The sequence below is a fragment of the Myroides sp. WP-1 genome, assembly GCF_014145635.1.
Taxonomy (GTDB): Bacteria; Bacteroidota; Bacteroidia; order Flavobacteriales; family Flavobacteriaceae; genus Flavobacterium.
In genome coordinates this window covers 1-57,671 of sequence record NZ_JACHTC010000010.1, presented here as the reverse complement: position 1 = coordinate 57,671, position 57,671 = coordinate 1, and the positions used below count along the sequence as shown (strand labels likewise).

Genomic DNA, 57,671 nt, shown 5'->3' with positions numbered 1-57,671 from the left:
TAATTTCCGCTTCTTTATCAGCATAAGTTCCACTTTCTGTTTCTACAATCGCTTCTGCGTTAAAATAATTGTACGCTACTTTAGTAAAATCATCGTCAAACATCCATACTACAGGATGAAATTCTACAAATACTAAACGACCAGTTGGTTTCAAAAAAGCCTTGATTACCTTAGCCCATTTATCCATATCGGGTAGCCATCCAATTACCCCGTAACTCGTATAGACAATATCAAATTTATCATCTAAATGATTAGGCAGATCATAGATATCACAACAAACAAATTGAGTCGTTGCCCCTGTTTGCTCCGCTAAAAGTCGTGCCTGTTTAATAGCTTCATCAGATAAATCTACTCCTGTTACCTCTGCTCCTAACCTGCTCAATGAGATGGTGTCTTGTCCGAAATGACATTGCAAATGCAGTATTTTTTTACCTTTGATATCACCTAACAAATGCAGTTCAATCTCATTTAAAGAGCTCTTTCCTTTTATAAATCCTTCTACATCGTAGAAGTCTGATTTCACATGGGTTTCTGTCCGATTATTCCACGAATTTCGGTTTATTTCGATATAATTTAATTCTTGTTTCATTTTTGTTTTTTGTAAAGTTATAAGGTGACCTTTGTGGTGACGTAAAATTATCACTAAAAACACTTTACACCAACCATTCTTCTATTTCTTGATTAATTCAATTGCCTTTTCCAACAATTCATCTCGTTGTTCACGTACTCCTTTTATTGTTCTTTTTACTTCAATATCCGGTATAATACCTATTCTTTGCGTTGGTTCACCATTGGGATAATACACACCTAACCCCGAAATAAAAGTTCCCAAACCTCCCGGTAAAACAACCTGAGAGACATTTCCATCCGCTCCAGCGGTTTGACTGCCAATCACCGTTACATTGCGCCCTGCACGAAAAGCCATAGCCGTATACTCCGCTGAACTTTGAGTACGTTCATCCACCAAAACCACTACTTTCCCTTGATAAGGCTTCCCATCGGGTTCAATAACAATCGGATCCATAAATAAAAATTCGCCAGGATTGTTGTAATTCACGGAGGTAAATTTTACGAAAGGAGTTGGTTGATCTACAAAATAACTTCCTAAAGCAAAAGGCATAAAGGCTGTAGGGTAATTGCGAATATCAATGACAATTCCCTTGGTATTGCGAAAGGTTTCTTTTATTTTTTGAGCATCACTATCTTGAATATTTCCTAAAGTTACATAGCCTATTTCCTCGTTTAAGAAACGATAACTCGGTTCTCCATCCAACGACTTAAACCATCCATATGATTTTAACTCACTCTTTGGGAACATTGGAATTACCGCCTTTTTCTCCTTGTTGTTTTTATCCAAATACACAAGTTGAACTTGATTTTCATTCGTTCTCAAAATATTAAACAAACTAATATCTCTCAATTGCGCACTGCGATTTGACGCAGGATGAAAAGGAGAAATACTATCTAAAATTTGGTTAATACTTCTCTGGTTAATATGCGTTACTCTATCCCCTCTTTCAATTTGAATATCCTTTAGTAGCTCTGGATTATAAATATCCGTTACAACCAATTGATTTTCTATAAATTCTACGCGAAAAGGCGCATAATGTTCTCCTCTATGTTGAGCTAAAGCATCCCCGCCTTGCCAAAGATCCGCGTGAGTATCATTGATGTCTGCAATAAGTTGTACCGTTGCTAATTCATAAGCCAAACGATCTTCTGCATTAATAAACGACTGAATATGGGCCGCTAATACCTCTTCCCAATTGCGATCTGTAATATCGCGATAAGGCATATAATACTGCATGATATTCCATAAGCGATACAAAGATACCAAACGAAAACCTGCGTCAGGAATTTCCATTTGTTCATAACTCAATTCATTGGCAAAAACAGCATATTGATAATGTCCACTCGAAACATAGTACTGTTCTCCTTGCACGCGATTGGCATAAATATAAGCGATCTTATGTTTTAATTCATCCGAAAGTTTATACGTATCCATCCAATTTAAATTTGGTTTTAATACTGCTTCTTTCGATGTTTCTGTGCAAGTATCACATAGTTTTACCATACCTAATTGCTCAATCCATTGCAACAATAAAGCATCGCGTTGTTTCGATGAAGTGACTTTAACATATTGAGGTAGGAAACGGAATAATTCATAATCCCAATTGTACTTGCCCTGTGCAATTGCAGGGTGATGGTACTTCAAAAAGCCCCATACTCGTCCTAGTAATGCTAAGTTGTCAATTTGAGTAGCATCCAACGAAGGAAAAACTACTTGAGATCCTTTGTCAAAAGCGTTATCTTCCGCTGCAGGAAATTTAAAAATTTCAGCAGTAGCAATGTCTTTTCCATCGATGGTTACCTTAAAATCATCTAGCCAAATGGTACCTTTCCCTAACATGTAAGTTCCTACAACAATTTGTTGCGTTTGTTCAGGTTTCAACTCTACCGTCAGTTCATATTTTTTCCAATCGGTTGTTCCTTTCACATTTTCGGGTAAACTGACAAAATCAATAGTGGGATCGACGCGAATAATAGGAGTCATTTGAAAATCATCTCCCTCTGTTTTGATATAGCCAGAAAGCACTAATTTTTTCCCTTTGTAAGCGGGTAATATTTTAGTTATGACAAACATGGGGTTAGCCTTGTCCGTTTCGGGCATTTCTAATCGAAACGCAGATTTTCCTTCTTTAAAATTTTCAAAATCTTGGAAGGGAATAAACACGCTTTCACCATCAACAGACCACCCTACCGGTTGACCTTCTTCAAATGTTTCAAAATTATAATTTGCAGATCCTTCTTGAGCTATACAGGTCCAAGATATCGCAGTGCACAAGAATGCAGTATGCAGTTTATTTTTTAGTGTAAACAAGTTTTATATGTTTTGATTGATATCCTAAACATACAAAATCCCTGTTAATTAAAAAGTTTTTTTTTAATTAACAGGGATTTTATGTACAGTTGATCATCAACAAATTAAATAAACCATCCTTTTCTTCCCTTGTACAAACGGAAAGAACCTGGTCCGATCATAGCAATTGCCAAAGCTCCTGCTAAATACAGCAAATTCAACTCCGCACCAAGCCCACCCGTTGTAGTGCTAAGAGCGAATGACCCGCCTCCTTTCACTAACACCATGGACATGACCATTGTAAAGGCAATAAGAACGCCAGATAGACGAGTAAAAGCCCCAACAATTAATAATATAGGTGCTATAATTTCTCCAACAGGAACACCCAACCACAACCAAGTAGGAAACCCCTTAGCTGCTAATTGATCAATAATCATATCGTGTCCGTGGATGATTTTATGAATTCCGTGAAAGATCATTAATCCGCCTACACCCAGGCGTAAAATAAATTTTCCTAAATCTTGCATATTTTTTTATTAAGGGTTAACTCGTTTTTAATGGCCTAATTTCAATTTTACTTGGTAATGCACGTGGATTCATGTTCAACAGATCCACTACCAATTCTCCAATATCTTCAGGTTGAATTTTCCAAGCATCTTGTGCATTTGGCACGTGATTATTAAAATGACTCGTCACAGAACCTGGTAAAATTGTAGTTACTTTTACATCATGTGCTCTTAAATCCAGCATAGCGGCTTGCGTAAACCCTACCACGCCAAACTTACTAGCATTATATCCACTTCCTGTAGCGAAAAAGTTAATACCCGCTAAACTCGCCACACTGATATAGTATCCTTTGTTTTGTTTTAGCTGAGCTACACTCGCCTTTAATGTATGAAAAACTCCCGTTAGGTTGGTGTCAATCATCATATTCCAATCTTCAATAGACAGCTCCTCAATAGAAGCAAAAATTCCTACTCCAGCATTAGCAATAACAACATCCAAGCGTCCAAACTTTTCGACAATCTTTGCTACCGCTTGTACCTCATCTTCATATACTGTCACATTAGAAGCCAATGCTAATACCTGATCATCAGACCCCAGGCTTCTGGCCACTTCCGTTACATCCTCTAAAGAACGTCCTGAAATCGCTACTCGATACCCTTCTGCAATTAACGCTGCTGCTATTCCTCTACCGATACCTTTAGTTCCCCCAGTAATGTAAACTACTTTTTCTTTTGTTATCATGGTCATACTAACTTTTAATTTTTACTAAATTAAAGAATAAAAAAAACTTTTCCTCCTATATTAAATCATCTATTCTAAGAAATTACACCTATTACTTTCATAAATCCAATATTATATAGAATATCTATCGAGACTTAACTAAATTTAAGCTACATTCAGCATAATTTCACTTTTATTTAAGTATACAAAACAAGGGGTTTATGTACCTTAGTAAATAGAAACTTTACAAATTAACTCATCTAAGATCAAAGTAATTACAATACAATTCTTAATTACTTAAAAAAAGTTAAATTATGGCTATTAAAATAAAGGGTTCAGGTAGTTATATCCCAACTGAAGTTATAACAAACAACGATTTTCATCAATTTGATTTTCGCGATGAAAATGGAGAATCATTAAAGGATTCTAACGAAAGGGTAGCAAAAAAACTCGAGCAAATTACGGGTATTCAAGAAAGACGTTATATTACTTCGGACCTAACAACCACTGATATCGGTACGATTGCTGCACAACGCGCCATTGACAACGCACAAATCGATATTGAAAAACTCGATTATATTATCTTTGCTCATAATTTTGGCGACATCAAATACGGTACCGACCAATCGGATATTGTTCCTAGTTTAGCCTCAAGGGTAAAGCATAACCTCAAAATAAAAAATCCAAATTGCGTTGCTTATGATGTTTTGTTTGGATGTCCGGGATGGTTACAAGGTGTCATTCAAGCCTATGCTTTTATGTCGTTGGGTATTGCTAAGTACTGCTTGGTTATTGGAGCAGAAACCTTATCTCGTGTAATTGACTTACACGATAGAGATTCGATGATTTACGCTGATGGTGCAGGTGCAACTATACTAGAGGTAACGGATGAACCAGGGGGAATTATTGCTACGAAAAGCTGTAGTTTTACAGCTGATGAAGCCTATTATATTCACTTTGGGGAATCGTATAAAAAGGAACCTCAACAAGATACGCGCTACATTAAGATGTTAGGTCGAAAAATATACGAATTCGCCTTAACGGAAGTACCACAAGCCATGAAAGCATGTTTAGATGAAAGTGGTATACAAATAGACCAAATCAAAAAAATCATCATTCATCAAGCCAACGAAAAAATGGATGAAGCTATTGTCAAACGCTTTTATGAACTCTATGAGCGTACAATGCCAGAACACATTATGCCGATGAACATACAAAAATTAGGAAATAGCAGCGTCGCAACTCTTCCAACTCTTTATGACATGATTGTCAGAAAGCAATTGGAAAACCACAGTTTCGAAAAAGGAGATTATTTACTTTTTGCTTCTGTCGGTGCGGGTATGAATATCAATGCATTTGTGTATCAAGTGTAAAAAATATATAATTCAAAAAGGGTGTTTCTATTGTAAACACCTTTTTTTATCCTTAACTCCGTATTTTATTCCCCTTTTACACTATAAAAGTGTCTCATTCAAAGCTAAAAACTTGTACTATTCACGCATTTTAAAAAAAACACATTCATTTCCAATAAAATAAGGAACGAATTGTTTTTAACTTTTTATAAAACAATCTCTTACAAAAAATAGATAATAGTTTTCATTTTACACCACATTCCACTTTAATATTACATTATTATCACTAAATACATACTTTAATAAAACTTACTATACTAAAAAGTAATAATTTATTTTATTTTATATATAAATTTCTATCTATGTTTGTCATGAAAAAGAAATAGAAAAAGAATACATATTTAATAACAATAAAAAGCTATGAAAAAGAAAGTTTTATTATTTGCCCTAGCTGGATTTTTTCTTCTAGGCTCTGTTTCATGTAGTAGTGATGACAGTGGCACAAGTGAACCAGAAAAAGTAGAAGTTCCCAATACACTTAAAGATGACTACTTTAGCATTGACGGAGCAACATTTAATGCAGGAAACATTCAAGGGGGAGAAAAAAATTCCATTGCAGAAATTAGTGTCAACAATTTTGTGATTAATGGTGGAAAAGCGATTATGACGCTAACTTGTACTGAAGAGTTAAAATCAGTTTTAATTGGCTTAAAAGGACATGATGGTTTTTACGAGCTACAAACAACAAATGAACTCCAAACAAGAGATAGATTATATCGCTATGAGGTTATTTTAGACTTATCTCAAAACTTAAATTTAGAAGTTTTTGGATTAGAAATTGTAGGATATATTACTGATGGTACTCGAACAGTAATCTACTATAGAGAATTTCAATTGATTCCTGCAGGAACAGGTGAATTGCAAATTTCACTTTCTTGGGATAAAGAAGACGACGTGGATTTACACCTTGTTAAACAAGACCAAGGGCGCATCTATTATGGAAGTAAAACCCTATTTGCTGAAAATAGCACCCTTATTGCTGAACTAGACATTGACTCCAATCCTGGTTGTAGCATTGATGGAATTAAAAATGAGAACATTTACTTCAACCACTTAGCGGATGGCGTTTATGCTATTTATGTTGACCTTTACAGCAAGTGTGAGGCAAGTGGTTCTACTGGTAGTAAATACATTGTCAATGTGACATACGGAGGAACAAGTATTCGCTTATCGGATCACATGATTGGTAAATTTAACGATGATGATTCTGGAAGTGGAAACACACTTAGTAGACATGTACATATCGGTTCATTCTCTATCGTTGATGGGCAGTTTTCTTCTATTGTAGAAACAGATTCTGCTACTTCTATCCAAGCTTTTAACTTGGAAGAAAAATTAGTTTACAAAAAATAATAGGTCTCTTTTCATCACACCCTGATGATCTCTTTTTAAAAGGGAGTATTATTAATTAAATTTAAAAATATTTGTCTTTAATTTTCAATGATTTACGTCAAACGTCAGTAAGAAAAACAAGCTTTCTTACTGGCGTTTTTTTTTCAATCTATTGTTGCGTTACTTGGAGTAAAATGAGACATAGAATTCCCTTTCTATCGCATTGAATCTAAACTATTTTTGAGTATTTTTGTATCAACCTAAAAGCAATTGACGTGGATTTTATTAAAATTACGGAACAACCTTCTGCTTACAATCACTTAGAAGATATGTCAGTGCACGAAGTATTGACTAATATCAACAAAGAAGATCAAAGTGTTCCGTTGGCTGTTGAAAAAGCAATTCCTCAAATTGAAGTTGCCGTTCAAGCTATTGTAACGCAACTTAAAAAAGGGGGGCGTTTGTTTTATATTGGCGCAGGCACTTCTGGTCGATTGGGTATTTTGGATGCTTCAGAATGTCCTCCTACTTATGGAGTTTCTCCTGATTTAGTTATCGGATTAATTGCAGGTGGAGACTATGCCATTCGCCATGCTGTTGAAAATGCAGAAGACAATGCAAATCAAGGCTGGTTAGATCTACAAGCTCATCAAATTAACGCTAACGATTTTGTTATTGGCATTGCTGCTTCAGGCACAACACCTTATGTTATTCACGCGTTAGAATCTTGTCAATCTCAACACATTCCAACCGCTTGCATTACATGCAATCCCAATAGTCCATTGCGTCAAGTTGCGCAATTTCCAATTGAAGTTGTTGTAGGTCCAGAATTTGTAACAGGTAGCTCTCGTATGAAAGCTGGTACGGCACAAAAACTAGTGCTTAACATGATCTCTACGACTACCATGATTCAATTGGGACGTGTCAAAGGCAATCGCATGGTAGATATGAAAATGACCAATGCAAAACTTGTTCAACGCGGTATTGCTATGTTACAACAAGAACTACAGATAAGTGAAGATGAAGCTACACAACTATTAAATCAATATAAAAGTGTCCGTTCGGCACTTGATCATGCTAAATTATAAACATTATGGAACCTCAAGGCACAAATCGAAGAGTATTACAAAAAGGAGTTAAATATCTTGCTATTACACTACCTTTATTGTTTCTTGGTCCAATTGTCATCCACAGCTCGTTAAAAAACCAAAGTAATCCGTTTTTTATTCCTGTCTTTGGATTGGGATGCATCATTTGTTTGTCATCCATGTTTTTACTCTACAAGGGTATTAATACAATTATGAAATCATTATTTGGGAAATAATCATTCTATGAAAACTAAACTATGCTATCTTTTGCCCTGCTTGGCTTTATTTGCCTCTTGTTATCAACAAGAACGCAATTGCGCTAACTTCCGCACAGGGAAATTTGAATTTGTCACTGAAATCGACGGTGTTGAAAAAAAATCTACATTTACCCGCACAGCCGAGTATGAAATAGAAGAATTTGAAGGCAAAATAGACACTTCAAGCATCCGATGGATCAACGATTGCGAATTTGTTTTGCAAAAAAAGCACCCAAAAAACATGGCGGAGAAAAAAGCAGTAGGTATTAAAATTATCACTACAGATGGTGATAGTTGCGTTTTTGAGTATGGATTAGTTGGTGATGCGCGAAAAGAACGCGGAAATCTCAAAAAAATTGGAGAACTATAATCCTATCTCTATATGGAAGTTTTTTTAACTGCTGACGCAATTGTTGCGTTTATTACCCTAACCTTCTTAGAAATTGTTTTGGGAATTGACAATGTCATTTTCATTTCAATCGTAACGGGCAAGCTCCCTGAAGAAAAAAGAAAAAAAGCCACTCGAATTGGTTTGTTTTTAGCCATGTTCATGCGAATAGGCTTACTATTTGCCATCACGTGGTTAATCAAAATGAAAGCCACTCTCTTTTCCGTAGATTGGGGATGGTTTAGTGCTAATTTTAATGGACAGGCACTAATTCTATTGGCAGGAGGGATCTTTTTGATCTACAAATCTACCAAAGAAATACATGAAAAAGTTGCTCATGTACAGGTTGCCGAAGATGTTAGTGCAACACCAAATGCCAAGCAAATTGCCACAAAATCTTTTGGAAATATCCTTGTTCAAATTCTGTTGATCGACTTAATTTTCTCTGTTGATAGTATTCTAACAGCGGTAGGTATGACCAATGGAATTGCAGGAGCCTTATATATCATGATTGCTGCAGTAATTGTTTCTGTTGCTGTCATGATGATTTTTGCTGTGCCTGTGGGAACTTTCGTTAACAACAATCCTTCTATTCAAATCTTGGCATTATCCTTCTTAATTCTTATCGGTTTTATGCTAACAACAGAAAGTATGCACTTATCTGACGCTAAATTAGCCGGACAAGATGTTGGTGCTGTACCTAAAGGCTATCTCTACTTTGCCATCGCTTTTTCACTAGTTGTTGAGTTTATCAATATGAGAATTCGAAAAAAATCGAAATAGTGAGGTGGTGAGATGATGAGTCGTTGAGATGGTGAGTCGTTGAGATGATGAGGTGGTGAGTTTTTGAGTCGTTGAGATGATGAGATGATGAGATGATGAGTCGTTGAGAAGAACTATATACAAAAAGGGTTCAGTTTTTTAAACTGAACCCTTTTTGTATATAGTTTTATACGTTTTTTCGACTCAAACTGTAAACTGTCAACCGTCAACTATAAATCATTACCCATTCAAAAATCGCTCGGTAACAAAATCAATATCTTTGATTGATTTTCTTGCCCAATCGATGCGTTTTGCCAACAATGCTGCTTCTGATAATTGCCATTGAACAGCCGATTCTCTTAATCGAGTTGTCAAACTTTGAATGATGATTGCTGCAGAAACTGAAATGTTCAAACTTTCTGTGAATCCAACCATTGGAATAGTGATAAAATCATCTGCTTGTTCAATAATTTCAGGTGATAACCCCGATTTCTCTGTACCGAAGAAAATAGCAACAGGTTCGGATAAATCAAATTTATCTAAACTCTGAGCTGTTCCGTGTGGGGTTGTTGCGACAATTTTATATCCTTTAGCTTTAATTGCATCGATACATCCTTGTACGGAATTATAACGGTGAATATCCACCCATTTTTCTGCTCCAAGGGCAATTTGCTTATCAATGCGCTTACCAAACTTTTGCTCAATTACATGTAACCCTTGTACACCAAATACTTCACAACTACGCATAACGGCACTTGTATTATGCAATTGATATACATCTTCTGCCACAACTGTAATGTGTTCTGTTCGGTTTGCTAAAACTTCTTTAAATCGCTCTACTCGATTCTCAGTTAAAAAAGTTTCTAAATAAGCTAAGTATTCTTTATCTTGAAATAGCTTGTTTGAAATATTCATTATATCTTTAGTTTTATTCAAAAATGCAAAGGTAACAATATTATGGAAAAACGTTTGGTTGTACTTTCAGGAGCGGGAATGAGTGCAGAGAGTGGTATAAAAACCTTTCGAGATGCTGATGGTCTATGGGAAGGACACGATATTATGGAAGTGGCTTCGCCCCTTGGTTGGGCCAAAAACAAACATGTAGTTTTAAAGTTTTACAACGATAGACGACGTCAATTGCTGACTTGTGAGCCCAATGCAGCACATTTTGCAATAGCGGATTTACAACAGCATTTTAAAACAACGGTCATCACACAAAATGTAGATGATTTACATGAACGCGCTGGAAGTAAAGATGTTCTTCACTTACACGGCGAGTTATTAAAAGTACGCAGTGAAGTAAATGAACAGCTAGTCTATCCATGGACAACAGATTTAACAGATTTAGATCGCAATGAGCACGGCCATAGTTTACGTCCTCACATTGTTTGGTTTGGCGAGATGGTACCCGAACTAGAACGCGCTATACCCTATGTAGAAGAAGCGGATATTGTGCTAATTATTGGCACATCCTTACAGGTATATCCCGCAGCATCTTTGTTAGATTTTGCAAAACCCGAAGCTTTGGTTTATTATATTGACCTTCATCCTGCTTCTACAAAACACTTTCACAGAAAAATAGAAGTCATTGCAGAAAAAGCCTCTGTAGGAATGGCACAAATCCAAGAAACACTAATCGAATTCAGTCAGATAATATAAAAAAAGCGGTGTAAAACCGCTTTTCTATTTTATTCTCGCTCTAATTCTGCTCAATGAAATCGGCGATATACCGATAAAAGAAGCAATTTGCTTCAATGGAACGCGTTGAAATAATGCTTTATCGTGTTCCATTAAATGCAGGTATCGATCTTCGGGTGTTAATACCAAAACATCAATGAGTTGTTTTTGTGTTTTGATAGCGTTAAGTTCTGTGATTTGCCTTGCCCAATTACATATCTCCAAAGATTCTTGAAAAAGTTTCTTCATCGCTTCTAAATCGATTTGATAAAGAATAGTATCTTCTAACAATTCAAAACGCTCATAACTGATCGATTGGTAAAAATAACCCAATGAAGCACTTAAAATATCTTTTTCACGCGCAAACTCAAAGGTAATTTCTTTGTCTTCTCTTGTAACAAAAACGCGAACAATTCCCTTTTTTATAAGATAGGCATACTTAATACCCGCTCTGTCTTCTAATAGCCGATGTCCTTTTGGCCATACAATCGGAGTAAGTGTTTGCTCAATTAATGCAACACTACTTTCGCTTAATACTTCCTCTAATGGTAAATCGGTTCTATTAAAAGTCAACATTCTATTTATATTCCATCACAACTTCTCGCTCCCCTGTTGGTTCATCTAACTTTTCTTCGACTACAACAAAACCTTGTTTCTTGTAAAAGGCAATCGAATTGGTGTTTTTTGCATAAACTCCCAATTCTAACGTTGATTTTTTTTGCTTGACAAACTGCATCAACTCTTTTCCGATTCCCTTTCCTTGTTGATTTGGGGCAACAAATATTGCTGCGATATAATTCCCTATCAAAGATACAAAACCCAGTATATGTTTTTCTTTTTCATACACATAAGTTTCACTATTAGGAATATAAATTTGCGCCATATCTTCCTTTTTTTCTTGCCAATACTCTGGTGCAATAAAATCATGTGCAAGAACAGAAGCTTCATACCAAAGCTCTACTACTTCTTTACTGTCTGTAGCTACAAATAATCGTATCATTTTTTCTTATTTTCTTAGCACAAAAGTAAAAAAGACTAACGAGCTAATACTTTACTTATGTTAAGAAGGGTTTTAACAGGGGGGGTATTGTTTGTGGTGAGGTGGTGAAATCGGAACGCAGTGAAAATCGAAACGTAGTGAAAATCGAAACGTAGTGAAAATCGAAACGTAGTGTAGATTCATCGAACACCAAAACAAATATAAAATAAGTGAGATATATTCATCGAACACCAAAACAAATATAAAATAAGTGAGATATATTCATCGAACACCAAAACAAATATAAACTCGGTGAGATAGATGGTGAAATCGGAACGCAGTGAAAATCGAAACGTAGTGTAGATTCATCGAACACCAAAACAAATATAAACTCGGTGAGATAGATGGTGAGGTGGTGAGATTCTAATAAAAAAAGGAAGCTATTCGCTTCCTTTTTTTATTAGTTCAAGACTTTTACGCCTTTTAGAAAAATCCATTTTACACAGATTTTATCTCCTTCATCTGTTTTAAAAACTTTAAATTGTGGAGCGAAAACTGTCGCAACAATAGCACTGACAAGAGGTAACCAGATGCCCGATAAATCGGTAAAATACATCAAACCTGTTCGCACTAAAAGAAACAATACAGCAAAGCTTACAAATTGAAACAGTAATGTTTTAGTTCCTGCACTCATAGTCTTTTAATTTTGATTCATATATTTTCCTTTTTTACTTCCTTCGTATAGCTCATATTTTGCTAAACGAGCCTCTAATTTACCATTAAAAAGTTTAATTTTTCTCGAAGGACGTAAACCTACGTATTTTAATGCATCAATATTTGCGGTAATAAACCAAGCATCTGTTCCTGGGTATCCTTGTTTTAAGGTATCTCCAATTTCGCGGTAGAAACGCTCTAAATCAATATCTAAACGCTCGCCATAGGGAGGGTTAAATACCATGTGTAAAGGACCCTCTACTTCTTTTGATGTATCAAAAAAATTGAGATTTTCTACTTTAATATATTCTTCTAAGTTCGCATTGCGCACGTTATCCTTCGCTTTCATCACAGCAGAAGGTGCTTTGTCATATCCTTGAATGGTGTAGTGAAATTCGCGAACGCGTTTTAATAATGAACCTTGAATCACTTCAAACAAATCTGCATCCCAATCATTCCAACGTTCAAAGGCAAACTCTTTTCTATTAATATTTGCAGGTATATTACAAGCAATCATTGCTGCTTCTATTAAAAGTGTACCTGATCCGCACATGGGATCCATAAAGTGACTTCTTCCGTCCCACCCTGATAATAATAGCATACCTGCGGCTAATACCTCGTTAATCGGGGCAATATTCGTTGCTGTTTTATATCCTCTTTGATGTAAAGAAGCTCCTGATGAATCTAATGAAACTGTACACATATCACGTTGAATATGAACGTTAATGCGTAAATCTGGAAAATCTTTATCAATATTTGGACGTTTGCCAAATTTATCTCTAAACTGATCGACAATAGCATCTTTCGCTTTTAAAGAGACAAATAAGCTGTTGTTAAACTGATCGGAAAACACAGTAGAATCAATCACAAAAGATTGATGTGCTCCTAAATATTTACTCCAATCAATACTTTGTATTCCCTTATACAGGTTGCTTTCGTTGTACACAGCAAATTGCTTAATTGGAACTAAGATTTTCAATGCAGTACGCAAAGCTAAATTCGCTTTATATAAAAAACCTTTATCACCTTCAAAACTCACCATACGAGTTCCTTCCTTCACTTTCGTTGCTCCTAAAAGCTGTAGTTCTTTTGCCAAAACCTCTTCCAAACCGAATAAAGTCTTAGCAACCATTTTAAAATTTTCCATTTTTTTATATTGCTATAAGGAATAATTGCATTCGTTATCCAAATGTGCAAAAATAAAGTAAATTTGCAAGCTAATAAAAGAATTAATTTAAAACTATGTCTGAACAGAAGAAAGCTTGGTACGCATCGTGGTTTGATACCCCTTACTATCACATTTTATATAAGGATAGAGATTATGATGAAGCACAACTTTTTATCGATAACCTTACACACTATTTAAATTTAGCAGAAGATTCTCAAGTGCTAGATTTAGCTTGTGGCAAAGGACGTCACGCCATTTACCTCAACAGCTTAGGCTATGATGTAGTGGGCGCAGACTTATCTGCAAATAGCATTGAAGCAGCTAAGGCTTTTGAAAATGAAAAACTGCACTTTGAGGTACACGATATGCGTGAACCTTTAGAAAAAAAATACGATGCGATCTTTAACTTATTCACGAGTTTTGGCTATTTTAGTCATCCAGAAGATAACATCAAAGCGCTAAAAGCCATGCACAATAGTTTATCTGACTATGGTCTTGCGGTGATTGACTTTATGAATGTAAATAAAGTAAGCGCTAATTTAGTAGAAACTGAAGTAAAAACAGTTGAAGGTGTTGAGTTTCATATCGAACGAAAAATAGAAAACGGTTATATCATTAAAGATATTCGTTTTCATGCTGATGGAGAAGATCACGCATATACAGAAAAAGTAAAAGCCTTTACTTTGGAAGATTTTGAAACGATGATGAATGAAAACGACATTTACTTACTTGATGTATTTGGCGATTACAAATTAAGAAAATTTTATCCGAACGAATCTGATCGATTAATCATGATCTTTAAATAAGCCGATGGCGTATATCGTACCTTTACTAGCCGTAATTATTGGATATTTAATTGCGCTACTTATTCAACCGAAAAACAAAAAACACCTCAAGCTTTTGATGGCGTTTAGTGGATCCTTTTTGCTCACTTTAACGGTAACGCACTTACTACCTGATGTGTATCAGGCTGCAGTTGGCGATCTTGTAACAGCTGGGGGAGAACATGTACACGACCATAATCACGATCACAGTGGTGCGGGACGAATAGGTTTTTTCATTATGGCTGGTATTGTATTTCAAATTATTTTAGAGTATTTCTCTAAAGGAGCTGAACATGGTCATGTACACAGTCATGAAAAACTAGATCGTATCCCTTGGTTGTTGTTTATCAGCTTGTGTATTCACGCCTTTTTTGAAGGAATGCCCATTAGTCAACACAGTGAACTAGCTCTAGGGATTGGCATCCACCATTTGCCTATTGCCATTATTCTGACGGCCTTCTTTATTAATGCCCAAATGAATAAGAAAATGGTATTCATTTTTATGATGCTTTTTTCTATCATGACTCCTTTAGGAACACTCGTATCAAGTAATATTCCTTTATTAAGTGCATATTATGCCGAAATATCAGCTGTAGTCGTGGGGATCTTGTTTCACATTTCCTCTACGATTATTTTTGAGAGTAATGAAGACCATAAATTTAACATCAATAAACTAATTGCAATATTACTTGGTGTAATTGCAGCATATTTCATCTAAAAGGTCAAAAGGTTTCTTTTTGACCTTTTAGATGAAATCTTTTTATTTTTACTTATTTGCAAAAGCATTCCTAAGAATATAAACCGTTTGGTTTGTTTTTAGTATTTTTGATGCTGTTACTATTAGTTAGACTTATTTCTATATGAAAAAAATAATGCTTATCACCTCTTTTTTAGCGCTGGCAACTCTAGCCTTTGTTGCTTGTGAAAAAGATGATATTTGCGGTAAAGATGAACCGACAACTCCCAACTATAAAATCCAATTCTTTAATTATGAGGATCAAGAAGTTCCTCAAAATGGGATGGTAGAAGCATATGCTGTAGGAATTCAAGACACCATTCGCAATTCAGGGAATACACTGTTACTTCCGCTTCGTTTGGATCAACAACAAACCGATTGGATCTTGCAGATTAAGGAGACCAAAGGCAAGGAAACTATTATTTTACGAGACACACTCACCTTAAAATATCGTGTGAACACACATTATTTAAACAAAGCATGTGGCTATGTTTCTACCTTTTCTCTTCTTCAGGATGGTAGTTCTCCTCTTTTAAATGGAAAAGCAAATACAACAAAAGGCAATTGGATTAAGCTTTATATAACGGAAACAAACGAGATAGATAACAATTTAGAAAACAAAGAAAATGAAAAGCAAGCTCATTTTAAAGTATTTTACTAGTGGTATAATTCTGTTGTTTTCTGTTGTTATTACTGCACAAGAAAAAAACAAAGAATTAGAAAAAAAAACAGAGAAGAACACTCATATGGCTGTTCAAGCTCCTCCTAAATACCCACAGCGATATGGCTTGCGTCTAGGTGCTGATTTGTTTCGAATTACGCGTTCTATGTACGATAAGACATACAATGGTTTTGAAGTTGTTGGCGATTATAGACTTAATAAAAAGATGTTTGCTGTTGCAGAATTAGGTCGAGATAAATTAAACAAAACAGAGAGTACATACGGATTTACCACAGATGGAACTTACCTTCGCATAGGGGTTGATTACAACCTACACGAAAACTGGTTGGATCGAGAAGATATGATTTATGTGGGAGGACGCTATGGCTTTTCATCCTTTTCTCAAACATTAGATTGGTACAAACCCTATAGCACTAATGGTTATTTTGACAATCCAGCCATTCCTGTAAACAAAAAATACAGCGGTTTATCAGCGCATTGGGTCGAATTTGTAGCTGGTATAAAAACTAGAGTATTCGATAATGTTTTTATGGGATTTAGTCTTCGATTGACAGGATTGATCTCGCAAAAGCAACCAGACGATTTTGAAAATCTGTATATTCCTGGATACAATCGAAAGTACAGTGGCGCAATCGGCGTTGGTTTTAATTATACCGTGAGCTACTTTATTCCTCTATACAAATCGAATAAAAAAGCTTTTACTATTCCTGAAAATGACGTAAAATACGACTTAGAAGGAAATAAAATTGAGTCAGAAGAACTCAAAATGATTCAAGAGAACAAACAAAAAGCAATAGAAAACTAAAAAAAAAGCCTTGTAAATACAAGGCTTTTTTTATATCTATATTGGGTTTTAATCCGGTGTAAATTGCCACCTATAAACCAATAACACTTTACTTATGATCCTTTGCTATTATAACTCTTAACCAATTGCTTTAAAAAAGCCCATTGCTTCAACGTTGTTTTAGCTTCTAATGCAGGATAACCTAATACCGTTTTCCCTGCTTCTACATCTCCTGTTACACCAGACCCCGCTCCTACTACTACACCATCTCCTAAAGTAACGTGATCTTTAATCGAAGCACTACCACCAATAACAACAAAGTTTCCTAAGGTTACAGATCCTGCTAAACCACTATTTCCAGCCATAATACAACACTTCCCTAAAACCGAATTATGTCCTATTTGAACTAGATTATCTATTTTACAACCATCACCAATAATAGTAGCACTAAATTTCCCGCGATCAACACATGAATTCGCTCCTATTTCAACGTGATTTCCAATGATAACATGACCGATTTGTGGAATTTTCACTAATCCTTTTTCTGATGGACAGAAACCAAATCCATCTGCACCAAGTACAGCATTAGGATGAATAATACAGTGATTTCCGATTTGAGTACGTTCGCGAACGACAGCTCCAGACCAAATAATTGTATTATCGCCAATCACACTGTGATCCATAACTGTTACATTGGGATATAAAACAACATTCTTTCCAATAACAACGTGTTCTCCTATGTAGCATCCAGCACCAATTTGCGTTCCTTCCCCTACTTGAGCCGTTTCTTCAATACAAGCTTTAGCGTGAATTCCCTCTTTGACTACAGGTAGTTTAGGTGCAAAAAAAGCAAGCAATTGAGACATTGCAATATCTACATTGTCTACTTTAATAAACGCTCGATCGTCACCAGGTACAATTGAAATATCGCGGTTAACAATTGCAATGCTAGCTTTAGAATTAGCCCACATACGCTCATATTTTTTATTTCCAATAAAAGATATTTGCCCATCTTGTGCTTTTTCTAACTGCTCTGCCGCATGAATCTTCTTTACCGTTGTGCCTATAACTACACCGTTCAGGACTTCATTAATTTCATTTAAGGAGTATGTTTTCATTTTAGAAATTGGGTTTCTTGGTTTATACCAAAGAAAACGAATAAAAACTGATTATATTACAACAATATCTTTTTTTATTTCAAAAAAATAAAGAATAACAATTAATTAACCTACAATTCATCAAAAACACCAAAAGAAATTTCATACTAAACCTGTCATTTGGTCAAAAAACATATTAATTATATTTATTTTTAACCAATAATAACAATTTATTGCCTGATTTATTATTAAAATACAAAAAGCAAAAATTAGCAATAAAAAAAGGCATTTTGTGTTTCTTTCTTGTAAAACACACACTTTTTAATTGAAAAATAAGGACAAACAAGGTTAAAATAAGCTTTATTCTTTTTAAAAACAGCGTATAAAACGACATAATCGTTAGTACAACACCTCAGATCTGTCTTTTTTATTGTGTACTCTAAAAGCTTTTGTTTATCTTATACTACCACAAAAAATAATAAATTACATGAAAACTCTATTTAAAACTATTGGACGCTTAATTGCTGAAGAAAATTTTAGTGCTTTAGGCGAATTAAAAGTAGAAAAGCCCACGCACTTTAATTGGGTAACGGAAATATTTGAAGACATACACGTCAAAGAAACACCAGACAAAACAGCTTTGCTTTGGACTGATGGTGAAAAAACAGAACACTATACGTTCAAAACTTTATATAATCGCTACAATCAACTTTTAAATTTTTTACGCAAAAAAGGAATACAGCAACAAGATGTCATTTTAACCCAAATGATGCTACAGCGCATCAACTGGGTGACGCATTTGGCAACAATTAAAGGGGGATATCGTTTATCTCCTGCAGCGAGTATTTTAGGGGTTAATGACTTGAAGTACCGCTTCGAAAAAATTGGACCAAAAGTAATTCTTGCTGATGCAGACAACGTCGAAAAAATTGATGCAGCAGAAAAAGCGGCAAACCTGACCATTCCCATCAAAATTATCATTGATGGTGAGCGCGAAGGGTGGTATCCTTTAACTGTTTTAGATGAACAACCTACAGAAGCAGAAGCTGCTGATACCAAACCCGATGACAATCTCTTCCTATTCTTTACCTCTGGTACTACAGGAATGCCTAAAATCGTTTGCCACACTCAATTAAGCTACCCTATTGGCAACTTAACAACTGCAGCGTGGATTGGATTAAAAAAAGACGATATTCATTACAATATCTCTCAACCGGGATGGGCTAAGTTTGCTTGGAGCAGTTTATTTGCTCCTTGGAGCGTAGGAGCTACTATTTTTGCTTATCACACCAAGGCGCGTTTCCAAGCAAAAACTACACTAACTTTAATGGAGAAACACAAAGTCACAACCCTCTGTGCTCCTCCTACTGTTTTGCGCTTTTTTATTCAAGAAGATCTAGCTTCTTATCGCTTTAGTTTGAGACAATGTGTAGCAGCAGGCGAACCGCTCAACCCAGAAATTATTGAGGAATGGTATGAAGCTACGGGTTTATATATTCGAGACGGTTTCGGTCAAACAGAAAGCACCTGTATGGTGGCAAATTATCCCAATGCAAAATTAAAATATGGTTCTATGGGAAAACCAACCTTTCTCTACGATATTGTGATTGCCGATGAAGAAGGACGTGAATTACCCAACAATGAAGAAGGGAATATCTGTGTCAAAACTGATACTGGCAAAATCAATGGTATATTTAAAGAGTATATGTTTGACAAAGAACGTCAACAACAGGTATTTAAAAATGGAGTTTATTTTACAGGAGATAAAGCTTACAAAGATGAAGAAGGTTACATCTGGTTCATTGGTCGCGATGACGATGTAATTAAAGCATCTGATTACCGCATTGGTCCTTTTGAAGTGGAAAGCGTATTACTAGAGCACCCAATGGTGATTGAATCTGCTGTGGTAGCTAGCCCACATGATATCAAAGGGTTTGAGGTTAAGGCATTCATCATCCTCAAAGATATCCAACAAGGAAATGAAGCACTTGCAAATGAATTGTTTCAGTTCTCCCGTGAACACCTCGCCCCTTACAAAATGCCCCGTAAAATTGAATTTGTAACTGAACTTCCCAAAACAATAAGTGGCAAAATAAAACGCGTAGAACTTCGCGCTCTACAAGCGGAACGCATAGCAAAAAAAATGGAAGTACACATGGAATTTATTTATAAATAGAGAGAAGAAAGAAGAAAGGAGAAAGGAGAGAAGGGTAGATTTTTGCTGTAAAAAGATATTTTTCATTAATGCGTTTTTGCGTTTTTGTAAACTTTCGTTCTTGAAAAAAGTCAACCATATTTAGGGATGTTCAGACGTTCACCTCTCTCTTCTTTCCTCTCTCTTCTTTCCTCTCTCTTCTTTCCTCTCTCTTCTTTATCTCACCGAGTTTATATTTGTTTTGGTGTTCAATGAATCTACACTGCGTTTCGATTTTCACTACGTTTCGATTTTCACTACGTTTCGATTTTCACTGCGTTTCGATTTCCTCTTTCCTCTTTATCTCATTAGGTTTATATTTTATTTTGGTATTCGATGAATATATCTCACCGAGTTTATATTTGTTTTGGTGTTCGATGAATCTACACTGCGTTTCGATTTTCACTACGTTTCGATTTTCACTGCGTTTCGATTTCCTCTTTCCTCTTTCCTCTTTCCTCTTTCCTCTTTCCTCTTTCCTCTTTCCTCTTTATCTCATTAGGTTTATATTTTATTTTGGTATTCGATGAATATATCTCACCGAGTTTATATTTGTTTTGGTGTTCGATGAATCTACACTACGTTTCGATTTTCACTGCGTTTCGATTTCCTCTTTCCATTATTTATCGTAACTTTCTGCTATAAAACAAAAAATGCTGTTATGCTAGTAGATCGTTATGCTTCTTTTGTTCATGAATTAGGTCAATTCCTTCCTGATCAACAAATTATCACCAATCCTATTCAAACAATTGCCTACGGAACAGATGCGAGTTTTTACCGTTTAAATCCTCAAGTAGTTGTAGAAGTACACAATGAAGAAGAAGCAATTCACACGATTAGGCTAGCACATCAGAACAAACTTCCAATTACTTATCGCGCTGCGGGAACGAGTTTATCGGGACAAGCTATTACGGATTCAATTCTACTGGTTGCGACACATCATTGGAAGAATTACACTATTGTAAACAACGGATTACAAGCCACATTTCAGCCGGGAATAATTGGTGGACGTGCAAACATTCTCCTAGCTCCATATGGACGTAAAATCGGTCCGGATCCCGGATCAATTAACGCGGCTATGATCGGCGGAATTGCAGCTAACAACGCTAGTGGAATGTGTTGTGGTACAGCACAGAACTCATACAACACGTTGGCGGATATTCGCCTTGTTTTTTATGACGGAACGGTACTAGATACTGCAGATGCCATAAGTCGACAACAGTTTGCAATCAAACACCCTGAAATCATCGATGAAATACAGGCAATTCACGATGAAATACAAAGTGATTCAACACTATACGAGCGAATTAAACGCAAATACAAGATTAAAAACACCACAGGATATAGCTTAAATGCTTTTATAGATTTTCATGAGCCTTTTGACATCCTCAAACACTTGATGATAGGTTCTGAAGGGACATTGGCCTTTATTTCGACGATCACGTACAACACCGTTGTTAATCACAAAAAAAAGGCGTGTACTTTGATGGCTTTTGAATCTATTTCTACAGCTTGTCAAGCAGTGCCTTATTTAAAAAACAGTCCTGTTTCGGCTGTTGAATTGTTGGATCGAAATAGCATACGCTCGATCGAAAATGAGCCGCAAGCTCCTTCTTATTTTAAAACACTTCCTGCATCCGCTTGTTTGTTGCTTGTAGAAGTACAAGCCAGTACACAAGAAGAACTGGAATCCAAACAGCTCGATGTACAACAAGCTGTTAGTCCCATTCCTACACTTGGTACTTTTGTCTTTACCTCTGATCCGAAAGAATATGCCTTCAATTGGAAAGCGCGTAATGGCTTATTACCGACAACTGGAGCTTTGAGAGAAACAGGAACGACGTGTATTATTGAAGATGTTGCCTTTCCTCTAGACAAATTAGCAGAAGCTAGTTTGGCGCTACAACAACTATTTGCCAAATACCACTACGATGATGCCGTGTTGTTTGGACATGCTTTAGAAGGAAATTTACACCTTGTCTTTTCGCAAGACTTTAGTACAACAACGTCCATTCAACGTTATGCAGACCTGATGGATGAGCTAGTCAACTTAGTTGTTTATCAATTTGATGGATCTCTAAAAGCAGAACACGGAACAGGTAGAAACATGGCTCCATTTGTTGAAAAAGAATGGGGAGAACAAGCTTATGCACTTATGTTGCGTATCAAGCAAATTTTCGATCCTAATGAAGTCATCAACCCTGGAGTGATGATCAATACAAATCCACGTATTCACTTAGAAAATCTAAAGGCCACACCTGCAACTCATCCTGTTGTAGATAAGTGCATTGAATGTGGTTTTTGCGAATCACACTGCGTATCAGAAGGATTGACCTTATCTCCACGTCAGCGTATTGTTATTGGTCGCGAGATCGCTCGCTTGGAACAAACCAACGACAACCCTGTTCTTTTAGCTCAGCTAAAAAAAGAAGCACAATATTTTGTAGATGATACTTGTGCTACAGATGGTTTATGTGCACTTGCTTGTCCTGTCAAAATAGACACTGGTATTTATGTAAAAGCAGTAAGGAGTAATCAATTAACTGCTAAAAACCACCAAGATGCTCTCTATTTTGTTGAACATTTAGATCGTCTAACACACATTGGTCGTTACAGCCTCAAATTTGTGCGTTTATTTCAAAATGTACTCGGTGATCGCACGATGTTGCGCTTGTCTACTAAAATGCGAAAAATAAGTAACAATCGCCTTCCTCAATGGAATATAGCAATGCCTACGGGAACGAAAAAGAATATTACCCCTACTGCTTCTCCCTCAACAGCGAAGCAAAAAGTGGTCTATTTTCCTTCTTGTATTAATAGAACTATGGGAAAATCGAAAGATTATGACAAAAGTGAACTAGATTTAAAGGATTTAATTGTTTTGCTACTTGAACGCGCAGGTTATGAAGTAATCTATCCCTCAGGTGTTGACAATTTATGTTGTGGCATGCCCTTCAGCAGTAAGGGCTTTGAGGAAGAAGGAACGCAAAAATCTACAGCACTTGAAACCGCATTGTTAACTGCTTCGGATCAGGGTAAATACCCCGTTTTATTCGATATGAGTCCTTGTTTCTATACCTTTAACAAGCACCATGATCACCGTGCTTTTACATGTTATGATCCTATTGATTTCATACTAGATGTAGCTCTGCCACAATTAACAGTAACGCGTCCTCGAGAAGAAGTAACAATTTTCCCTGTTTGTTCGGTAAAGAAATTAGGTTTAGAAGAAAAGTTGCTGCAAGTTGCAAACCGTTGTGCAAAGCAAGTCAATATCTTAGATAGCAATTGCTGTGGATTTGCAGGAGATCGCGGTTTTACGTTTCCTGAACTCAATCAACATGGAACGCAAAACCTCAAACAACAGATACCTCCTTCGTGTACGGAGGGATTCTCTACAAGTCGAACCTGCGAAATTGGACTAACAGCACATAGTGAACACCCCTTTAAATCTATTTTCTATCTGATTGAAGAAGTAACAAGGTAAAATAGTTAGTAGTGTTTGTTGAGGTGGTGAGTTGGTGAGGCGATGAGTTGGTGAGGCGATGAGTTGGTGAGGCGATGAGTTGGTGAGGCGATGAGTTGGTGAGGCGATGAGTTGGTGAGGCGATGAGTTGGTGAAACGATGAGTTAGTGAAACGATGAGAGCAAAAAAAAAACCAATCTACAAAAGATTAGTTTTTCTTGTATCTGAGTATTTTTCTGTTAACTGTTCACCAATTACAAATCGATACTATATAATTTCATTTTATTATAAAGTGTCTTTCTATCAATTCCCAACAATTGTGCGGCTTTTGTTTTATTAAATTTCACTTTTTCCAAGGCTGTTCGGATGGCTTGCTCTTCATTTTTAGAAGAAAATAATTTCAGGTCTCTTTCTTCTTCATTAGGACCATCAACAGAGACAGATTTTGGGGCAAATATTTCATCTGGCAACACTTCTTTTTCAATGAAGTCTCCTTTTGTTAGGAGTACAGAGCGCTTGATAATATTCTTCATTTCACGTAAATTCCCAGGCCAATCATAGGTTAAGAAAATGCGTTCAACCTCACTAGAAAATCCTCTTACATTTTTCTCTAATTCTTGATTGGAATGTTTTAAAAAGTGTTTGGCAAAAGATAGCACATCACTTCCTCTATCAGTTAAACGAGGAGCGACAATACCAAATTCGTTCAATCTATGGTATAAATCTTCTCTAAATTCACCTTCTCTTACCGCTTTAGGGAGATCTTCATTTGTTGCAGCAATAACACGGATATCAACGTCTATTTCATTGCTACTACCTACAGGTTTTACTTTTCTTTCTTGTAGTGCGCGTAACAGTTGTATTTGTACTTCGTAGGATAAGTTTCCAACCTCATCTAAAAAGATTGTACCGCCATTCGCTGCTTCAAAATGTCCTATTTTATCTGTAACTGCACCTGTAAAAGAGCCTTTAATATGCCCAAAAAACTCACTAGAAGCCAAATCTTTAGGGATTGCACCACAATCTACCGCGATATAAGGCTTCTTACTTCGCTTACTCAATAAATGTATAGAATGGGCTATATTTTCTTTTCCTGTACCACTATCTCCGATAATTAATACTGACATATTGGTTGGCGCAACTAATTCAATATACTCTTGAAGTTGTAGTGAAACTTTACTTTCTCCTTTTACGTATTCTTCAATTTCTCCTTCGGTAGCTGTTGCAGTTGTAGTAGAAGAATCAAACTCAGTTCTGGCTTTATCTTCTGTTTTATTTTTTTTATCCAATGCTTGTTTAATCGTTAAAACAATTTCATCTGGATTGATAGGTTTAGCCACATAATCAAAAGCACCTAATTTCATTGCATTAACTGCTGTTTTGATTTCGGTATATCCAGTCATTAGGATGACTTGAGAGGAGATGCATCTCGCCTTGATGTATTTTAACAATTCTATTCCATCACTATCAGGAAGTCTGACATCTGTTAATACAATATCATAACACGTATCGTCGATTGCTTTTTTAGCATCTTGAGAATTAAAAGCATTCATAACAACAAAACCTTTTTTGGTTAAAAAGGCTTTCAACATTTCGCAAAATGGTACATCATCGTCTATAACAAGAACTTTATGACTCATATTCTATCCGTCTATTATTTTTGGGCTAAAGACAAATTTAATATAATTATTTTTGAGAAACTAGCAAGTCACAAAACTTTAACCTCCTATAACAGTAAAAGGGAGCCTAAGCTCCCTGTTTACCTGAAGATTTCTCTTCTTCACCTTACTAACGATCTAACCTATTACCTCGTTTGGTAATAAAATTTTTTAAAACAAACACTTAATTTTCTTTTTCTAGCAATTAAAGTTGACTGCTCAACTTATTTGTTTTTTTGTATAACACCTTACGCTATAGTATATAGAAAAAAGCATGCCAAAAAAACATTTCTCCGTAAAAAAGAATTAATACACTATTTGTCAATCAATTAGAATTAAGATCGTTTTATATTTTACTTGAAACCACAGCACAAACCACAACACAAAGTGGGTAGATATTCCCCAAATATTAGAATGGATACCCAATTGCCAAATTAAACATCAGGTTATCTTTTCTCCATTTTCCACTTCCAAAGTTAATATCCTTAACTACCCAACGTTCTCCTGGCTCATTATAAGGCACACGTAACGGAAAGGCAAAATCAAAACGCACCACTAAGAAAGTCACATCAAATCGAAGCCCTGCTCCTGCCCCAAGAGCAATTTCCTTATAAAAGTCGCTTGATATTTTACCTCCTGGCCTGTCGGACACTTCATTTAAATTCCAGATATTTCCACCATCAATAAACAGAGCTCCATGAATGATACTCACCAACTTCTTGCGGTACTCAAAATTAAATTCAAACAATAAATCTCCAGATTGATCAGGAATAAACTTTGCGTCAAATGTGTTGGGATTAAAACTACCTGGTCCTAATGTTCTCGCTCTAAATGCGCGTATACTGTTTGATCCTCCTACATAAAACTGTTTCGTATAAGGAAGGTTTTTTGAATTGCCATAGGCATATCCAATACCCGCGTGAATACGACTGACAAACTGAGCTGTTTTACTCAACTTTAAATAATGTCTAAAATCGTGTTCTGTTTTGAAATACTGACTAAAAGGAACTCCTAAAATTGTTTTTTCTTTGTCGTCATCCACTTTAGCTCCCATAAGTAGTCCTGTGATATTTCCCGAAAAATCTAAACCGCCTCGATAGTAGAATGTATTTCTTCTAAATTGATTCATCGTATTGGTATACGTGTAAGTATAGGTAGGACCAAAAATCAATTGCTTTTCAATTACACGTTCCATTGAAGGGTTACCAGCTGCTGTTTCTTTATAGAGATCTGTGACATTTTGAGGCGACACATAATTCACTTCTAATGCGTTAAATTGATGTTCTTTTCTGGCATTTTCCTTCCATAAATAACCCCATGATCCCTTAACAGATATCAAGGAATACAATTGACTTCTCTCTAAATATTCTCCTCCTAAAGTTGCTCTAGTACGGGGAATATAGCCACTAGAGGAATGAAAATTACCTGGAGCAATCAAACGCGGCCATGTCAAACTTGCTTCTAATCCCGCTTTATAAACATTGTATCCCTTGTTTTTAGAAGACATTTGAAAGTCTGCTCCTCCATAAGCTGATACAGAAAATAATTCGGCCCCTTTGAAAATATTTTTATGACTCCAATTGACATTTAACTCTGCTCCATTATAGCTCGCTGAATTCGTTTTACCCAACAGCTCTACGCGTATCGATTTGGGATCATCTGGCGTTAAAAAATAATACACATCCAATTTGTTATTCACCGAATCGACCAATTCAAATTGGTTTTTTACGTATTTAAAAACACCTAAATTCACCAAGCGATTCAACGAGAGATTGTGGTCATTTCTGTTGTAAATTTCTCCTTCTTCTAAATAAATAGTACGGTCGTAAATACTCGGTTTAAACTTCTTTTTCGGATCAATGACTTCAATTCCCTTATGTGGTTGAGCTGTTTCTATATCGCGTTTGATATTCGTTTCAGCAAGTGAATAGTCAGAGAAAACATACACCTTGTTAATTGTATAGGCTTTCGTTGCCAACACAGGGGTATCGTCTTTTACTTTGACAAACAGATTCACTTGGTGATTTCCTACTGTACTATCTACTTGAACTAATAAGTTATCAGGACTAAAATAGAAATACCCTTTATTCTTCACATAATTATCAAAGCGAACGCGTTCTTCTTTAATTTGTTCAAGATTATAAGGTTTATCTTTTTTGAGGCGTGTCCAACGTTTACCCGCTTCGTATATTTCTTGTTGCAAAGGAGTAGAATCATTCAAGAACGTCACTTGATTAATTGTAAACTGTGAACCTGGTCGAATTGAATACAAAGCTCCTTTTTTCTTGTCACTTATTTTTAGGGTATCATAGGCAACCTGAACATTAAAATATCCTTCATTCTCCATGCGATTAACCAAAATGGCTTGGTTGTGTTCCATATCCACTTGATTAAACAGCACAGGAGGTTCACCGAGTGAGTTGCGAAACCATCGTCTTACTTTATTCGTTTTAGAAGGATCTCCTCCTAAATTATAAAAAAACAACTTTGGTCGAAACCCAGCAAAAGAAGCATTCGGTTCAGGACGCAAAAGAGTGGTAAGTGATTCTTCAAGCTGTTTTTTCTGTGCTTTACTCACTTCATTTCCTTCAATGTCAACCACTCCTTTCGTGTAAAGAGCTTCTCCATCTTCTATGTACTTAGTGGAACTACATGAGCCTACAAAGAATCCTGCAATTCCAGTTAAAGTAAATAATAGAACGTTATTCTTCCTTTTTAGCCTCATCTCTTATTTGTTTTTTCAATTGTCTTTTATCTTTTGAACGCTCAAATAGCTCTTTAAAATGCTCATAACTCATCGTAATAATAAAACCTACTCCTGTTTCAACTACTTGTCCTTGTAGGGCTACTTCATACTGATTTTTTCGATAGACACGCAATAGATAACGACCGTCTTTTGACAGGGCATATTCTAATTCTATATCTCCTGCGATATTAGTTGCTTGTTCGTTTTGTCTTTGATTTCCTTCGACCTCAAAACTACTTCCAACTGTTACTTTCAAACGATCTGAAAACAAGCGTTTTGAAACTGCAATGTTCAAATCTGTTCTATTTTCTCTCGATCCTGAAGAAAAATCTTCTGTTGATTCTAAGTTAAAATTCAACTCTACTCCTTGAATTAAGTTACTAGCTAGATTATTCAATTGATCTGACAATAATCGGTTCACACTTTGACGTGCCATAGTACCTGCACTTAACCCTCCCATACTACTTTCAAATGGATTATCTCCGATAAAGTGATTTAATAAGAGAAGTGCAAATACTTGCTTATTCAATTCCGATTCATTGGCTCGGATTTGTTCTAATCGCGATTTTGTATTAGAAATCACATCACCAGAGGCACTAGTTACTCCGTCTTTTAAGCGAATGTCAAATGAAATTTCAGGCTTAAGCAATTCGCCTTTCATCTTTAACAAAGCTTGAAAAGGCAATTGCTGTTTGTACATATTTTGCTGCGTTGGCGACAAAGCAGCTAGTTGATTCTGCAACAAGTCAATAGGTGCTGTTTTTGTCTCAAAAATAGCCGTTAAATTGAGAATTGCATCTGTAGGATCTCCCGCAAAGGTGATTGAACTTCCCTTTTCTACTAGAAATTTTCGCTTGATAAAATTAAAGGATAAATCATAAGATCCTTCTGAAAACTCATAGCGTCCAGTTAAGGAAACTTTTCCAGATGGATCAATTCCACCAACGATATCTCCCTCACCTTTAAGCGTAATTTTATCTCCACTGCTCTTATCCATGATCATGGTAAATGCAGCTTCTTTGTCTACGATAATAGACACTGAAACATCCATTCCTTTCAGTTTAGACTGATTAAAATCGCTTTGATATTTTAACAGTTCGGCTTGTCGCAAACTTTCTTCATCAATAAATTCAACGATTCCTTCTCGATCAGCAATCGAAGGGTCTTCTTGTGGCATGACCATAGTGAAATCCGTTTTCTTTCCAATACTCAATTGCCCTGTTACTTTCGGTGTGTTTAAGTCCCCTCTTATTTTAATATTGGAATCAAAAATCAAGGTCCCGTAATACATATCATTATCCTTCACAGTAGAGCTGATGGCTTTAAAGTCAACAGCTTTAATATCTAGATTGAATTTAAAATCGGTGTAGGTTTGCGTTAAGATTTGTCCGTCGATAACCAATAAGTTTCCTTCAGAATCCGTCACACTAAATGCGTCTAACTCAATTCCTTTAGTAGTAAAGGAGATTTTCTCATTAATATCTTTAAAATCAGCATTAATCGGATTCACATGAAAACCAATGTTATTAAAATCCAACGCCCCTAGAATGGTTGGTTTGTCATAGTTGCCTCCGATATTTAATTGTCCAGAAAGATATCCTTGAGCCTCACTTAGATTCCCCATACTGAAATATTCTAGGGCCTCTAATTGAAACTTATCTAAGGCTAGTTTGAGGTCTAAACTCTGCTGATCGACATCTGTGGTTCCAAACAATCGAATCTTATTTTCTTTCCCTTCTAAGACAATATTAGCTGCATACTTACTAAGTGACTGATTTGCTACCCCAATATGCAGATTACCCAATCCTATTTCATAAACTGCAAGATTACTAATATCGATATCCGAGATGAACCTAAAATCAGAAGACAAATCTTTCAGTCGAATTTCGCCATTAATTGTACCTGCTGCTAGCAGTTTATCTTTTTGAATCATTTTAGTAATGGTTTCAATACTAAAATTCTCAAAATTCACGGTCAATGGGCTGTCCATTTTCTCTTCATCAGAAGCTAACCGAATTAGATTCTGTTGATACTTTAGTTCAAAGTCTTTGGCAAAAATTCCCTTTTCACCCAGCACAATTCTATTTTCAGGATGAATCGTCCAAGGAATATAATCTAATACAAATCCGTTTTCTTTGATATGAACTTGTTGTTGTTTAGAATCAGCGAGAATCTCAGCTCCGATCAAATAGCAGATTTTATCTTGCTTATCCAATAATTTAAAATTGACATCCACGGTATTATTCTTCGCATAACCATCTAGAACCATATTTCTAAGTCTAAAAGATGCATTTGAAATACTCTGGATGGCTAATTTATAGTCTAATGCTTCTCCTTTAGGTTTTACATCTACTGTAATTGCATCAACAGTAATATCACCATACACTAAAGCGGGTATTTCTCCTTGTAGAGTAAGATAGTTATCCTTTTGTCGATAAGTTCCTCCGAAAACAATAGGTTGAATTTCCTTGAGATCGGGTGCTATTTTTTGAAAGATCGGATCATTTTTTATACGCAATTGATACGTAAAATACTGTTGTTTTACAGGTTTATCTTCCTCTTTCTTCTTTTGGTCAAGGCTTGAGGTTTCCGGTTCTGTTTGTGCATGGTAATATGTCTGAATCGTTTGTGTTAAGGCATCGCTTAATTGCGTTAACAGATAATCACCTTCCATGTCAAAATCAACCACTTGAGAAGTCAAACTCATCTTGCGGTACGCTTCTTTTGCTTGAGCGACGAATTGAATGGGTTGTAACTTAAACGAACGACTAGCTGCGGTAAAGTTTAAATCCTGAATTGTTGCTGTTCCGACCAAACTATCCGGCAAAATATTAGCCATTGCTACCTCAATTCGACCTTTCACGGTTGAAGGTTCTGGATTTAAACGCAGCTGATGAAGGTCAATCTGTTTTAAATCAGCAAGTAACTGAAGACTCAACGCTTGATCCGTCCAAGTACCCGAAGCGGTCAAGTCAAAATCTAAATTGGGATCTGTATTTTGAGTTTCTACGGCATATTTTCCGTTGGCCAGATGTCCATCGAGTTGAATATCCTTATATGTATAACCATTATATTCTGCTTTTGCCAATTTGATCCAAGCATTGGCTTGTGCTTTTGTTGGTTCAAAACTCAAACCGTCAATCTTAGCCTGTAAACTAATGCTTCCTATTGAATCATTTTTAATTAATCGACCTACATTTAATTGATCAACTGTAAGATTAGCCCAATACTTTTCTTTGTTTTTAACGCGTTGGTTGAACGCCCCATCAAAATCAATAGTACCTAAACTTGTTTTTAAGCTAAAAGTACTGGCAATGTCTTGTTGTGTTCCTTTTGCCTTTCCATTAAAGCGAATTAAAGCGGGAATTTCGATATTTTGAGGCAATACAGAAGCAGGAGCTAAAATTCGAATATCTTTTGCTGTAGTTTGAAAATCTTTAATAGCGATATCAACATAGGCTTTTTCTACTTCCGGTAAATTTCTAATCTTACCTTCTGCATTTAAAAAAGTAGACCCTAACATATTGACATAGACTTTTTCAATGTTTAAATCACTAACCAAACCTTTAGCAACGAGTTCAACGTCTATTTTCTGTTGACTGATAGAGGTTAATCCATTGGCTTTAAAAACATCAGGTAGTAAGAGATAAGCATCTTTTAATCCCAAATGAGAATTCGAAATTACTACATCTGTTGAAAGCTGTCCGAGTTCATCCGTCAATTTAGCTAAACTATTATAGTTAAAAACAGCAGTTGTATTAAATTGCGTATTGGGTGTTTCAATACTTAAATTTTTTACAAAAGAAGCTTGTTGACCATATTGAAAATAGGCTTTTACATTAGTAAGAGCAAAGCCACTTTGCTCTTTGAATGAGAAATGCTTTAAATTTCCATTCAAGCCAGCATCAGTATATTGAAAATCTTTTAAACTAAAATTGAGTTCATCAATTGCTATGTGATTAACATCCAATCCTTCCGGTAGCTTCTTTTGATTATCATCATCATACTTCACATTCAAATCGTTGATATCAAAATTGCGCACGGCTAAATTCCACCCTAAAGTTGTTTGCTCTGCTACAGGGACAGAATCTGGTTGACCTAAAGCGGGTTTACTCGCGTTAACCGCAATTTGAGGCCTTGGTAAAAAGCGAACTTCTGCCTTCGTTTTGTTTAGTAAGATTTCTTCAACATCTAGTTGTTGTTTTTCCAGATTGAGTTTGTTTAGCGTTACGCTAAATTTGTCCAATGACAAAAGCGCTTGGATATAGTCTTCTTCGCTTTGATAATTGATATTGGCTTGTGTTAGTTCTACTACCCCTATCGTTAAATCTATTGGTTTCACGGGTTCATCGGAAGGTTCCAACACTTCTTCTACAGGAGCAAGATGTTCACCTTGCGGTTTTTCTTTGTGATAGGTTAAATTAATTCCATCAGTCGCTATCATAGGTAAAGCGAATCGCATTTGTTCGAGATCAAAATCTCTAAAACGCGTAAGGAATTGATTTAATTTAAAATCAACATGATGGCCGTCATAAGCATCGTCAAATTTTAAGGCAACAGTACTTAAGTTAAGTTGCCCTACAGAGATAACTATTGAAGAAGGAGTATCTTCTTTTTCTTCTTCCGTAGCAAATGCTTCAATAATATAATCAAAATTAAAGCGCTGTAACGTATCTCTTTTAACATGAGCTGTTAGCCCATCTAAATCAACTGAATTGACACTGAGTTTATTATTTAATAAGCCAAAAAGTCCAATATCTACTCCTAAATGTTTAACATAAACTAGTGTATCTTTTTCTTGAGATTCGAGATAAAGACCTTTAACGACAATTTCTTTTGGAAAGGAAATGGCAATTTTATCTAGTTTAACAGGAGTTCCTATCTTTCCTTCAACAAAAGATATAGCCTTGTCTTTTAAGGCATTTTGAATAGCAGGTATTTGCACTAATACTATTAAAAGTATCAGTAAAACAAGGATTGAAAACACAATCCAACCCACTATTTTACCTATTTTAACAAGTAGTTTCTTCAATGTCTTTTAGTTTTATTCAAAAATAGCAAAAACCTCTCGTATTTAGGGGGCAAATAACTAATTTTTCACAAATATTCTTATTTTGAGCTCTTATCATAAAGAAAAAAACAAAAAATTTAAATCTGTAAAATTCCATTTTTTTTAAAATTTAAACCCCTTGTTTTTCACCTAAAAATTCAATTCATTTTAAAAAAAAGAGTAGCTGTTTAGCTGTTGCTCGCCTTTACTGATCATTTATTTTGTTAATTTAAAGCCACTTATTTCTTTCTAGCGGTAAAAAAAGAAGGTTTTCCCGATCAAAAAACAGCTTTATTTTTTATTTTTAAATAGAAGTAAAACTTCTAATTAGTCTAGTAACCATCAAGGATTAAAACATCTTTTTAATTAAAAAATTACATTCAATTTCAAATAAAATAAAACAAACAATATATTTTAACTATTTTAAGTTAAAAATAAAAATATTTTTAGTAATTTTACACTAACAAAACAACACTTAATTATTTAATTCTATCAAAGCCCCTTACAAAATTGATTGTCGTTCTTAAAAAGTAGCCGAAATGAAAAAATTATTTTTCAATCAACAAGGAATTGAGCAAAAACAACAAAGTATGGCTCAGCTTCCCACTCAACAATTGCAAGAGGAGCTTTTAATTATGCTATATGATACAAAAAATTGGGTTATTAGTAACTTCGTATTATCTAAGCATCAATTAGAAAAATTAGAAGATGCCCCAGAGGCATTTTTGAGAAATTTTAGACTTACATCGATGAATATCACGTGTAATTAGGCTTACTGCAATTTATCAATTGATACAAAAAACAAAAAAACCAGCTGATGTCAGCTGGTTTTTCTATTATTACATGTGATTTTTTGCTATATAAGTTCTGAAATAACCACATTCGTTAATCACTTCTTGATAGTATTTCGTATCACTGTATTGGGTTGCTAATTCTTGGAATCCCTTCCATTTTTTAAACATCGGATCATCCCATCCTGCACCCCAATAGTACTCTTTGTTTTGATACTGATTAGCGTAAAACTCATTTCGCTCTGTCTTAGCTTCCATATACGCCATTTTCGCTTTTTGTTCTTTCGTTGTTGCCGCTTTTTTAGCGATGGCATAATACTTTTTAGCCATACTCATGTTTAGCAAGTACTTTCTTTCAGCAGGTGAAATGAAATTTCCATACTCATTAACCAACGCATTGTAGTAAAACACACGTGCATTTCCGTAATAGGTTGCATTGTAAAAAGCATTCCCGACAAGTAACGCATTGTTATACACATCTTCTCCTTTATTTATCTTGTCTTGCATTTCTTTTACTTTCTCTAAAAAGCTAAGTTTAGTATATTTTACAGCTTGTTTAGCGACGTGATCACAATCATTACAATCTTGAATTTTTCCGTTAAAAGGATTGCCTAACAAAATTGTATTTTGATACGTTTTTACATAAGGTTCATCGTTATAAGCATATGATGTCGTTACAGGTTCTGCTTTTTTCATTTCTACAATAGCTTGATCTACTTTATCTTGATAGAACAAATTAATCGCTCTTCTTTCATAGATATCACTCAAATTGTATTCATACTTATCAACCATCAACTGCTCAAAGGTTGTTTTCTTTTGCGTCAACAAGAATTTCTCCATCTTAACTGTGTTGTCTACTTTGCCATAAAAGTCCAAATTAGAAAACATAATTTCACTCATCACACTATTTCCTTGTTCTTTGTAAACTGCAGCCAAATATTGACGAATCCAGTGTACAGCATACTCATATCGAAACGGATCTTCATAGTTGCTATGCGGTATGATCTCTGTATAGATCCATTGCATATCGTTCAAAATCACTTGTTCTGCTTTCGCATCCATTTTACTTATTTGAGATACTTGGTTAATCAGTCCGAATAATCGAATTTGATTATGAATCAACACATTGCCTTTTGCTTCTTTTTGAGCTTTGGCAAATGCTGCTTCTGCTGCTTTGTAATCACCTTGAAAAATAGAGAGATAACCGCTAGCCAATAACCACAACGAAGGATTGTCTACTTTCTGTGGTTGAGCTGCCATTTGATTCACCCAATCCAATCCCGATTGATCAATCGCTTTCTTTAAACTAGAAAAATATTCTTTACTACTCTTAAATGATTCTTCTCTATATTTCAAAACAGACGACTCTTGCTCGTTTACCCAACGTGTTAGTAGATAATTAGCATGTGGACTCTTACTATCTATAGCAACTACTTCTTTAAGTGCGTCCATAGAATTGGTATAATATCCTTGCATAGCCCAAACAGCGGCTTGCACTTCAGTAGAAGAAATAGAAGAAACCAATTGTTTTACACGTTCTGTTTCTCTTGGCTTGTAGTTGTAAAGCGCTACTTGACGCAAGGTTGCATTTGCGTTAAAAACCTCAGCATATAATGCATTGGATTTATCATAATCTCCCGCTTGATAATAGGCTCCAGCGACATAACTCAATCCTCTATAGTACAAATTGTTTTTAGGTTGTTTTGCTGCTGTTTGTTCAAAAAAAGCGATCACACTCGCTCGATTAGTAGAATAGAATTTTGCTTTTAGTACTTGAAACCACATTCTATTGGTAAAGAACAGATCTTTACTCTTTAGGTTTTTGTATATTTTTTCTACTTTATCCGCTTGGTTCTCTTCCATTAAATTAGCTACATAAGACTCATAATCCCAATAACTATAACTGTCGTTGGAATAGCTTTCAATTTCTTTGGCTTGGTACAAGAACGTAACGAAATTGCGAATGCGCTCGTCTTTTAAATTCCAAGATGTTGTCTTTTTGCCTTTTAGATTAGCGTAAAGTTGATCAATTTCTCCAGCATATTCTTGACTAGACAAAAGGTATTTTTTAATTTCTTCGCGATCTAGTTTTCCTTGAAGATAGGTCGTCCATTCTTCAACGATATCATCATTAAACATAGAGGCATTATCCATATATCCTCCATTGTAAAAACGATCATATGGGGCAAAAAATAGAGGTTCATAAGACGCATCAGCAAAAGCCTCAGGCGTAAAATTAGAAATGCTAGAATAGCTCCACCATCCATCTGCACAACCATAAGTATATATACCTGAACTTAAAAGAACAGATAAACTACCTACAACGTACCATTTCTTTAAAGACTTCTTGATCATAGTAATTGATATTTTTTGAATTTAAATCGTATAAAATTATTTCATTGGGACATTTCCCACTGGCTCGAAACAGATCTGTTGTCATTTCTTTCAATTGATCAGCCTTGATACTTTCTACTTTTAGTACATCTCCTTTTTGGAAAACAAACCCAAAGCGCGTTATTTCTTGCTGAACGACAAATTGATTAGGGGTAATTTGTTTTAGATCTTGTTGTTGTTTTAGATCTTCTACACGCAAACGACTTATTAACCGCACTACTTGATCATTTCTACTGTGCACAACCCAAGCGTAAATAGGCAAGGCATAGTCCAAATGAAGGGGATACTCTTTTAGTCCACCCATATACTTTTGTGCTATTTGTCGATCATATATAGAATTCAAAGAATCTGAAGCAATTCGTCCCATATTATAATACATTAATACGCCACGATCGACTTGGGGTATTCCTGTTTTTGAAGCGAATTTCACCTGATGCAAGCGAATCGTTGCTGATATTTTCATTTCCGTTTCTTTTCGCAATTGATCAATTAATGCAAAAAAACGATCCTTACTATCGAGGGTCCAGTCACAATCTAGTTGAATTTCCTGACTGTCAATATTGTTTCGTTCGTTTATTTGCAATACAAAATCAACTAGTTGATTGGCTAATATTTTCACATCGAGTTTCTCGTTGCGCACCACTTCATTTTTGATATAAATAACAGGAACAACTTCAAGTAGAGGCACTGCATCTTTAAAGACAATGGGAGTGATAGGAACAGCCATACCATTTTTTAAACCAATGTCAAAATATCGCACATAAAGCTTACTAACCTCTAAGTTTTTTAGGGTTTCCCTTTCAACATCATCTAAAGTAAATGTGGTCTTCCAATAATAAAAAGAGAGCTTAGGATTTTGGTTAGATGAAGTATCTCCACAAGATATGCATAGCATAATCAGTAGGAATAAAATATTTTTTTTCATTGCATTTTTAAATCGTACCACCTCATCAATCAGGTTGTATTTTCACCTCAAAAGTACAGCTAAGAATAGATATACAATCATCTTTTCTATACTAATTTTATCTTTTCAAAAGATTTAATAAAGAAAAAAGCCTAGAGGATTTTATATCTCTAGGCCTTTATTTGATTTACTTTCTTAATTTACTGTTTCATTTGTCAATTCAAATCCCCAGTTTTTTCCTTTTAAAACGGCGGGAACTCCCTTAACCATCCACACAGGTGCTTGCGCATCTTTAAGGTAATAATCAAAAAACTGTTGTTGACGTATTTGAATATCTTTTCTATTTTGACGTTTCATCAAATTGTGTTCATCACCGTTATAGTTAAGCATCCAAACAGGTTTATCCAATCTGCGCATGGCCATAAACATTTCAATTCCTTGATACCATGGCACAGCGCCGTCGTTGTCGTTATGCATAATTACCAAAGGAGTTGTTATCGCTGGCACTTTAAACAAGGGTGAATTTTCGATATACAATTCATATCCTTCCCAAAGTGTTTTACCTATTCTACTTTGTGTTTTTTCATATTGAAATTGACGACTCATTCCTGTTCCCCAGCGAATTCCTCCATAAGCAGACGTCATATTGGCAACAGGAGCACCTGCCCAAGCTGCGGCATATCGATCTGTAACCGTAACTAAGTACGTTACTTGATATCCTCCCCAACTTTGTCCTTGAATTCCAATTTTGTTTCCATCTACCCAATCATTTTGCTTTAAGAAGTCGACACCTGAGTTGATATACTCTTCTGCTGCTTTACCTGGAAAACCATCCGTATAACTAATATCGGGAGTAAATACCAAATAACCGTTGCTTACAAAATAGGGAATATTTAAACGAGAAGGCGTTGGTGCGGGTGCTTCATAACGGTTTAAATTGTCCGATAGCTTTTCATAAAAATACACGAGCATAGGATATTTTTTAGTTGCATCAAAATCTTCTGGTTTAAACAAAACACCTGTTGCTTCATATCCGTTTGGCGTTGTCCAATGTACTAATTCATTGGTTCCCCAATTGTATTCTTCTTGTTGTGGATTTAATTGTGTCAGACGCTTCGTTTGATCTAAGGTTTCTCCCACATATAAATCATTTGATTGCGTAAAATTACCTTTAGTAAATGCATATACAGCCGCATCTTTCGCTTTACTCAAAGACGGATATCCGCTGTAATTATCTAGTAAAATTTTTGTAGGATCTGTTGCATTTTTGATACTTACATAGAAATATCCAGCTTCTTTAGTTTTGGTATCAAATACAGTAGCTATGATGGTTTCATTTCTATTGAATGACTTTTTTTCGTCATCTAATTGAACTAAATCAAAAGCAAGATTATTTTTGCGTCCATATCCATTGGTGATCATACGAGGTGCTTTATTTCCTTTTAAATAAAACTCCCAGATATCATAGCGATCTCCAATAAGAACCGATTCATCATTATCTGTCCAACCTTTAATTCCGTAAGAAGATGGAAAATCAGGCATATCAAATTCTTCCTCTGCAAAAGAAACAGCTATTCCTTTGTTTAGTTGTTTCACTGTTGCAGTTTTAATGTCATATACATACCAGTTTTCTTCCTCGCTATTGTAATAAACAACAGCTGTTCCCTTTGGTGCAATAGCCGCTCTTCCTGGAAGATCTTTGATAATTTCTTTGCGTTTTCCCGTACGTACATCCACAACATAATAAGAACTCACACCCGAAATATCCCATTGTTTTTCTACGCGTCTTCCATAATCTGACATTTGAAATACGAGAAAAGCATTTCCTTCATCAACTAAGGTTGTATAATTGGTTGTTTCGTCCGCTAATGCAATCATTTGATTGGTTTTTGCCAAATCAATGGTTGCTAGATACGATTTTTTCAATTCTTTTTCTAAGTTCACCAATTGTTGAGGCTGTAAATAATCTTCTTTATAATGCCAGATATCAACAATGGCATGATCATCTGCAAGTAAGGTGGTATCCTTAGGTATAGGTTTTGGCGCGACTCCAAAGTACAAACGCTTGCCATTTTTACTAAACTGAGGTGTATAATTTTCAGAAACCACCCAATCAATAGGCATACCTTTTTTTGTATTTTCAATTAGAGCTGTGGCTGCATTTGGTAAAACAGCATGGTAAAGCGTATAATTTTTAACCAACGCTTTTTCTTCATCTCCAGAATAAATGAATGTAACTTGTTTTCCTTCCTTATCAAAACTAAATTGAGAAAAGCTTCCTTCTCCTATAAACAACGGTGTTGTTTTGCGTGTTTTTAGCTGCAAAGCAAATACGCCATACGTTGTGTCAACCGTTTTAGCCGTATTCTCTTGTTGTACCTCTTCTTCTTTGTTTTCTTCTTTGTTTTCTTCTTTACTTGCCTCTTTATCAGTTTCCTTTTTCTTTGGATTCGGATTTTCTGTTACATAAACAAGGTAATTTCCTTTTTCATCCATAAAGTAGGATGTTACGTTTTCGATGCGCTCTTCAGAAGCTGTTTCTAAGTTGCGAACTACAAGCGTTAAAGGTTCACTTTTAGTACTTTTTTTAGGCGTTTTTGCTTTTTTTGTTTGAGTAGTATCTTTTTCCTTCTCCAGCAAGTATGCAAGGGTATTTCCTCCTTTTTCAGCCAATTTAAAAGATTTTACTTGAGGTATCTTTACATTTGTTTGAGTGAGTAAATTAAAAATCCCCAACGAATCTTTTGCCAATTCATCCTCTTTCTTCTTTTTGTTTTTTACCGCTTTTATGTCAGTATAAAAAGGTTTAATGGTATACACCAAATAGTTAGAATCAGCTGTAAGGATTGGATTTTCTCCTCGGGAAAAAGTTTGTTTTACATCCTTTTTCAACAAATCAACTACAAGTTGTTTATCTCCTTCTTGTTGTACAATCTGATAGACGATTGCTTTACCATCATTGGAAAACTTCTTTTGTCCAATACTCTCCCATCGATCATAAACACTGTGATCAAGGGGTTTCTTTTGTCCGTACCCCAACGTTGATGCTAACAAGAAAAGACCTAAACTAAGGGGATATAATCTATTCATATGAATCATTATACAAGTATAAAATATTAGTATTATGTGTGTGTTTTGGAAAGGTACAAGATATTTCTTTACAGAGGATATAGCAAATCTATTAACAGCACAAGGTCTATTAATTCAAGTTGCTTTGCTTGTATGTTGTTAATTTAACTTTTTTTGCTGTAATACTGCTATCTCTCCAAACTTGATGCGAAAAAAAAAGGACAACAGTCATCCTGTTATCCTTTATACTATGTTTCGTTTTTTACATTTACGACTGTAATTCTTGAATAAAAACCTCTACATCTGCGTCAAAAGTTGGCTCTTGCATTAATTCTAATGCCAAGGTTGTCATTTTTTTAAAGTGCACCTTTGTATAACTACGTCCAAAACTCAACTTACAGAAATCGCCAATAATGCCAAAAACACCGTTAATTTCCTCTGTTGTGACTTCTTTTTTATCGGCATAGCGTCCTCTGAGTACAGCTGCGCCAACAAATGCACCTGTTTTCACGACTAAATCTGTATTTAAGATTCCCTTCTTATCTGCTAAATACAATAATTCATCGAGGTTGTGATGAACCAATGTCTTTATATCCATAATCTTCTCTCTAAGTTAAAACACAAAGTTATAAAACAATTGACGAAATTCCTTGGAATAAAAAAAGCTTCTATTAAAAAATAGAAGCTTGTCTTTATAAGGTATCAAAAATTACATTTTTTTGAAGTATAAATAAACTTTTTCGTTTTTCAATCTGCTGTAATCCGATAAGTAATCTTCTACACGCAAATATCCCGCTTGGAAACCAATTTCTAAATTCCCATCATGATGAGCAGGAGATTTTCTTTTTCTTACGAAAATTGGTTTCATAATTGGTTTTCCATCTTTATCTACTTTATCCCCATCCGGAACTAATACAGGTTCCATCACGTCGTCTGTAATCAATGCATATAAGTTACCTGAAGAAGTTAATTTCAAGTTTCTAGAAATTCTAGGAAATTCGAAAACACTTGTACATACTCTTTCATTGTTATTAACTCTCATCCCGTAGTTGTTATAAGATAAAGAATCGATAGCCATAGAGGTACCTGTACGGTGTACCACTAAATAATCTTTTTTCTTACATTCATTCGTTTCCTCAACCAAACCAACTTTTCTATCGCCTATTTTATTTCCTACATAGGCCCATTTTCCAGAAACTAACTCATCTAGATTGGCTAGTTCTGTATAAGGTTGAGAAAAAATAGGATCAACAGAAGAGGAGTTATCATCACTACTAGAACATGCAGCTATTGCAATAGCGCCGAATAACACAGCTAATATTTTTTTCATTTCGCTTTTGGTTTTAAGTATTTAAGAAACAAATATATTGTTTTTTGTTTCACAATAAATAAAAAAGAGCCTAAATAGACATTTAGGCTCTTTTTTTAACATATATATTTCTTAAAATATTATACGTGTAATGCGCGATTATCAGTTGCAGCTAAAGCAGCTTCTTTGATTGCTTCTGCAAACGTCGGGTGAGCATGAGACATTCTAGAGATATCTTCAGCAGATGCTCTAAACTCCATAGCTGTTACCGCTTCAGCGATTAAATCTGCCGCACGAGCACCAACCATATGGATACCTAAAACCTCATCTGTATTTTGGTCAGCGATAATTTTCACTAATCCATCTAAGTCACCACTTGCACGAGAACGTCCTAAAGCTCTGAATGGGAAGCTACCTACTTTGTAAGCTACACCTTCTGCTTTTAATTGCTCTTCAGTTTTACCAACAGCAGCTACTTCTGGCCAAGTATAAACAACACCTGGAATTAAGTTGTAGTTGATGTGTGGTCTTTGACCTGCTAAGTATTCAGCTACCATCACTCCTTCTTCTTCTGCTTTATGTGCTAACATAGCTCCGCGAACTACGTCCCCGATAGCGTAAATATTAGCAGCAGTTGTTTGTAGGTGATCGTTTACTTCGATTTGTCCTCTTTCTGTTACTTTTACTCCAGCTTTTTCTGCATTTAATCCGTCTGTATAAGGACGACGACCCACTGCTACTAAAGTATAGTCTCCTTCTAAAGTAATGATTTCTCCTTTTTTATCTTCAGCAGAAACTTTTACTACATCACCTTCACGTACAACACCTTGTACTTTGTGTGAAGTATAGAATTTCATTCCTTGTTTCTTTAAAACTTTCGTCAATTCTTTAGAAACAGCTCCGTCCATTGTAGGAAGAATACGATCAGCAAATTCTACAACAGAAACTTGCGCTCCTAATCTCATGTAAACCTGACCTAATTCCAATCCAATTACTCCCCCACCAATGATAATTAAGTGTTTTGGTACTTCTGGAAGTTTTAACGCCTCTGTTGATGTAATGATACGCTCTTTATCCAATTGAATGAAAGGCAATGTAGACGGTTTAGAACCTGTAGCAATAATCGTGTGTTTTGCTTCAAATTGTTCTACTGAACCATCATTTTTTGTAACATTAATTGTAGTTGCATTTTCAAATGATCCCACTCCTTCAAAAACAGTAATTTTATTCTTATCCATTAAGAATTTCACTCCTGAACATGTTTGGTCAACCACTGCTTGTTTGCGTTCGATCATTTTAGCTAAATCCACTTTTACGTCTCCAGCTACTTCAATACCATGCTCTGCAAAGTGTTTCATTTCTTCCACTAAGTGAGAAGAAGCTAATAATGCTTTTGAAGGAATACAACCTACGTTTAAGCAAGTTCCTCCTAATGTAGCATATTTCTCTACAATTGCAGTTTTAAAACCTAATTGGGCGCAACGGATTGCAGCTACATATCCACCAGGCCCTGAACCAATTACAACTACGTCAAATGAATTCATATTATTTTTAACTTTTTTGATGTTTATATATGATGTACAAATGTACGCTTTTCTAAAATAACTCTTTACACGATTTTGTGTTGTTTTTATTACAAAAAAACGATTTTATACTAACAAATTACTTTTAAACTCTTTGGTGCGACTTCAATAACAAAGTGATTGGTATCAAATTCACAATACTCTCCGTCAATTTGAACTCCATTTTTGGGGCTATTACTAATCTCAACTTCAATTTTAGAAGTTTGTATGTAATCCGTTCGTCTAAATTTTTCTGTTTTTTTCAGAACAACATACAGCCCAAAGGTTAATTGTTTTAAGATTCCAATCTTTGGCACCATCAAATAATCCAACAATCCATCAGTTAAACTTGCTTTAGGTGTCAAACTCATATTGTACCCCATTTCGTTGGAGTTTGAAATAAACAACAACAACGGATTTACTACTTTAGTTTGTCCATTATAAGTGACGCGCATTTGTTTGGCTTTATACTGTTGAGCCGAATTCAATGCTGCGCGAATGTAAGCACCTAATTTTCGTTTTCCTGATTTTTCGTACTGTTCAATAATTGTCGCATCAATACCGAACCCCATATTACTAAAGAAATACGATCCGTTTAGCATACCAACATCCATAGCCATGATATTTTGCTTGCGTATTAACTGAAGGGCTTTGTCAATGTCTTTTGGAATTGCCAAATTAGAAGCTAAGCCGTTACCTGATCCTACAGGAACGACGCCAAAAATTACTTCTTTCCCTACTAATTCAGTTGCAACTTCGTGAATTGTACCATCTCCGCCACAAGCCACAATAATAGTTGCTCCTTGTGCTAAAGCCTGTTGTGTCAATTCAATTGCGTGCTTTTTTCGCTGTGTTAAATGAACAAAAACTTCATATTCTTCACTGGGGAAAAAAGTTTTGATATGCGTTTCGGTAATATTGTGTTTTCCTTTACCTGAAATAGGATTTACGATAAAATGAATACGAGTCATAAAGCGACAATAAGGGATTTAAAGAATCTACAATGGTGTGAGTAGGATAATAAAAAAGTCAACATGTGTTGACTTTTTATACCGTTGGTCCTTCCCAAGTAGTAATTCCTCCTACTAAATTAAACGTATTTTCGAAACCTAGCTGATTCATTAATAAACAAGCTTGGTTACTTCTACCTCCTGCTTTGCAGTAAACGTAATAGTTTTTTGTTTTATCCAATTGCTCCACAGCATCTAAAAAACCTTGTCCTAAATAGATATCGATGTTAATTGCATTAGGGATAGCTCGTTCTTCCACTTCTTCATCGGTGCGAACATCTAAGATAACGGCATTGTCATCTTGTTGATATTGCTCCCACCACAGTTCTTGTGTTAAATCCATTTTTTTACTTCTTAGAATAGCTTCAAAGATAGCGCTATTTTGTGTTTTATCTATTTTTTCACTCTAAAAAAAGACTTTTAGTAGGATTTATTGTTTTACTTTGTTCTAACAAACGCAAGAACTAATTTATGTCATCACATCACATCGTTCGAGATGATCAAGAACCCGCTTTAATTATTGCCAATGGCGCGGCATGTAGTCAAGATTTACTAGATCAATTATTAGAATGGTCACCCTTTATTGTTGTCTTAGATGAGGCTATTGAACGAGTTATCGCATTAAATATAAAGGTTGATGTACTGATTGGAGACTTTGACCGAAATTTTGATCCTACCCCCTATTTAGAGCAACAATATCCTTTGGAAATCGTACATAGTACGGATCAAGAAACGACAGACTTAGAAAAAGCGCTTAATTTTTTACTTGAAAAAGGAATCAAAGCAGCTAATGTTCTTTGGGCAACGGGTAAAAGAGCGGATCATACTTTTACGAATATCACTACGTTAATTAAATATAGGGATACGATGAAAATTGTTATCCTCGACGATTATTCTAAAATATTTAGATTGCCATCAACTTATAAGAAATGGTATACCAAAGACACCATTTTATCGTTAATTCCCGTTGGTCAGGCGAATGGTATCACCACAACAAACTTAAAGTATCCTTTAAATCAGGAAGATTTAATACTTGGAATTCGAACCGGATCGAGCAATAGTGTTGTTGAAGATGGGATTGTGAGTATCACGTATGAAAGTGGTGACTTGTTGTTAATGGAATGTACGGATTAGTGGATGTGATTTGTTCGTTGTTGGTTGTTGGTTGTTGGTCGTTGGTTGTTGGTTGTTGGTTGATTTTCGTTTAAAGAAAAGTTTATCTCTTTTAGCAAAATCTAAACTGTTAACTGTTAGCTGTAAACAAATAAAGGTATCCCATTGCTGAGATACCCTTTTTATTTTTAAACAAAAAATCTTACTAGACTATTTTCCTAAGAAAATTTGGAAACCAAATGCGATACCTAATCCATTTTGAGCAGTAGCATTAGCTTGGTTAGATTTACTGTAGTTGTATCCTACAATAGCCTCTAAAGCAACGTTACGGCTTACGAAGTGAGAGTACCCTGCATTGATTGCAAAAGCAAAAGAAGTTTCACTTGAAGATCCGTCAGTTCCAGAAATACCTGCACCACCTTGTCCGAAGAAACGTCCTGTTTCACTAGCTCCTTCTGGGAAGTAATAGCGAACAAAAGGCATTACTTTATAGTTCCACTCGTTCTTCAATGGTTTTTTATGCGTAGTAAATCCTGTACCTAACTCAAGTCCAACCGCAATACCATCAGAAATGAAATATCCGGCTCTTGGAGAGATATTGATATTGAAGCTTTCGTCTTCAAAACTATACCCCGTAGATCCTAAAGCTCCTCCAACAATCCAGTTTCCTTTTTTGATCGGCGTAGCTCCTACCTTTTCAGATAATTTTGGAACTTCTACTAATTTACCTTTTTCTTGTGCTTGTGCTACTGTCATACCAGCTAACAATAACGCTGTAATCATGGTGATCTTTTTCATTGTTTTTGCTTTTTAATTATACATATTCTCATTATAGGCCCATGTTGTTAACTTGACAAAAAGCTTCGTTTCAATTCGATTAAGCTTTTATTGGTGTTAACAAGACCCGTAATTAAATATTTTCTAACTTCTTCTTGCTCAGGATGATTCATGTATTTAAACCATTCATCCGAAAGAAGAATTTTTTTAATTTCGACAATGCGTTTGGCCGTATCATTTGCGTTTCTACGGAACGCCTTGCTTTCACTAAGACAGGCATAATGCGTAAAGGTCACTTCTTTTTGTAAAAAATTAACACTTATAACATAGTTTTTTTCTCTTTCATCATTGGGATAAAAGCTTGACCAATCGGCATATCCGAGGAAATACCCTTGACTGGTCTTTTTATCAGAGATCAATTTCCATCGACAATTTGCAACTCTTCCCCAATGATTAGCATATCTAAAAATACCATCTGCTGTAAAAAAATAACTACTGCCTTTTTCACTTTTAAAATGAGGTGAAAGATTCGCTATATTATCTAACGGCACTTCTGTCCACTCACAGTATGTATGTTTAAAAAAATTCGTTGCGTTGTATTTTCTCATTTACTTAATTAATTCTTCACTTTTAGCAACAATCACAATACCGTGTTCTATCATTTTTTCTTTTGCTTTTTCAATTCCCTCTATAGCTATGGGTTTAGTTGCAAAATCTAAAAAATAGGTTTTAAACCCTGCTTTTTTTGCGTCCATTGCGGTATAAAACACACAAAATTCGGCTGCTAATCCACAGATGTAAACTTCGGTTACTTTTTTATCATTGAGGTAACCTAAAAGTCCTGTTGAATTGATTTTATTGTTATCGTAAAAACCGCTATAAGAATCGATTTGTTTATTCATTCCCTTTCTAAAGATGGCTGCAACTTTAGTGCTGTTCCATGCTTTGCTAAATTCAGCACCTGGAGTTCCTTGCACACAATGGTTTGGCCATAGTATTTGTGGTTGTCCTTGCAGATCAACAACATCATACACGTGTTGATCAGGGTGTTGAGAAGCAAAACTTTGGTGATCCAAAGGATGCCAATCTTGCGTTGCTACAATGAGATCAAACTGATCTTGTATAGCGTTAATACGAGGAATAATTAAATCTCCATCTTGAACGGCTAAGGCTCCATTAGGTAAAAAATCATATTGTAAATCAACTACTAATAAAGCTTTCATAAGTTACTACTTTTATTTTAAATTATAACAAAAAAAGAAACAAAAAATGCACTATTATAAATTATCTCTCAAATTCTTTTAATGTTTTTACGATAATAGACACACAATCCAATAATTGTTCTTCATTCATCACTAAAGGCGGTGCGAAACGAATAATATTGCCATGTGTAGGTTTAGCTAATAAACCATTGTCTCTTAACTTTAGACAAATATTCCAAGCTGTCTCGCTATCTTCTGTATCGTTAATCAGGATGGCATTCAACAATCCTTTTCCGCGTACTAACGAACAGATGTTACTTGTTTCGATGTACTTTGTCAATTCACTTCTAAACAATAGTCCTAAACGCTCAGCGTTATCTGCTAATTTTTCGTCTAAAACAACATCTAAAGCGGCGATTGCGATTGCAGCAGCCATTGGATTACCTCCAAAAGTAGATCCGTGTTGTCCGGGTTTGATTACATTCATAATTTCATCATCTGCTAACACGGCAGAAATTGGATAAGCACCACCCGACAAGGCTTTTCCTAATACAAGAATATCTGCTTTTACATTTTCATGTTGGATAGCTAACATTTTACCTGTTCTGGCAATCCCTGTTTGTACTTCATCAGCAATAAATAAAACATTGTGTTGTTCACACAGTAATTTTGCTTCTGCTAAATAACCTGTTGTTGGTACGTATACACCTGCTTCACCTTGGATTGGTTCCACTAAAAATCCAGCAATACTGGCACTGTCTTTTTCTAAAATTGCGCGAAGTGCATCAATATTATCATAAGCTACACGGATAAATCCTTCTGTATATGGACCGTAATTTTTTCTTGCTTCTTCATCATTTGAAAAAGAAATAATCGTTGTAGTTCTTCCGTGGAAGTTATTTTCACAAACAATAATTTTAGCTTGATTTTCAGCGATTCCCTTTTTCTCATACGCCCATTTGCGACAAACTTTTAATGCGGTTTCTACAGCTTCCGCTCCAGAGTTCATCGGCAATACTTTATCATACCCCATTAAAGAAGTAATTTTCTTTTCGTAAACCCCTAACTGATCATTGTAAAAAGCACGAGAAGTCAGCATTAATGTATTCGCTTGTTTAGTCATCGCTTCAACAATTCTCGGGTGACAATGTCCTTGGTTAACTGCTGAATATGCAGATAAAAAGTCATAATATTTCTTCCCTTCAACGTCCCAAACGTATACACCTTCACCTTTTGTTAAGACAACTGGAAGGGGGTGGTAATTATGTGCTCCGTATTGATTTTCTAATGCAATCGCTTGTTCTGAAGTTATTTTTTCTGACATCATAGTATCTGTTTTAATTTACCTGCAATTTACTGCTTTTTATGTAAATAATTCTAAAATACAATGGATCTCCTTTATTCTATTTTCTAAATCCCCTCAAAAAACGGAGCCTATTCTGTAAGCACCTTATTGTAAAGCAGGACTAAAATTGATTGACCTTTTTACCGTTGTACTTATTCGTTACACTTTAGCTAATCAATCTCGGTTTTCAGTGTTAAAATCGCAAATCTTACAAAAAACAAAAGAGGGATTAAAATTACTTTCAATCCCTCTTTGTTTTATTTCTTTTTTAATTGTTCTTCGATTTCAGTCCATTTAGTTGGATCTTCTTTTAAATCAATATAGTAATCGTATAACATACGCGTTAATTTAATTTCGACACGTTGTCCCATAATTTCATTTAAAGTAAAATAACCGTGAAACTCTCCTCCTTTTTTAATGATTGGCGGTTTTTCAGCATGTTGATTCCAAGGGGAATAATTACTCGTATCATCCCCGTAGATACCGTATTTATTCCAAATTGATTTTTTGTTATATTCGTTGCCATAAATTCCATGGGAATTCCAAACTGAGTTTTTATTTTCAGAAGGACAATTTAAACATCCTAAATATTCTTGGGTACTGTTGTTGCTGTAGATCTCCAAAATTTGAGCTTTCAAATTAAAAGAAATCAAACACAATAACACGGCTAGTAGATTTGTATTCTTTCTCATTTTTTTTTATTGTTTTGTAGCTGATTGCAAATTACAACATATTTTAAACATTACTAGTATTAGCCGTTTCTATTTCATAAAAAAACGACCCGATATAGTTGTTTTATTTTATTTTTAAACTTGGTATTGGTTGACTTTGTTTATCTTTATTTTGCTACAAAGAAACCATTCTTTCTTCAAAAAAAACTATTTTTATTCTAATGATATAATAAAATAACACTTTATCATCCAAATTCTCCGTCATCAAGTAAAAGATACCACACAAAAAAGAGTCGCATGGAAACACAACGCTTATTTCTCACTCCACTAAATCACTGTGATAATGCTTTTTTCATAGCACTTGTCAATAGCCCTGGTTGGCTCAAATTTATAGGTAATCGAAATATTTACAGCGCTTTAGATGCTCAAGCATACATTCAGCATATTATTGACAATCCTCAATACACATATTGGACCGTTCATTTAAAGGAAAGTCAAACTTCTATTGGAGTTCTTTCGTTGATTAAACGGGAGTATTTAGATGCCCACGATATCGGTTTTGCTTTTTTACCCCAATTTACCAATAAGGGTTATGCCTATGAAGCAGCGCATCATGTTATAGCAGAATTGAAAAAAAATCAATTGCACGCTAAGCTTTATGCGACTACCTTAGCCGAAAATAAAAGCTCTATCAAGTTACTAACCCGCTTGGGTTTTCAATTTGTACAACTTATACATCCTAAAGAAGAGTGTTTAAATTTATATGTATTGAGTGAGTTGTGAGTTGAAAGATAATAATATCACAAAAAAGAAAACGAATGAATTGTCCTTTATGCCAACAACCGATTACGAATAAAATTGATCCTTTGTACTATCAATGCGGAACTTGTTTTGCTTATGTGAAAGATGTTGCTTCTTATTTTTCATCGGAACAAGAAAAACGTCACTATGAATTTCACAATAACGACGTCAATGATCTAGGGTATCAAAAATTTACTTCACCCATTACCAATGCTATACTTGAGCGTTTCTCTGCAGATACATTAGGTTTAGATTTTGGTTGTGGGAAAGGTCCTGTTATTACAAAACAGTTGGTTGATCGAGGTTATTCGGTTAATCTATATGATCCATACTTCTATCCCGATCAATCTTACGTCAATGAGCAATATGATTATATTTTCAGTTGTGAGGTTTTTGAACATTTTCACCATCCTCATCAGGAAATAATCCATCTTAAAAGCTTGCTAAAACCTGGGGGATTGCTATTGATTATGACTCATCTGTATGAAAATCAAAAACCTTTTGACTCGTGGTATTATCGCAAGGATGAAACTCATGTTTTTATCTATACGCGCCAAACGTTTGAGTATATTGCTCAACAATACAATTTTAATTTGCTTGTATTGACTGAACGCTTTATTGTATTAGAATCTAACTAAATAGCCGAAAGACATTTTGCTTAATAGGCTTTTTATACAAAAAGGAGTGATTCAGTAAAATCACTCCTCTCTTATGTTCTGCTTGATTACAAGCAGAGCTAACAATAAAAAAAATTATGAACTATTTTTAAAAAAATCGGGGGGCGACTTTTTTTCTTTGCTTATTAGACAATTCAAACTTCATGAATATTTCATGAGAACCTGAATGGTATTTTGCAAGGTTACTAGTACCTGCTTCATAAGTATACCCGATAAACAATTTATCTGATACTTGAAATCCTGCTAATCCACTAAAAGAGGCATCCCAACGATAAGCTGCTCCTACAGTAAATTTATCGTTAAACAAGAAGTTTGCTGTTAGATCTACTTGAAGAGGAGCTCCAGCAGTAGCTTTTACTAGGGCCGCTGGTTTAAATTGTACTTGGTAATTAAGATCAAACACATAGCCTCCCATTAGATAAAAATGTGGTTTTTCTGTCATCACTTTATAATCATTATCATTGTACACTTTACTCGTTAAAATCATAGGTACAGATAATCCTACATAGGCTTTTTCTGAATAGAGATAAACCCCTGCGCCAATATTTCCAGAAAATTTGTTTTTTATATTTGATTCAGCAATAGGGTCTGTACCGTCATAAATATGAAGTCTATTATAGTCTACATTCAATAAAGAACCCGCTGCTTTTAATCCAAAAGCAAGTTTATATTGGTAGTCGAGGTCAACTGTATAAGCCAAATCAAGTGCTAAGCTATTTTGATCTGTTACTCCAAGTCGATCATTCATCAAGTGAACGCCCAATCCTAATCCTGTATCTGTTAAAGGAGTAGTTACGGATAGATGTGCGGTTTTAGGAGCTCCTTCCAATCCAACCCATTGTGTTCGATATAGACCAAAAATATTCATTTTACTCACGCTTCCTGCGTAAGCGGGATTAATCGTTGCTGGGTTATACATGTATTGTGTATACTGTGGATCTTGTTGGGCAAAGACTTGTTGCAGACCTAACAAAATGATTCCTGTATATAGTAGTGCTCTTATTGTATTTAATTTTTGCATCGTGTCGTATTTTTTAGTTAGTTTCAAGGTGTAAGTTTGCTGCTTTTTTAATCATTCGGCTTCCGTTTTCATCTTTGTATTCATAAGTAACCACATAGTAGTAGGTTCCACTTGGAAGCTTACTTCCTTTATTGAGCGTTGTTTTACCTTCTGAATAACCTTTGAATACATTCTCACTACCATTTCCGTGAGGATCATAACCGACAGTTTCATATACACGTGTTCCCCAACGGTTGAAAATCTCTACTTTGTTGTTAGGATAATTTTGAATATTTTCAATGATAAAGTAGTCGTTTTTACCATCTCCATTTGCAGAAACCAGGTTATAAATCACAACATTACCTTCTGTAATCCAATCTTTTTTAACCGTGCCAAGGGTAAAGAAACCGTATCCCTGCACTGTAGCAACTGTCGTTACTTCTTTGGTTGACATATCAACTACTCCTCCTTCATCTACCCATAGCTGTTGTTTGGGATCCCAACGCACAATATGTAAATCTTCTTCGGGATTATTTAAAACGTCTGATGCTGTTGTGTCTTCATCCCAACTTAAAGTAATCAACACATCACTTTGCTGTTCGCTTCCTTTCTCAATTGTCCAGTATTCTTTATTGTTGATTTTTTTTACCACTCCTGCTGTATTTGAACGTGTTTCAAAAAAACCTGAATCGTTGTATACATATTGCCCAACAAAAACATCCCCTGTTCCTTTAGGTGCAGAAATACGAGCATAACGGTATTTTCCTCTATCTCCACTAGGGTACGTAAAAGCTTCATTTCCGATTTTTTCAATCGCCCCTTGAACGTGAGAAGTATCTCCTACACTTTCAATCGTTGCTCCTTTTTTAAACGTAAACATTCCATTTGAAACTTTAGTAATCGGATTGTATGTTGAGTCTACGAGAACTATTCCATTTTGAAAGTCTACAACACCTGAAACATCAATATTGTTTTTCAAATCAAATGCTACTTTACTTACAGAACTATTAAAGATTACGTGGTGAAAAGAAGCCATTTGATTTCCTCCAATTTGCTTTGCTTGAGTCGTATTTACACCATCAGTAAACAAAGTTGTTGATGTTGTTTTATTGCTTGTCATTCCATAAGCTCCATCGTTGATGAAGCTGTTGTAATAAATTGCCGTACCGTCATTATTTACATTTCCTCCTTCTGTATTCTTAAATGCCCCTTCAAAAGAGATTAAATCTCCTGTAGAAACGGATAAAACTCCTTCATTAGTGATCGAGGCAGTATTTTGCGCATAATTGATCACGCTACAAAAACCAATTATTAATGCGATAACTTTGTTACTTTTTTTCATACTTTTTATCTAAGGGTAAAAACTTTTTTCTTTTATTCTTTTAGTACCTCTAAATTTTGCTTGTTGTTGCTCTCATTTTCAGTTTTCCTCTCTAAGCATTGTACTTAGTTTACTTCTTTGATTTCTTAAACAAAACTTGATATATGTAACTTATCAACTACCGTACCAAAAAGTCTCAATATTAGATTTAAACAAAACAACAAATAACAATTCATTGAAAATCAAATAATTATAGTTTGAGAAAAATCACAATTTTGTATATATTTTTTTACAAACTCTCTTATTGAGAATTATCTCTCTCCTTTTTTTACTTTTTTTTAGACAAAAAAAAGAGGATTAGCATTGACGCTAATCCTCTTTTTAATTCTTTTATGCATGATTTAATACAGCATTGAATGAAACTTATTGCTGGTTATTTCATTCGTTGACGAACCATTGGGTTTGTAATAAGTAATGATTTTGTAGGCAATACTACATATGTATGATTGGGTCTATTGGCATCATATCCTGGATCATTGGGTTTTAAGGGTACCGTCGGACTAGATGTTTCTTCTAGTACCTCTTTATTAAAGATATCCTTTCCTTTCACTGTTGCTTGATTGTAAACTCCTTTATTCGCGATATCTTGCTTGGTTAAGGTATAGGTTACCGTATACGTCCATATTTCTTCAGCCTCTAGTATAGCATCTGAATTTCCGTTTTTCGTAGGAATTTCAGTAATTATCCCACCAAACAAAGGATCGATTACTTGAATTTCTTCAATTGGTGTTTTTCCAGTATTTACCACTTGTAGTGTATAAGTAATGGTTTCACCTGCTTGCGCAAATCCATCGTTATTCAAATCGTTAAAACGTCCGTCTTTTAGCAATTTAAATGAAACTTCAGTATAGAGTACGTCAGTATTTTCTTTAATATTATTACATGGTACATCGAGTCCGTTATTTTCACATTCATAATGCGGATCTGTTGGCGGTACATTTTCATCTTGATTAGAAGCGTCAGGGTCCACAACATCCACTGGACGAAGAATTGTTGCTTCTACGGCAACTGGGCCAACCGTTGGATTTACGGCTTTAATTCTTATGGTATAAACTACTTCACATTGGTTTTTTAAATCCAATTGACTGGTATACTTTCGTGTTGCTTCATCAAAAGTTAGTGGTACTCTTTCTTCTCCACAGGTAGAAACGATAAAATCATATCCAACAGGGGAAAATCCTTGTGGAATTTGAAAAGCAAACACTGCTTTTTCGACTTCATGAGGTCCGTTATTCTTAACTTTTACGGTATACGAAATCACGTCATTTATAGGAACAACTTCTTTATCTGCCTGTACAGATACTACTTCCAAATCAGCTACTTTTATTTTAACATCAAAATCTGCAGTAACAGCATCTCCTTTAATAAAAGTCCAAGTATCCATACCGTGATTATCACCAAAAGTACCTACCGTTGCATTTGTTCCGATTCCCCAAGTATGTCCATTTACTCGACTGGAGATTCCTTCTGGTAGGACTAGGTGACTCGCATTTCTTGGTTGTGACTTAGATCCTGCATTTCCTCCTCCATCACCTATACTTGTATCATCCCAATACACTTTATCTGATCGTACGGATCTCCTATCTAGAGATAGTAATTCAATGATAATTCCATATTCATTTAATTCCATATCAATATAAGGGAAATGCACTTCTGCTCCGTGTAGCTCAATTGCGAGACGTAAATCAACACTTCCTTCTACTATAATTTGTCCATCTCCGTCTCTACCATCCCAATAAATTTTATTTTCTCCAGAAGCACAAAATCCTTTTAATATTCGGGATGTAAAATGACTTCCTTGTTTGGGTTGTATGGTCAGCGTGTATTCACCTCCTGATTCATTGTTAAATACAATGTAAGCCCCATTTCCGCCTTGATTTTCAATGCTTCCTTCTGCGCTTTCTACGCGAATATCTTTTACATGTAATTGCTTTTCTGGGGTTCTTAACCACGTTTTCCCTCCGTCCATTGCAGCTACGGCTTCTTCTGGCATACTGCTATCTGGAATATTGTAAAATATCTTCTGAGTAATAGCATTTTCTGTATCCGCTATTCTAGGATCATGATATCTTGTATGTGTATCTTCTGTTGTTTGAATAGGAATACTCGAATAAGAAGGCGTGGTTGGGTCTCCTACATTATAAAATCCTTGGTTGTTAACCATAAAGGTGAATGAAATTCCTTGATTTCCATTGTTATCTACATTATAGATATAACCGTCTTTCGTCAAGATTTTAAACACACCATGAAATCCACTATTGGGCATAAATAAGTTTCTTTCAATTGAAGGGTTATTCATTGACATTACGGTAGTAAACGTACGTCCTGTTACCCAATTCCAAGTGTTGTTTATTTTTTTTGCTACAGAAACATCCCATGCTATTAAATAATTAGTACTCAAAGCTAAAGGCCATGCTGTAGCCTCTGAATATCTGGGAGTTGAAATAGCTCCTGATGGTTTTCCATACGAACCTAAAAATTCTACACGATATACACCACTACCTCCTTTTGGCACGGTATAATAAATAGGGATATATCTACTCTCTCCTGCTTTTTGTTCTGGCAAACGTGGTCCGGCTAATTCTGCAGTTCTGGAAGGAATTTTCCCCTCGTTATAATTAAACGTTAGGTTAACTTGTTCTCCATTGGGAGCAAACAATGTAATCCATTTTTTATCCGTTCCCATTTGTGCATCTGAGGCCAAGGTAATTTGTTCTCCTTCTTCAGCGTATACGTAATGCACTCCTAAACCTGAATACGGAAAGGCAAAAGTTTCTTCTGTACTTGCTCGCAAATAAGCTCTACCGCCTTTGGCACCTACAGGATATAAATCTTTAGATCCTTCAGCCCATGCATTTCCTATTCCCAATAAAAGGACAAATACAGCTAAAATTACTTTTTGTATTGAATTTACTATTTTATATTTTTTGCTTCTCATTCGTTTCTTTTTTTGCATTGCACATAGTTAATAAAGCCTTAATCAAAACGATTCAACTAAGGCTTTATTTGTGTTATTTGATCACAAAAACAATATTCATGAATGAACTTGGTTCTGCAGTTGTTGTAACTGTATAGGTCAATTTACCATCTGCGCTAATTGAAAGATCTTTGAATACAGCTTCGTCATAGTATGTTACATAATAATACAATTCACTACTTTCAAACACCGTCATTTTTGCTGGTGCACCTGCACTTCCAACAACTCCACCTCCATATTGCATTGGTGTGGTACCAGCTGGCCCATGTGAAATAGCATAAGCTCCTGTTCCTCCTGTAAATTGATTTACATAATCTTGATACAAGTCGCGAGTAGCTGTTCCAGAAACCGTTGTATCAAAGATAACTGCCGGCATATAAAAGAACTGTGGTGCTACTTTACTCTGCTCTTTCCATACTGGTTTTTGATCTGCTCCAGTAACTAACACTTGATTTTTACCTGCATCAGCTAAATCGGTAGCTAACAATGTTCCATCTTTGATGTGCTCTGTTGTTACTGTTCCGTTATTTAACGACAATTTCACCGCTTTTAATACTGCTTTTTCTGCTTCTGTTCCAACTTCTCCAGTTGTTGTTACTCCAATAACTCCATCTGTTGTCAAAGATTCACTATTTGCCTCTACTAGCGATTTAAATTCTATTTTCTCTGTTACAAAGGTATTATCTTGCTCATGTGTTACATAAAAATCTCCGTTTTTATAGGTTACATTTCCATCGAACCCGTTGGCAATATATTGATCCAAAACTGTTTTTACTTCTGAATCTTTGATAATCTCTTCGAAATTTTGTTGTACATCTGCTACAACATTAATCGTAACTCCAGTGCCTGTATTATTCTTAATTACATCTTCATTCTCATATAAATAAACACCAGCGCCAAGTGAAGTCAATAGCGTGTTAGTTTCTTTATTTTTGATTTCGTCACTTAGATTAAACTCTCCATCAGCTGTCTTAATGATCAAATTGTCATTTCCATCTTTTTTAACCGTAATATTTCCTTCTGATACTTTAATTAAATCCGTTAGCGATTTCTTTACCTGAGCATCTTGGATAATTTTATCAAAATCACCAATAACGTCTTGAGTAACTTGTATCACAACTTGATCTCGACCTCCTGTTTCATCTATGAAATAGTACTCGCTTTTTCCTTCTGCATCTGTTCCCTTTTCCATTGCGGTTAAAGTTTCCGAGAAATTAACATTTGTTTCATTTTTACCATTATTAAAGTAAAAACGCCCCTTTACAGTTTCTGGATCTATCTCTGTATTTGTTATCAATTGTAAATCAGCTACTACAGAATTCGAAGTGATCATATTTTTAAATTCCGTATTGTCTCCTAACTTAGTTACAAACGTACTGTTATCGGCTAAGTTCGTAACGAATGTTTCGTTGTCGGCAATCTCAGCTACTGCTACTTTTACTGCGTTTCCGTCTGAATCAGTTACAACTAACTCGTCATTTACTAAGGCAAATGTTTGGTTGGTTGTGTTTAGATCTTCAATTGCAATCTCGTGTTTTCCAGCCGCATCAATATAGAAGAAGTTCCCGTTTTCGTATCCTACGTTTC

47 protein-coding genes (1 of these 47 running past the window's edge) are annotated in these 57,671 nt (G+C 35.3%); 17 read left to right on the top strand and 30 right to left on the bottom strand.

What is annotated here, in order from left to right; translation table 11 throughout:
- From H4K33_RS10475 to H4K33_RS10460, 4 genes are all read right to left on the bottom strand, one after another.
- Positions 1 to 589, bottom strand: partial view of a bifunctional 2-polyprenyl-6-hydroxyphenol methylase/3-demethylubiquinol 3-O-methyltransferase UbiG gene (locus H4K33_RS10475; RefSeq protein ID WP_182648667.1) — the 5' portion only. Its footprint begins 215 nt before the window's first position; 589 of the gene's 804 nt are visible here — the first part of the coding sequence; the start codon lies at positions 587 to 589; its stop codon lies off the left edge, out of view.
- An 81-nt stretch (positions 590 to 670) separates the two neighbouring features.
- On the bottom strand, positions 671 to 2,881 hold the full coding sequence (locus H4K33_RS10470) for a S41 family peptidase (protein WP_255493654.1): 2,211 nt from the start codon (positions 2,879 to 2,881) through the stop codon (positions 671 to 673).
- Between the two features lie 104 nt (positions 2,882 to 2,985).
- The gene (locus H4K33_RS10465; protein ID WP_182648665.1) at positions 2,986 to 3,387 is read right to left on the bottom strand and encodes a DoxX family protein; all 402 of its coding nucleotides are present in this window, start codon (positions 3,385 to 3,387) and stop codon (positions 2,986 to 2,988) included.
- Positions 3,388 to 3,403: 16 nt separating this feature from the next.
- Complete coding sequence (locus H4K33_RS10460; RefSeq protein ID WP_182648663.1) at positions 3,404 to 4,108, bottom strand: SDR family oxidoreductase; 705 nt, start codon at positions 4,106 to 4,108, stop codon at positions 3,404 to 3,406.
- A gap of 293 nt (positions 4,109 to 4,401) precedes the next feature.
- On the opposite strand from H4K33_RS10460, the gene H4K33_RS10455 reads away from it, so the two are divergent.
- From H4K33_RS10455 to H4K33_RS10430, 6 genes are all read left to right on the top strand, one after another.
- Positions 4,402 to 5,460 carry a 3-oxoacyl-ACP synthase III family protein gene (locus tag H4K33_RS10455; RefSeq protein WP_182648661.1) on the top strand — a complete coding sequence of 353 codons (1,059 nt, stop codon included), beginning with the start codon at positions 4,402 to 4,404 and terminating at the stop codon, positions 5,458 to 5,460.
- Positions 5,461 to 5,859: 399 nt separating this feature from the next.
- Positions 5,860 to 6,852, top strand: coding sequence for a hypothetical protein (locus H4K33_RS10450; RefSeq protein ID WP_182648658.1), 993 nt, complete (start codon positions 5,860 to 5,862; stop codon positions 6,850 to 6,852).
- A gap of 254 nt (positions 6,853 to 7,106) precedes the next feature.
- Entirely contained in the window at positions 7,107 to 7,919 is an 813-nt protein-coding gene (gene murQ / locus H4K33_RS10445; RefSeq protein ID WP_182648656.1) for an N-acetylmuramic acid 6-phosphate etherase, read from the top strand.
- A 5-nt stretch (positions 7,920 to 7,924) separates the two neighbouring features.
- Positions 7,925 to 8,155, top strand: a complete 231-nt coding sequence (locus H4K33_RS16440; RefSeq protein WP_220485312.1) for a DUF6095 family protein — start codon at positions 7,925 to 7,927, stop codon at positions 8,153 to 8,155.
- Between the two features lie 7 nt (positions 8,156 to 8,162).
- Positions 8,163 to 8,546, top strand: coding sequence for a DNA topoisomerase IV (locus H4K33_RS10435; RefSeq protein ID WP_182648652.1), 384 nt, complete (start codon positions 8,163 to 8,165; stop codon positions 8,544 to 8,546).
- Between the two features lie 12 nt (positions 8,547 to 8,558).
- Positions 8,559 to 9,347, top strand: a complete 789-nt coding sequence (locus tag H4K33_RS10430; protein ID WP_182648650.1) for a TerC family protein — start codon at positions 8,559 to 8,561, stop codon at positions 9,345 to 9,347.
- 219 nt (positions 9,348 to 9,566) lie between these two features.
- Here the strand turns inward: H4K33_RS10430 and H4K33_RS10425 are convergent, their stop codons facing one another.
- Positions 9,567 to 10,241 (bottom strand): RNA methyltransferase, encoded by a 675-nt coding sequence (locus H4K33_RS10425; protein ID WP_182648648.1) that lies wholly within the window; start codon positions 10,239 to 10,241, stop codon positions 9,567 to 9,569.
- A 42-nt stretch (positions 10,242 to 10,283) separates the two neighbouring features.
- Here H4K33_RS10425 and H4K33_RS10420 point away from each other — a divergent pair, with 42 nt between their 5' ends.
- Entirely contained in the window at positions 10,284 to 10,985 is a 702-nt protein-coding gene (locus H4K33_RS10420; protein ID WP_182648646.1) for a Sir2 family NAD-dependent protein deacetylase, read from the top strand.
- A gap of 24 nt (positions 10,986 to 11,009) precedes the next feature.
- On the opposite strand, the gene H4K33_RS10415 is transcribed toward H4K33_RS10420, so the two are convergent.
- The 4 genes from H4K33_RS10415 to H4K33_RS10400 all read right to left on the bottom strand — a co-directional run bounded on the left by H4K33_RS10415 (position 11,010) and on the right by H4K33_RS10400 (position 13,843).
- Positions 11,010 to 11,579 (bottom strand): Crp/Fnr family transcriptional regulator, encoded by a 570-nt coding sequence (locus H4K33_RS10415; RefSeq protein ID WP_182648644.1) that lies wholly within the window; start codon positions 11,577 to 11,579, stop codon positions 11,010 to 11,012.
- A gap of 1 nt (position 11,580) precedes the next feature.
- Entirely contained in the window at positions 11,581 to 12,003 is a 423-nt protein-coding gene (locus H4K33_RS10410) for an N-acetyltransferase (RefSeq protein ID WP_182648642.1), read from the bottom strand.
- Between the two features lie 439 nt (positions 12,004 to 12,442).
- Positions 12,443 to 12,676, bottom strand: coding sequence for a hypothetical protein (locus tag H4K33_RS10405; RefSeq protein WP_182648640.1), 234 nt, complete (start codon positions 12,674 to 12,676; stop codon positions 12,443 to 12,445).
- A 6-nt stretch (positions 12,677 to 12,682) separates the two neighbouring features.
- Complete coding sequence (locus H4K33_RS10400) at positions 12,683 to 13,843, bottom strand: class I SAM-dependent RNA methyltransferase (RefSeq protein ID WP_255493653.1); 1,161 nt, start codon at positions 13,841 to 13,843, stop codon at positions 12,683 to 12,685.
- A 95-nt stretch (positions 13,844 to 13,938) separates the two neighbouring features.
- Between H4K33_RS10400 and H4K33_RS10395 the strand changes: the two genes are divergently transcribed.
- The 4 genes from H4K33_RS10395 (at position 13,939) to H4K33_RS10380 (ending at position 16,911) form a co-directional block, all read left to right on the top strand.
- Complete coding sequence (locus H4K33_RS10395; RefSeq protein ID WP_182648638.1) at positions 13,939 to 14,670, top strand: class I SAM-dependent methyltransferase; 732 nt, start codon at positions 13,939 to 13,941, stop codon at positions 14,668 to 14,670.
- A 4-nt stretch (positions 14,671 to 14,674) separates the two neighbouring features.
- On the top strand, positions 14,675 to 15,406 hold the full coding sequence (locus H4K33_RS10390) for a ZIP family metal transporter (RefSeq protein ID WP_182648636.1): 732 nt from the start codon (positions 14,675 to 14,677) through the stop codon (positions 15,404 to 15,406).
- Positions 15,407 to 15,548: 142 nt separating this feature from the next.
- Entirely contained in the window at positions 15,549 to 16,085 is a 537-nt protein-coding gene (locus H4K33_RS10385) for a DUF6452 family protein (protein WP_182648634.1), read from the top strand.
- Positions 16,051 to 16,911, top strand: coding sequence for a DUF6048 family protein (locus H4K33_RS10380; RefSeq protein ID WP_182648632.1), 861 nt, complete (start codon positions 16,051 to 16,053; stop codon positions 16,909 to 16,911). The genes H4K33_RS10385 and H4K33_RS10380 overlap by 35 nt, the downstream gene beginning before the upstream one ends.
- A gap of 92 nt (positions 16,912 to 17,003) precedes the next feature.
- Here H4K33_RS10380 and lpxD read toward each other — a convergent pair whose 3' ends face one another.
- Positions 17,004 to 18,008, bottom strand: coding sequence for a UDP-3-O-(3-hydroxymyristoyl)glucosamine N-acyltransferase (gene lpxD / locus H4K33_RS10375; RefSeq protein WP_182648630.1), 1,005 nt, complete (start codon positions 18,006 to 18,008; stop codon positions 17,004 to 17,006).
- A 466-nt stretch (positions 18,009 to 18,474) separates the two neighbouring features.
- On the opposite strand from lpxD, the gene H4K33_RS10370 reads away from it, so the two are divergent.
- Together H4K33_RS10370 and H4K33_RS10365 are read left to right on the top strand one after the other, a co-directional pair.
- A complete protein-coding gene (locus tag H4K33_RS10370) occupies positions 18,475 to 20,163 on the top strand; it encodes an acyl-CoA synthetase (protein ID WP_182648627.1) in 1,689 nt (562 codons plus the stop codon).
- Positions 20,164 to 20,842: 679 nt separating this feature from the next.
- The gene (locus H4K33_RS10365) at positions 20,843 to 23,668 is read left to right on the top strand and encodes an FAD-binding and (Fe-S)-binding domain-containing protein (protein WP_182648625.1); all 2,826 of its coding nucleotides are present in this window, start codon (positions 20,843 to 20,845) and stop codon (positions 23,666 to 23,668) included.
- 233 nt (positions 23,669 to 23,901) lie between these two features.
- On the opposite strand, the gene H4K33_RS10360 is transcribed toward H4K33_RS10365, so the two are convergent.
- From H4K33_RS10360 to H4K33_RS10350, 3 genes are all read right to left on the bottom strand, one after another.
- A complete protein-coding gene (locus H4K33_RS10360) occupies positions 23,902 to 25,287 on the bottom strand; it encodes a sigma-54 dependent transcriptional regulator (protein ID WP_182648623.1) in 1,386 nt (461 codons plus the stop codon).
- 427 nt (positions 25,288 to 25,714) lie between these two features.
- Positions 25,715 to 28,030, bottom strand: a complete 2,316-nt coding sequence (locus H4K33_RS10355) for a BamA/TamA family outer membrane protein (protein WP_182648621.1) — start codon at positions 28,028 to 28,030, stop codon at positions 25,715 to 25,717.
- Positions 28,008 to 33,083 carry a translocation/assembly module TamB domain-containing protein gene (locus tag H4K33_RS10350; RefSeq protein WP_182648619.1) on the bottom strand — a complete coding sequence of 1,692 codons (5,076 nt, stop codon included), beginning with the start codon at positions 33,081 to 33,083 and terminating at the stop codon, positions 28,008 to 28,010. Before H4K33_RS10350 ends, H4K33_RS10355 begins: the two co-directional genes overlap by 23 nt.
- Before the next feature lie 557 nt (positions 33,084 to 33,640).
- Here H4K33_RS10350 and H4K33_RS10345 point away from each other — a divergent pair.
- Entirely contained in the window at positions 33,641 to 33,871 is a 231-nt protein-coding gene (locus tag H4K33_RS10345) for a hypothetical protein (protein ID WP_182648617.1), read from the top strand.
- A gap of 69 nt (positions 33,872 to 33,940) precedes the next feature.
- On the opposite strand, the gene H4K33_RS10340 is transcribed toward H4K33_RS10345, so the two are convergent.
- The 8 genes from H4K33_RS10340 to H4K33_RS10305 form a co-directional block, all read right to left on the bottom strand.
- Positions 33,941 to 36,247, bottom strand: a complete 2,307-nt coding sequence (locus tag H4K33_RS10340) for a lipopolysaccharide assembly protein LapB (protein WP_182648615.1) — start codon at positions 36,245 to 36,247, stop codon at positions 33,941 to 33,943.
- Positions 36,207 to 37,211, bottom strand: a complete 1,005-nt coding sequence (locus tag H4K33_RS10335; RefSeq protein WP_182648613.1) for a hypothetical protein — start codon at positions 37,209 to 37,211, stop codon at positions 36,207 to 36,209. The genes H4K33_RS10340 and H4K33_RS10335 overlap by 41 nt, the downstream gene beginning before the upstream one ends.
- 174 nt (positions 37,212 to 37,385) lie before the next feature.
- Positions 37,386 to 40,280, bottom strand: a complete 2,895-nt coding sequence (locus H4K33_RS10330; protein WP_182648611.1) for a S9 family peptidase — start codon at positions 40,278 to 40,280, stop codon at positions 37,386 to 37,388.
- A 247-nt stretch (positions 40,281 to 40,527) separates the two neighbouring features.
- Positions 40,528 to 40,857 carry a hypothetical protein gene (locus H4K33_RS10325; RefSeq protein ID WP_182648610.1) on the bottom strand — a complete coding sequence of 110 codons (330 nt, stop codon included), beginning with the start codon at positions 40,855 to 40,857 and terminating at the stop codon, positions 40,528 to 40,530.
- A gap of 111 nt (positions 40,858 to 40,968) precedes the next feature.
- Positions 40,969 to 41,589 (bottom strand): hypothetical protein, encoded by a 621-nt coding sequence (locus tag H4K33_RS10320; protein ID WP_182648608.1) that lies wholly within the window; start codon positions 41,587 to 41,589, stop codon positions 40,969 to 40,971.
- Between the two features lie 119 nt (positions 41,590 to 41,708).
- Positions 41,709 to 43,112: a dihydrolipoyl dehydrogenase gene (gene lpdA, locus H4K33_RS10315; protein ID WP_182648606.1), complete on the bottom strand. Its 1,404-nt coding sequence runs from the start codon at positions 43,110 to 43,112 to the stop codon at positions 41,709 to 41,711.
- Positions 43,113 to 43,222: 110 nt separating this feature from the next.
- Positions 43,223 to 44,101, bottom strand: a complete 879-nt coding sequence (locus H4K33_RS10310; protein ID WP_182648604.1) for a diacylglycerol kinase family protein — start codon at positions 44,099 to 44,101, stop codon at positions 43,223 to 43,225.
- 76 nt (positions 44,102 to 44,177) lie between these two features.
- Positions 44,178 to 44,483, bottom strand: coding sequence for a rhodanese-like domain-containing protein (locus H4K33_RS10305; protein WP_182648602.1), 306 nt, complete (start codon positions 44,481 to 44,483; stop codon positions 44,178 to 44,180).
- Positions 44,484 to 44,611: 128 nt separating this feature from the next.
- Here H4K33_RS10305 and H4K33_RS10300 point away from each other — a divergent pair, with 128 nt between their 5' ends.
- Complete coding sequence (locus tag H4K33_RS10300; RefSeq protein WP_182648600.1) at positions 44,612 to 45,274, top strand: thiamine diphosphokinase; 663 nt, start codon at positions 44,612 to 44,614, stop codon at positions 45,272 to 45,274.
- Between the two features lie 189 nt (positions 45,275 to 45,463).
- Here the strand turns inward: H4K33_RS10300 and H4K33_RS10295 are convergent, their stop codons facing one another.
- The 5 genes from H4K33_RS10295 to H4K33_RS10275 all read right to left on the bottom strand — a co-directional run bounded on the left by H4K33_RS10295 (position 45,464) and on the right by H4K33_RS10275 (position 49,269).
- On the bottom strand, positions 45,464 to 46,051 hold the full coding sequence (locus H4K33_RS10295; protein ID WP_182648598.1) for an outer membrane beta-barrel protein: 588 nt from the start codon (positions 46,049 to 46,051) through the stop codon (positions 45,464 to 45,466).
- 47 nt (positions 46,052 to 46,098) lie between these two features.
- Positions 46,099 to 46,638 carry a hypothetical protein gene (locus H4K33_RS10290; protein ID WP_182648596.1) on the bottom strand — a complete coding sequence of 180 codons (540 nt, stop codon included), beginning with the start codon at positions 46,636 to 46,638 and terminating at the stop codon, positions 46,099 to 46,101.
- Positions 46,639 to 47,253 carry a bifunctional nicotinamidase/pyrazinamidase gene (gene pncA, locus H4K33_RS10285; protein WP_182648594.1) on the bottom strand — a complete coding sequence of 205 codons (615 nt, stop codon included), beginning with the start codon at positions 47,251 to 47,253 and terminating at the stop codon, positions 46,639 to 46,641. It lies immediately after the preceding gene.
- A 61-nt stretch (positions 47,254 to 47,314) separates the two neighbouring features.
- The gene (gene rocD, locus H4K33_RS10280; protein WP_182648766.1) at positions 47,315 to 48,556 is read right to left on the bottom strand and encodes an ornithine--oxo-acid transaminase; all 1,242 of its coding nucleotides are present in this window, start codon (positions 48,554 to 48,556) and stop codon (positions 47,315 to 47,317) included.
- A 278-nt stretch (positions 48,557 to 48,834) separates the two neighbouring features.
- Positions 48,835 to 49,269, bottom strand: a complete 435-nt coding sequence (locus H4K33_RS10275) for a hypothetical protein (RefSeq protein ID WP_182648592.1) — start codon at positions 49,267 to 49,269, stop codon at positions 48,835 to 48,837.
- A gap of 276 nt (positions 49,270 to 49,545) precedes the next feature.
- Here H4K33_RS10275 and H4K33_RS10270 point away from each other — a divergent pair, with 276 nt between their 5' ends.
- Together H4K33_RS10270 and H4K33_RS10265 are read left to right on the top strand one after the other, a co-directional pair.
- Positions 49,546 to 50,031, top strand: a complete 486-nt coding sequence (locus H4K33_RS10270) for a GNAT family N-acetyltransferase (RefSeq protein WP_182648590.1) — start codon at positions 49,546 to 49,548, stop codon at positions 50,029 to 50,031.
- 35 nt (positions 50,032 to 50,066) lie between these two features.
- The gene (locus H4K33_RS10265) at positions 50,067 to 50,687 is read left to right on the top strand and encodes a class I SAM-dependent methyltransferase (protein WP_182648587.1); all 621 of its coding nucleotides are present in this window, start codon (positions 50,067 to 50,069) and stop codon (positions 50,685 to 50,687) included.
- A 127-nt stretch (positions 50,688 to 50,814) separates the two neighbouring features.
- On the opposite strand, the gene H4K33_RS10260 is transcribed toward H4K33_RS10265, so the two are convergent.
- The 4 genes from H4K33_RS10260 to H4K33_RS10245 form a co-directional block, all read right to left on the bottom strand.
- Positions 50,815 to 51,747 carry a type IX secretion system membrane protein PorP/SprF gene (locus H4K33_RS10260; RefSeq protein WP_182648585.1) on the bottom strand — a complete coding sequence of 311 codons (933 nt, stop codon included), beginning with the start codon at positions 51,745 to 51,747 and terminating at the stop codon, positions 50,815 to 50,817.
- Positions 51,748 to 51,760: 13 nt separating this feature from the next.
- Positions 51,761 to 53,068 (bottom strand): gliding motility-associated C-terminal domain-containing protein, encoded by a 1,308-nt coding sequence (locus H4K33_RS10255; RefSeq protein ID WP_182648584.1) that lies wholly within the window; start codon positions 53,066 to 53,068, stop codon positions 51,761 to 51,763.
- A gap of 412 nt (positions 53,069 to 53,480) precedes the next feature.
- The gene (locus tag H4K33_RS10250) at positions 53,481 to 56,045 is read right to left on the bottom strand and encodes a DUF11 domain-containing protein (protein WP_182648582.1); all 2,565 of its coding nucleotides are present in this window, start codon (positions 56,043 to 56,045) and stop codon (positions 53,481 to 53,483) included.
- Between the two features lie 73 nt (positions 56,046 to 56,118).
- On the bottom strand, positions 56,119 to 57,671 hold a 1,553-nt coding region (locus H4K33_RS10245), incomplete at its 5' end, for a hypothetical protein (RefSeq protein WP_182648580.1).

What these genes read in the sequence shown, in the direction of transcription:
- H4K33_RS10465 (WP_182648665.1), bottom strand. Translation starts at nt 3,387, where the DNA reads ATGCAAGATTTAGGAAAATTTATTTTACGCCTGGGTGTAGGCGGATTA.
- H4K33_RS10460 (WP_182648663.1), bottom strand. Translation starts at nt 4,108, where the DNA reads ATGATAACAAAAGAAAAAGTAGTTTACATTACTGGGGGAACTAAAGGT.
- H4K33_RS10455 (WP_182648661.1), top strand. Translation starts at nt 4,402, where the DNA reads ATGGCTATTAAAATAAAGGGTTCAGGTAGTTATATCCCAACTGAAGTT.
- H4K33_RS10450 (WP_182648658.1), top strand. Translation starts at nt 5,860, where the DNA reads ATGAAAAAGAAAGTTTTATTATTTGCCCTAGCTGGATTTTTTCTTCTA.
- H4K33_RS16440 (WP_220485312.1), top strand. Translation starts at nt 7,925, where the DNA reads ATGGAACCTCAAGGCACAAATCGAAGAGTATTACAAAAAGGAGTTAAA.
- H4K33_RS10435 (WP_182648652.1), top strand. Translation starts at nt 8,163, where the DNA reads ATGAAAACTAAACTATGCTATCTTTTGCCCTGCTTGGCTTTATTTGCC.
- H4K33_RS10430 (WP_182648650.1), top strand. Translation starts at nt 8,559, where the DNA reads ATGGAAGTTTTTTTAACTGCTGACGCAATTGTTGCGTTTATTACCCTA.
- H4K33_RS10425 (WP_182648648.1), bottom strand. Translation starts at nt 10,241, where the DNA reads ATGAATATTTCAAACAAGCTATTTCAAGATAAAGAATACTTAGCTTAT.
- H4K33_RS10420 (WP_182648646.1), top strand. Translation starts at nt 10,284, where the DNA reads ATGGAAAAACGTTTGGTTGTACTTTCAGGAGCGGGAATGAGTGCAGAG.
- H4K33_RS10415 (WP_182648644.1), bottom strand. Translation starts at nt 11,579, where the DNA reads ATGTTGACTTTTAATAGAACCGATTTACCATTAGAGGAAGTATTAAGC.
- H4K33_RS10410 (WP_182648642.1), bottom strand. Translation starts at nt 12,003, where the DNA reads ATGATACGATTATTTGTAGCTACAGACAGTAAAGAAGTAGTAGAGCTT.
- H4K33_RS10405 (WP_182648640.1), bottom strand. Translation starts at nt 12,676, where the DNA reads ATGAGTGCAGGAACTAAAACATTACTGTTTCAATTTGTAAGCTTTGCT.
- H4K33_RS10400 (WP_255493653.1), bottom strand. Translation starts at nt 13,843, where the DNA reads ATGGAAAATTTTAAAATGGTTGCTAAGACTTTATTCGGTTTGGAAGAG.
- H4K33_RS10395 (WP_182648638.1), top strand. Translation starts at nt 13,939, where the DNA reads ATGTCTGAACAGAAGAAAGCTTGGTACGCATCGTGGTTTGATACCCCT.
- H4K33_RS10390 (WP_182648636.1), top strand. Translation starts at nt 14,675, where the DNA reads ATGGCGTATATCGTACCTTTACTAGCCGTAATTATTGGATATTTAATT.
- H4K33_RS10385 (WP_182648634.1), top strand. Translation starts at nt 15,549, where the DNA reads ATGAAAAAAATAATGCTTATCACCTCTTTTTTAGCGCTGGCAACTCTA.
- H4K33_RS10380 (WP_182648632.1), top strand. Translation starts at nt 16,051, where the DNA reads ATGAAAAGCAAGCTCATTTTAAAGTATTTTACTAGTGGTATAATTCTG.
- lpxD (WP_182648630.1), bottom strand. Translation starts at nt 18,008, where the DNA reads ATGAAAACATACTCCTTAAATGAAATTAATGAAGTCCTGAACGGTGTA.
- H4K33_RS10370 (WP_182648627.1), top strand. Translation starts at nt 18,475, where the DNA reads ATGAAAACTCTATTTAAAACTATTGGACGCTTAATTGCTGAAGAAAAT.
- H4K33_RS10365 (WP_182648625.1), top strand. Translation starts at nt 20,843, where the DNA reads ATGCTAGTAGATCGTTATGCTTCTTTTGTTCATGAATTAGGTCAATTC.
- H4K33_RS10360 (WP_182648623.1), bottom strand. Translation starts at nt 25,287, where the DNA reads ATGAGTCATAAAGTTCTTGTTATAGACGATGATGTACCATTTTGCGAA.
- H4K33_RS10355 (WP_182648621.1), bottom strand. Translation starts at nt 28,030, where the DNA reads ATGAGGCTAAAAAGGAAGAATAACGTTCTATTATTTACTTTAACTGGA.
- H4K33_RS10345 (WP_182648617.1), top strand. Translation starts at nt 33,641, where the DNA reads ATGAAAAAATTATTTTTCAATCAACAAGGAATTGAGCAAAAACAACAA.
- H4K33_RS10340 (WP_182648615.1), bottom strand. Translation starts at nt 36,247, where the DNA reads ATGATCAAGAAGTCTTTAAAGAAATGGTACGTTGTAGGTAGTTTATCT.
- H4K33_RS10335 (WP_182648613.1), bottom strand. Translation starts at nt 37,211, where the DNA reads ATGAAAAAAAATATTTTATTCCTACTGATTATGCTATGCATATCTTGT.
- H4K33_RS10330 (WP_182648611.1), bottom strand. Translation starts at nt 40,280, where the DNA reads ATGAATAGATTATATCCCCTTAGTTTAGGTCTTTTCTTGTTAGCATCA.
- H4K33_RS10325 (WP_182648610.1), bottom strand. Translation starts at nt 40,857, where the DNA reads ATGGATATAAAGACATTGGTTCATCACAACCTCGATGAATTATTGTAT.
- H4K33_RS10320 (WP_182648608.1), bottom strand. Translation starts at nt 41,589, where the DNA reads ATGAAAAAAATATTAGCTGTGTTATTCGGCGCTATTGCAATAGCTGCA.
- lpdA (WP_182648606.1), bottom strand. Translation starts at nt 43,112, where the DNA reads ATGAATTCATTTGACGTAGTTGTAATTGGTTCAGGGCCTGGTGGATAT.
- H4K33_RS10310 (WP_182648604.1), bottom strand. Translation starts at nt 44,101, where the DNA reads ATGACTCGTATTCATTTTATCGTAAATCCTATTTCAGGTAAAGGAAAA.
- H4K33_RS10305 (WP_182648602.1), bottom strand. Translation starts at nt 44,483, where the DNA reads ATGGATTTAACACAAGAACTGTGGTGGGAGCAATATCAACAAGATGAC.
- H4K33_RS10300 (WP_182648600.1), top strand. Translation starts at nt 44,612, where the DNA reads ATGTCATCACATCACATCGTTCGAGATGATCAAGAACCCGCTTTAATT.
- H4K33_RS10295 (WP_182648598.1), bottom strand. Translation starts at nt 46,051, where the DNA reads ATGAAAAAGATCACCATGATTACAGCGTTATTGTTAGCTGGTATGACA.
- H4K33_RS10290 (WP_182648596.1), bottom strand. Translation starts at nt 46,638, where the DNA reads ATGAGAAAATACAACGCAACGAATTTTTTTAAACATACATACTGTGAG.
- pncA (WP_182648594.1), bottom strand. Translation starts at nt 47,253, where the DNA reads ATGAAAGCTTTATTAGTAGTTGATTTACAATATGATTTTTTACCTAAT.
- rocD (WP_182648766.1), bottom strand. Translation starts at nt 48,556, where the DNA reads ATGTCAGAAAAAATAACTTCAGAACAAGCGATTGCATTAGAAAATCAA.
- H4K33_RS10275 (WP_182648592.1), bottom strand. Translation starts at nt 49,269, where the DNA reads ATGAGAAAGAATACAAATCTACTAGCCGTGTTATTGTGTTTGATTTCT.
- H4K33_RS10270 (WP_182648590.1), top strand. Translation starts at nt 49,546, where the DNA reads ATGGAAACACAACGCTTATTTCTCACTCCACTAAATCACTGTGATAAT.
- H4K33_RS10265 (WP_182648587.1), top strand. Translation starts at nt 50,067, where the DNA reads ATGAATTGTCCTTTATGCCAACAACCGATTACGAATAAAATTGATCCT.
- H4K33_RS10260 (WP_182648585.1), bottom strand. Translation starts at nt 51,747, where the DNA reads ATGCAAAAATTAAATACAATAAGAGCACTACTATATACAGGAATCATT.
- H4K33_RS10255 (WP_182648584.1), bottom strand. Translation starts at nt 53,068, where the DNA reads ATGAAAAAAAGTAACAAAGTTATCGCATTAATAATTGGTTTTTGTAGC.
- H4K33_RS10250 (WP_182648582.1), bottom strand. Translation starts at nt 56,045, where the DNA reads ATGAGAAGCAAAAAATATAAAATAGTAAATTCAATACAAAAAGTAATT.